At 71.1% G+C, this 56857-nt stretch carries 54 protein-coding genes (2 of these 54 running past the window's edge); 19 read left to right on the plus strand and 35 right to left on the minus strand.

Annotated elements, in window-relative coordinates; genetic code table 11:
• From AB0O53_RS16550 to AB0O53_RS16610, 13 genes are all read right to left on the minus strand, one after another.
• Positions 1-441 carry the 5' portion of an SMI1/KNR4 family protein gene (locus tag AB0O53_RS16550; protein ID WP_350992895.1) on the minus strand. Its footprint begins 84 nt before the window's first position, so the window shows 441 of its 525 coding nt (coding positions 1-441); it begins with the start codon at positions 439-441; its stop codon lies off the left edge, out of view.
• A gap of 110 nt (positions 442-551) precedes the next feature.
• Positions 552-944: a YccF domain-containing protein gene (locus AB0O53_RS16555; RefSeq protein WP_030842592.1), complete on the minus strand. Its 393-nt coding sequence runs from the start codon at positions 942-944 to the stop codon at positions 552-554.
• A complete protein-coding gene (htpX, locus tag AB0O53_RS16560) occupies positions 941-1804 on the minus strand; it encodes a zinc metalloprotease HtpX (protein ID WP_060179538.1) in 864 nt (287 codons plus the stop codon). Before htpX ends, AB0O53_RS16555 begins: the two co-directional genes overlap by 4 nt.
• Before the next feature lie 207 nt (positions 1805-2011).
• The gene (locus AB0O53_RS16565) at positions 2012-3553 is read right to left on the minus strand and encodes an NADH-quinone oxidoreductase subunit N (RefSeq protein WP_365196191.1); all 1542 of its coding nucleotides are present in this window, start codon (positions 3551-3553) and stop codon (positions 2012-2014) included.
• Positions 3550-5103 (minus strand): complex I subunit 4 family protein, encoded by a 1554-nt coding sequence (locus AB0O53_RS16570; RefSeq protein WP_350993202.1) that lies wholly within the window; start codon positions 5101-5103, stop codon positions 3550-3552. Before AB0O53_RS16570 ends, AB0O53_RS16565 begins: the two co-directional genes overlap by 4 nt.
• Positions 5104-5141: 38 nt before the next feature.
• On the minus strand, positions 5142-7190 hold the full coding sequence (locus AB0O53_RS16575) for an NADH-quinone oxidoreductase subunit 5 family protein (protein ID WP_365196194.1): 2049 nt from the start codon (positions 7188-7190) through the stop codon (positions 5142-5144).
• The gene (gene nuoK / locus AB0O53_RS16580) at positions 7187-7567 is read right to left on the minus strand and encodes an NADH-quinone oxidoreductase subunit NuoK (protein ID WP_365196197.1); all 381 of its coding nucleotides are present in this window, start codon (positions 7565-7567) and stop codon (positions 7187-7189) included. The genes AB0O53_RS16575 and nuoK (AB0O53_RS16580) overlap by 4 nt, the downstream gene beginning before the upstream one ends.
• Positions 7567-8172 (minus strand): NADH-quinone oxidoreductase subunit J family protein, encoded by a 606-nt coding sequence (locus tag AB0O53_RS16585; RefSeq protein WP_365196275.1) that lies wholly within the window; start codon positions 8170-8172, stop codon positions 7567-7569. The genes nuoK (AB0O53_RS16580) and AB0O53_RS16585 overlap by 1 nt, the downstream gene beginning before the upstream one ends.
• Before the next feature lie 14 nt (positions 8173-8186).
• Positions 8187-8795: a NuoI/complex I 23 kDa subunit family protein gene (locus AB0O53_RS16590; protein WP_365196198.1), complete on the minus strand. Its 609-nt coding sequence runs from the start codon at positions 8793-8795 to the stop codon at positions 8187-8189.
• Positions 8795-9763, minus strand: coding sequence for a complex I subunit 1/NuoH family protein (locus AB0O53_RS16595; RefSeq protein WP_350992905.1), 969 nt, complete (start codon positions 9761-9763; stop codon positions 8795-8797). The genes AB0O53_RS16590 and AB0O53_RS16595 overlap by 1 nt, the downstream gene beginning before the upstream one ends.
• Positions 9760-10899, minus strand: a complete 1140-nt coding sequence (locus AB0O53_RS16600; protein ID WP_365196201.1) for an NADH-quinone oxidoreductase subunit C — start codon at positions 10897-10899, stop codon at positions 9760-9762. Before AB0O53_RS16600 ends, AB0O53_RS16595 begins: the two co-directional genes overlap by 4 nt.
• Positions 10896-11489, minus strand: coding sequence for an NADH-quinone oxidoreductase subunit B (locus tag AB0O53_RS16605; RefSeq protein WP_350992909.1), 594 nt, complete (start codon positions 11487-11489; stop codon positions 10896-10898). The genes AB0O53_RS16600 and AB0O53_RS16605 overlap by 4 nt, the downstream gene beginning before the upstream one ends.
• A complete protein-coding gene (locus AB0O53_RS16610; protein ID WP_030012240.1) occupies positions 11480-11887 on the minus strand; it encodes an NADH-quinone oxidoreductase subunit A in 408 nt (135 codons plus the stop codon). Before AB0O53_RS16610 ends, AB0O53_RS16605 begins: the two co-directional genes overlap by 10 nt.
• A 147-nt stretch (positions 11888-12034) precedes the next feature.
• On the opposite strand from AB0O53_RS16610, the gene AB0O53_RS16615 reads away from it, so the two are divergent.
• The 8 genes from AB0O53_RS16615 (at position 12035) to AB0O53_RS16650 (ending at position 22770) form a co-directional block, all read left to right on the plus strand.
• Complete coding sequence (locus tag AB0O53_RS16615; RefSeq protein WP_365196205.1) at positions 12035-13216, plus strand: sensor histidine kinase; 1182 nt, start codon at positions 12035-12037, stop codon at positions 13214-13216.
• A gap of 503 nt (positions 13217-13719) precedes the next feature.
• Entirely contained in the window at positions 13720-15036 is a 1317-nt protein-coding gene (locus tag AB0O53_RS16620; protein WP_350992913.1) for a sensor histidine kinase, read from the plus strand.
• Between the two features lie 271 nt (positions 15037-15307).
• Positions 15308-15967, plus strand: a complete 660-nt coding sequence (locus tag AB0O53_RS16625; protein ID WP_030026962.1) for a response regulator transcription factor — start codon at positions 15308-15310, stop codon at positions 15965-15967.
• Between the two features lie 151 nt (positions 15968-16118).
• Positions 16119-18062: a 2-oxoacid:acceptor oxidoreductase subunit alpha gene (locus tag AB0O53_RS16630; RefSeq protein WP_350992915.1), complete on the plus strand. Its 1944-nt coding sequence runs from the start codon at positions 16119-16121 to the stop codon at positions 18060-18062.
• Positions 18055-19134, plus strand: coding sequence for a 2-oxoacid:ferredoxin oxidoreductase subunit beta (locus tag AB0O53_RS16635; protein ID WP_350992917.1), 1080 nt, complete (start codon positions 18055-18057; stop codon positions 19132-19134). Before AB0O53_RS16630 ends, AB0O53_RS16635 begins: the two co-directional genes overlap by 8 nt.
• Positions 19135-19295: 161 nt before the next feature.
• A complete protein-coding gene (locus AB0O53_RS16640) occupies positions 19296-20150 on the plus strand; it encodes an SDR family oxidoreductase (RefSeq protein WP_365196209.1) in 855 nt (284 codons plus the stop codon).
• Between the two features lie 133 nt (positions 20151-20283).
• Positions 20284-21228 (plus strand): EamA family transporter RarD, encoded by a 945-nt coding sequence (rarD, locus tag AB0O53_RS16645; protein ID WP_350992921.1) that lies wholly within the window; start codon positions 20284-20286, stop codon positions 21226-21228.
• 225 nt (positions 21229-21453) lie between these two features.
• Positions 21454-22770, plus strand: a complete 1317-nt coding sequence (locus tag AB0O53_RS16650) for a M28 family metallopeptidase (protein WP_365196212.1) — start codon at positions 21454-21456, stop codon at positions 22768-22770.
• Positions 22771-22878: 108 nt separating this feature from the next.
• Here AB0O53_RS16650 and AB0O53_RS16655 read toward each other — a convergent pair whose 3' ends face one another.
• From AB0O53_RS16655 to AB0O53_RS16670, 4 genes are all read right to left on the minus strand, one after another.
• Positions 22879-23298: a hypothetical protein gene (locus AB0O53_RS16655; RefSeq protein ID WP_350992925.1), complete on the minus strand. Its 420-nt coding sequence runs from the start codon at positions 23296-23298 to the stop codon at positions 22879-22881.
• Positions 23295-23498 (minus strand): ribbon-helix-helix domain-containing protein, encoded by a 204-nt coding sequence (locus AB0O53_RS16660; protein ID WP_225884906.1) that lies wholly within the window; start codon positions 23496-23498, stop codon positions 23295-23297. Before AB0O53_RS16660 ends, AB0O53_RS16655 begins: the two co-directional genes overlap by 4 nt.
• Positions 23499-23602: 104 nt before the next feature.
• Positions 23603-24817, minus strand: coding sequence for a LolA family protein (locus AB0O53_RS16665; RefSeq protein WP_365196215.1), 1215 nt, complete (start codon positions 24815-24817; stop codon positions 23603-23605).
• 241 nt (positions 24818-25058) lie between these two features.
• Positions 25059-26069 (minus strand): polyprenyl synthetase family protein, encoded by a 1011-nt coding sequence (locus AB0O53_RS16670; RefSeq protein ID WP_136229635.1) that lies wholly within the window; start codon positions 26067-26069, stop codon positions 25059-25061.
• Between the two features lie 211 nt (positions 26070-26280).
• On the opposite strand from AB0O53_RS16670, the gene AB0O53_RS16675 reads away from it, so the two are divergent.
• Together AB0O53_RS16675 and AB0O53_RS16680 are read left to right on the plus strand one after the other, a co-directional pair.
• Positions 26281-27777 (plus strand): peptide MFS transporter, encoded by a 1497-nt coding sequence (locus tag AB0O53_RS16675; protein ID WP_365196219.1) that lies wholly within the window; start codon positions 26281-26283, stop codon positions 27775-27777.
• A gap of 32 nt (positions 27778-27809) precedes the next feature.
• Entirely contained in the window at positions 27810-29816 is a 2007-nt protein-coding gene (locus tag AB0O53_RS16680) for a CocE/NonD family hydrolase (RefSeq protein WP_365196222.1), read from the plus strand.
• A 54-nt stretch (positions 29817-29870) separates the two neighbouring features.
• Here AB0O53_RS16680 and AB0O53_RS16685 read toward each other — a convergent pair whose 3' ends face one another.
• Positions 29871-30689, minus strand: a complete 819-nt coding sequence (locus tag AB0O53_RS16685; RefSeq protein WP_350992933.1) for an HAD family hydrolase — start codon at positions 30687-30689, stop codon at positions 29871-29873.
• A gap of 141 nt (positions 30690-30830) precedes the next feature.
• Here AB0O53_RS16685 and fahA point away from each other — a divergent pair, with 141 nt between their 5' ends.
• The 3 genes from fahA to AB0O53_RS16700 all read left to right on the plus strand — a co-directional run bounded on the left by fahA (position 30831) and on the right by AB0O53_RS16700 (position 33554).
• The gene (fahA, locus tag AB0O53_RS16690; RefSeq protein WP_350992935.1) at positions 30831-32057 is read left to right on the plus strand and encodes a fumarylacetoacetase; all 1227 of its coding nucleotides are present in this window, start codon (positions 30831-30833) and stop codon (positions 32055-32057) included.
• Positions 32058-32205: 148 nt separating this feature from the next.
• Positions 32206-32817 carry a hypothetical protein gene (locus AB0O53_RS16695; protein WP_350992937.1) on the plus strand — a complete coding sequence of 204 codons (612 nt, stop codon included), beginning with the start codon at positions 32206-32208 and terminating at the stop codon, positions 32815-32817.
• A gap of 122 nt (positions 32818-32939) precedes the next feature.
• Positions 32940-33554 carry a Uma2 family endonuclease gene (locus AB0O53_RS16700; protein WP_053631102.1) on the plus strand — a complete coding sequence of 205 codons (615 nt, stop codon included), beginning with the start codon at positions 32940-32942 and terminating at the stop codon, positions 33552-33554.
• A gap of 67 nt (positions 33555-33621) precedes the next feature.
• Here the strand turns inward: AB0O53_RS16700 and nuoN are convergent, their stop codons facing one another.
• Genes nuoN through AB0O53_RS16770 form a run of 14 tightly spaced genes read right to left on the minus strand, consistent with a single transcriptional unit; the run spans position 33622 to position 49448 of the window.
• The gene (nuoN, locus tag AB0O53_RS16705) at positions 33622-35268 is read right to left on the minus strand and encodes an NADH-quinone oxidoreductase subunit NuoN (protein WP_434094393.1); all 1647 of its coding nucleotides are present in this window, start codon (positions 35266-35268) and stop codon (positions 33622-33624) included.
• Between the two features lie 5 nt (positions 35269-35273).
• On the minus strand, positions 35274-36866 hold the full coding sequence (locus AB0O53_RS16710) for an NADH-quinone oxidoreductase subunit M (protein ID WP_350992941.1): 1593 nt from the start codon (positions 36864-36866) through the stop codon (positions 35274-35276).
• A gap of 1 nt (position 36867) precedes the next feature.
• Positions 36868-38763 (minus strand): NADH-quinone oxidoreductase subunit L, encoded by a 1896-nt coding sequence (nuoL, locus tag AB0O53_RS16715; RefSeq protein WP_365196228.1) that lies wholly within the window; start codon positions 38761-38763, stop codon positions 36868-36870.
• A gap of 9 nt (positions 38764-38772) precedes the next feature.
• Positions 38773-39072, minus strand: a complete 300-nt coding sequence (nuoK, locus tag AB0O53_RS16720; protein ID WP_030653455.1) for an NADH-quinone oxidoreductase subunit NuoK — start codon at positions 39070-39072, stop codon at positions 38773-38775.
• The gene (locus AB0O53_RS16725) at positions 39069-39875 is read right to left on the minus strand and encodes an NADH-quinone oxidoreductase subunit J (RefSeq protein ID WP_350992945.1); all 807 of its coding nucleotides are present in this window, start codon (positions 39873-39875) and stop codon (positions 39069-39071) included. Before AB0O53_RS16725 ends, nuoK (AB0O53_RS16720) begins: the two co-directional genes overlap by 4 nt.
• A complete protein-coding gene (nuoI, locus tag AB0O53_RS16730) occupies positions 39872-40474 on the minus strand; it encodes an NADH-quinone oxidoreductase subunit NuoI (RefSeq protein ID WP_350992947.1) in 603 nt (200 codons plus the stop codon). Before nuoI ends, AB0O53_RS16725 begins: the two co-directional genes overlap by 4 nt.
• The gene (gene nuoH / locus AB0O53_RS16735) at positions 40467-41831 is read right to left on the minus strand and encodes an NADH-quinone oxidoreductase subunit NuoH (protein ID WP_350992949.1); all 1365 of its coding nucleotides are present in this window, start codon (positions 41829-41831) and stop codon (positions 40467-40469) included. The genes nuoI and nuoH overlap by 8 nt, the downstream gene beginning before the upstream one ends.
• Positions 41828-44332 (minus strand): NADH-quinone oxidoreductase subunit G, encoded by a 2505-nt coding sequence (locus AB0O53_RS16740; protein ID WP_365196231.1) that lies wholly within the window; start codon positions 44330-44332, stop codon positions 41828-41830. The genes nuoH and AB0O53_RS16740 overlap by 4 nt, the downstream gene beginning before the upstream one ends.
• A complete protein-coding gene (gene nuoF, locus AB0O53_RS16745) occupies positions 44329-45678 on the minus strand; it encodes an NADH-quinone oxidoreductase subunit NuoF (protein ID WP_365196234.1) in 1350 nt (449 codons plus the stop codon). The genes AB0O53_RS16740 and nuoF overlap by 4 nt, the downstream gene beginning before the upstream one ends.
• Positions 45678-46433 carry an NADH-quinone oxidoreductase subunit NuoE gene (gene nuoE / locus AB0O53_RS16750; protein WP_350992955.1) on the minus strand — a complete coding sequence of 252 codons (756 nt, stop codon included), beginning with the start codon at positions 46431-46433 and terminating at the stop codon, positions 45678-45680. The genes nuoF and nuoE overlap by 1 nt, the downstream gene beginning before the upstream one ends.
• On the minus strand, positions 46430-47773 hold the full coding sequence (locus AB0O53_RS16755) for an NADH-quinone oxidoreductase subunit D (protein ID WP_350992956.1): 1344 nt from the start codon (positions 47771-47773) through the stop codon (positions 46430-46432). The genes nuoE and AB0O53_RS16755 overlap by 4 nt, the downstream gene beginning before the upstream one ends.
• A complete protein-coding gene (locus AB0O53_RS16760) occupies positions 47773-48522 on the minus strand; it encodes an NADH-quinone oxidoreductase subunit C (RefSeq protein ID WP_350992957.1) in 750 nt (249 codons plus the stop codon). Before AB0O53_RS16760 ends, AB0O53_RS16755 begins: the two co-directional genes overlap by 1 nt.
• Positions 48519-49073, minus strand: a complete 555-nt coding sequence (locus tag AB0O53_RS16765) for a NuoB/complex I 20 kDa subunit family protein (RefSeq protein WP_030028258.1) — start codon at positions 49071-49073, stop codon at positions 48519-48521. The genes AB0O53_RS16760 and AB0O53_RS16765 overlap by 4 nt, the downstream gene beginning before the upstream one ends.
• 15 nt (positions 49074-49088) lie before the next feature.
• The gene (locus AB0O53_RS16770) at positions 49089-49448 is read right to left on the minus strand and encodes an NADH-quinone oxidoreductase subunit A (protein WP_030842484.1); all 360 of its coding nucleotides are present in this window, start codon (positions 49446-49448) and stop codon (positions 49089-49091) included.
• 777 nt (positions 49449-50225) lie between these two features.
• On the opposite strand from AB0O53_RS16770, the gene AB0O53_RS16775 reads away from it, so the two are divergent.
• A complete protein-coding gene (locus tag AB0O53_RS16775) occupies positions 50226-51056 on the plus strand; it encodes a C40 family peptidase (protein WP_350992959.1) in 831 nt (276 codons plus the stop codon).
• 155 nt (positions 51057-51211) lie between these two features.
• Here the strand turns inward: AB0O53_RS16775 and AB0O53_RS16780 are convergent, their stop codons facing one another.
• Positions 51212-52171 (minus strand): hypothetical protein, encoded by a 960-nt coding sequence (locus AB0O53_RS16780; RefSeq protein WP_365196239.1) that lies wholly within the window; start codon positions 52169-52171, stop codon positions 51212-51214.
• 23 nt (positions 52172-52194) lie between these two features.
• Entirely contained in the window at positions 52195-52548 is a 354-nt protein-coding gene (locus AB0O53_RS16785; protein ID WP_350992963.1) for a hypothetical protein, read from the minus strand.
• A gap of 436 nt (positions 52549-52984) precedes the next feature.
• On the opposite strand from AB0O53_RS16785, the gene AB0O53_RS16790 reads away from it, so the two are divergent.
• Complete coding sequence (locus AB0O53_RS16790; protein ID WP_350992965.1) at positions 52985-53305, plus strand: hypothetical protein; 321 nt, start codon at positions 52985-52987, stop codon at positions 53303-53305.
• Between the two features lie 92 nt (positions 53306-53397).
• Positions 53398-53676, plus strand: coding sequence for a hypothetical protein (locus AB0O53_RS16795; protein ID WP_350992966.1), 279 nt, complete (start codon positions 53398-53400; stop codon positions 53674-53676).
• 13 nt (positions 53677-53689) lie between these two features.
• On the opposite strand, the gene AB0O53_RS16800 is transcribed toward AB0O53_RS16795, so the two are convergent.
• The gene (locus AB0O53_RS16800; protein ID WP_030653424.1) at positions 53690-54973 is read right to left on the minus strand and encodes a geranylgeranyl reductase family protein; all 1284 of its coding nucleotides are present in this window, start codon (positions 54971-54973) and stop codon (positions 53690-53692) included.
• A gap of 97 nt (positions 54974-55070) precedes the next feature.
• Between AB0O53_RS16800 and AB0O53_RS16805 the strand changes: the two genes are divergently transcribed.
• The 3 genes from AB0O53_RS16805 to AB0O53_RS16815 form a co-directional block, all read left to right on the plus strand.
• Complete coding sequence (locus tag AB0O53_RS16805) at positions 55071-55592, plus strand: GNAT family N-acetyltransferase (RefSeq protein ID WP_350992970.1); 522 nt, start codon at positions 55071-55073, stop codon at positions 55590-55592.
• A gap of 18 nt (positions 55593-55610) precedes the next feature.
• Positions 55611-55937, plus strand: coding sequence for a hypothetical protein (locus tag AB0O53_RS16810; RefSeq protein WP_350992972.1), 327 nt, complete (start codon positions 55611-55613; stop codon positions 55935-55937).
• Between the two features lie 333 nt (positions 55938-56270).
• A protein-coding gene (locus AB0O53_RS16815) for a glycoside hydrolase domain-containing protein (protein ID WP_365196244.1) crosses the window boundary here: on the plus strand, positions 56271-56857 show its beginning. 1642 nt of this gene lie beyond the right edge of the window; 587 of the gene's 2229 nt are visible here — the first part of the coding sequence; its start codon is at positions 56271-56273; its stop codon lies beyond the right edge, outside the window.

Below are 56857 nucleotides of genomic sequence, written 5' to 3' on the forward strand. Positions count from 1 at the left end.
GGTGCCGTCGAGCCAGCCGCGCAGCCAGCCCGCCAGGCCCGGCGCGTCGACGGACCAGGCGAGGTCCGGCTCGCCCGGATTCGGGTCGAACAACAGGACCTGGGCGGTGTCGGACCTGCAGTCGACGCAGGCGTACATGGCGCAGCCGAGGTCGGCGAAGGGCAGGACCCCTTCGGGCCAGCGCCATCCGGACTCACGCTGGGCCCGGTAGGCCCCGACGGCCCCGCGCAGGGGCAACAGGCCCTGCTCCGGACCGAATCCGCCGTCCCCGACGCGGGTGTAGAGCCGGGCGAGCAGGGGCGGCAGGGCGAAGCCGAGTATGCCCTCGGCGCGGGCGATCTCCCCGGTGCCCAGCGCCATGGGCAGGGGCTTTCCCTGGGCCCGTGCGGAGGTGTGCGCACGGGATGCGACTTGCTCCAGCAACTGCTCGGTCTCGTTCATGCGTTCATGGTGACGCACCCCACCGACATCGCGCCGCCCCTGTGGACAACTGCGCCGCGGACGGGGCCGGCCCGTCCGCGGCGCGGTGTCGAACGATGGGTGGTGTGCCGTCAGCGGGAGGCGAACGGGGCGTCCGTCGGGACGATTTCGCGGCCCAGCGGGAGCAGGGAGAGCGGGACCATCTTGAAGTTGGCGATGCCGAACGGGATGCCGATGATCGTGACGCAGAGGGCGATGCCGGTGACGATGTGGCCGAGGGCCAGCCACCAGCCGGCCAGCACCAGCCACAGGACGTTGCCGATGCAGGACGGGGCGCCCGCGTCGTGGCGCTCGACCGTGGTGTAGCCGAAGGGCCAGAGGGCGTAGACCGCGATGCGGAAGGCGGCGATGCCGAACGGGATGCCGATGATGGTGATGCAGAGGAGCACACCCGCGAGCAGGTATCCCAGGAACAGCCAGATGCCGCTGAGGATGAGCCAGATGACGTTCAGGATTGTCTTCATTGGCGGCGGCCTGCCATCTGTTCGAGCCGGGCGATGCGCTCGGCCATCGGAGGGTGGGTGGAGAACATCTTGGAAAGGCCCGCGCCTGGCCGGAACGGGTTGGCGATCATCATATGACTCGCCGTTTCCAGACGTGGCTCCGGCGGCAGCGGGAGCTGCTTGGTGCCCGCGTCGAGCTTGCGCAGGGCGCTGGCCAGGGCGAGCGGGTCCCCGGTGAGCTGGGCTCCGGAGGCGTCCGCCTCGTACTCGCGCGACCGGCTGATGGCGAGCTGGATCACCGAGGCGGCCAGCGGTCCCAGGATCATGATCAGCAGCATGCCGAGCAGGCCGGGGCCCTCGTCGTCGTTCGACCGGCCGATCGGGATGAGCCAGGCGAAGTTCACCAGGAACATGATCACCGAGGCGAGTGCTCCGGCCACCGACGAGATGAGGATGTCCCGGTTGTAGACGTGGCTGAGCTCGTGGCCGATGACCCCGCGCAGCTCGCGCTCGTCGAGGATGCGCAGGATGCCCTCGGTGCAGCAGACCGCGGCGTTGCGCGGGTTGCGGCCGGTGGCGAAGGCGTTCGGGGCCTCGGTGGGTGAGATGTAGAGCCGTGGCATGGGCTGGCGCGCGGACGTGGAGAGCTCGCGCACCATGCGGTAGAGCTGGGGAGCCTCGAACTCGCTCACGGGGCGGGCGCGCATCGCGCGCAGAGCCAGCTTGTCGCTGTTCCAGTACGCGTAGGCATTCGTCCCGAGGGCGACGATCACGGCCACGATCAGGCCGGTCCGTCCGAAGAAGCTGCCGATGAGGATGATGATTGCGGACAGCCCGCCGAGGAGTACGGCGGTCTTGAGCCCGTTGTGCCGGCGGTGCACGGTACGCCCTCCAAGTGGTGCGGCAGGGGAGCCCGTCATGGATTTGAGGGTCTACGGTCCAGTGGACCCTCCCTTCCTGGTCAACGCGAGGTGAGGGCGTCTGGTTCCCAGGGCGTGCCGGGGCGGCGGCCCGCCGCCGCCCCCTCGGCGGGGGTGGCGGGGCCGCCGCGGGCGTTACTCCGTACGGGGCAACGGCCCGGCTGCGGGCTACTGCGTGAAGAGGCTTCCCGACGCGACGCGCAGGACGAGCTGCGGGGCTCCCGAGAGGACGACCGCGGTGATCGCGGTCGCGACGATGGCCGCCGCGACCGGCCAGGGGGCCTTCGTGCGGGCCCCTGCGCCCTCCGGGCCCTCGGCGCCCTCGGGCGCGCGGAAGAGCAGCGCCGTCCAGCGCAGGTAGTAGTACAGGGCGATGACGACGTTGACCGCCATGAGGACGGCCAGCCAGCCCAGGCCCGCGTCGACGGCGGACTGGAAGACGGTGACCTTGGCGAAGAGCCCGATGATGCCCGGCGGCAGGCCTGCCAGGCAGAGCAGGAAGAAGGCCAGGGACAGTGCGGCGAGCGGGCGCTCGGCGTACAGGCCGCGGTAGTCGCTGATGCGGTGGAGCGGCTTGGTACGGGCGACGAGGGCGGCCACCGCGAAGGCGCCGAGGTTCACCGCGGCGTACATGAGGGCGTAGGCGAGGGTGGAGCCGATCTGGTCGCGCTCGGAGTAGGCGGCCGCGGCGATCGGGACCAGCAGGTAGCCGGCCTGGCCGACCGAGGACCAGGCGAGCAGCCGTACGGCGCTGTTCGGGCGGTCGGCGGACTGGCGCACGGCGGCGGCGTTGCCCAGGGTCATGGTGAGCGCGGCGAGGACGGCGACGGCCGGGCCCCAGACCTGCGCGTACGCCGGGAAGGCGATCACCGTGACGAGGATGAGGCCGGTGAAGCCCACGGCCTTGCCGATCACGGAGAGGTAGCCGGCGATGGGCAGGGGGGCTCCGACGTAGGTGTCGGGGACCCAGAAGTGGAAGGGGACGGCCGCGGTCTTGAACGCGAAGCCGACCAGGGTGAGCGCGACACCGGCCATGGCGAGGGTGTCGAGCTGCCCGGGTACGTCCTCCAGCCGGTCCGCGACCTGCGTGAGGTGCATCGATCCGGTGACGGCGTAGACGAAGCTGACGCCCATCAGCGACACGGCGGTGGCGGTGACGGAGGACAGGAAGAACTTCAGGGCGGCCTCGGAGGAGAGCCGGTCCCCGCGGCGCATGCCGACGAGCGCGAAGGCGGGCAGGGACGCGACCTCCAGCGCGACGATCAGGGTGGCGAGGTCGCGGGAGGCGGGCAGCAGGGCGGCGCCCGCGGCGGAGGAGAGCAGCAGGAACCAGTACTCGCCGGCGGGCATCCGCGTGTCGCGCACGGCGGTGACCGACAGCAGGGCGGTGAGCAGGGCGCCGGCCAGCACCAGGAACTGGACGACCACGGTGAAGTGGTCGGCGACGTAGCTGCAGGCCTCCGGGTCGGCGGTGAGGCAGAAGGTGGAGCGGTCGCCGGCGCGCAGCGGCAGCAGGGAGGCGGTCGCGGCGGCCAGGCCGGCCACCGCGATCCAGCCGAGGACCGGCTTGTGCCGCTCGGCGGTGAAGAGGTCGGCGACGAGGACGGCCAGGCCGACGACCGCGGTGATCACCACGGGTGCGATGGCGAGCCAGTCGACGGACTGGACCAGGCTGGGCGTCTCGGCCGCGAGGACCGTCAGGGCCGTCATGAGTTGCCTCCTGCGAGGAGCTGCTGAACGGCCGGGTCGGTCAGGCCGAGGAGGAGCGCGGGCCACAGGCCGGCGAGGACGGTGAGGGCGACGAGCGGGGTCCAGGCGGCGAACTCGTAGTGCTGGACGTCGGCGACGGTGAGCTCGGGGCCGGACTTCGGGTCGCCCATGCAGACGCGGCGTACGACGACCAGCAGGTAGGCGGCCGTGAGCAGGGTGCCGAACGCGCCGATGGCGGTGTACGTGAGGAACGCGGCGCGGGGCAGGCCCTCGGCCGGGTCGAAGGCGCCGAAGAGGGCCAGCATCTCGCCCCAGAAGCCGGCCAGGCCGGGCAGGCCCAGGGAGGCGACGGCGGCGAAGGCGAGGAGGGCGCCGAGGCGGGGGGCGCGGCCGTAGAGGGCGGCGCCGGTGGCCCCGGCGAGGGTGTCCAGGTCGGCGGTGCCGTAGCGGTCCTTCAGGGCGCCGACCAGGAAGAAGAGGAGGCCGGTGATCAGGCCGTGGGCGATGTTGGCGAAGAGGGCGCCGTTGACTCCGGTGGGGGTCATGGAGGCGATGCCGAGGAGGACGAAGCCCATGTGGCCGACGGAGGAGTAGGCGATGAGGCGCTTGAGGTCGCCCTTGTTCCCCTTGCGGGCCAGCGCGAGGCAGGCGAGCGATCCGTAGATGATGCCGACGACGGCGAAGGCGCCCAGGTAGGGGGCGAAGGCGGCCATGCCGTCGGGGGTGACGGGGAGCAGGATGCGGACGAACCCGTACGTGCCCATCTTGAGCAGGACGCCGGCCAGGAGGACGGATCCGACGGTGGGGGCGGCGGTGTGGGCGTCGGGCAGCCAGCTGTGCAGGGGCCACATCGGGGTCTTCACGGCGAGGCCGATGCCGATGGCGAGGACGGCCAGCAGCTGGGTGGTGCGGGACAGTTCGCGGCCGTTGTCAGAGGCGAGTGCCACCATGTCGAATGTGTCCGCCGTCACACCGATGAGGAGGAGGCCGAGCAGCATGACGACGGAGCCGAGGAGGGTGTAGAGGATGAACTTCCAGGCGGCGGCCTGCCGCTGGGCACCGCCCCAGCGGGCGATGAGGAAGTACATCGGGATGAGGACCATCTCGAAGGCGAGGAAGAAGAGCAGCAGGTCGAGGACGGCGAAGGTCGCGAGGGTGCCGGACTCGAGTACGAGGAGCAGCGCGACGAAGGCCTTCGGGGACGGGCCCGCGGGGAGCTTGAAGTAGCTGTAGAGCGCGCAGAGGAAGAACAGCAGCGCGGTCATCACGAGGAGGGGGAGCGAGATGCCGTCGACACCGAGGTGGATCCGGACGTCCAGCGCCGGGATCCAGCTGATGTCCGTCGTCGCCTGGAAGCGGGACGGGGCGTCGTGGTCGAAGCCGAGGGCGAGGGCGATCGCCGCGGCGAGGATGACGCCGGTGACGGTCACGCCGTGGCGGAGCACTGCCTGCTCGGGGCCGCGGCCCTTGAGGCCGGGCGGGGCCGGCAGGAGGGCCGCGACGGCGCCGAGGAGGGGCGCGGCCACGATGAACGCCAGAAGGAACTGCATCACGGACGGGCTGATATCAATCACGGCTGACTCACGGCTCACGATCCGGCGTTGACGTTGGCGAGGACGGCGGTGGCGATCGCCAGGACCACGGCGCCGGCGAGCAGGGCGCTCAGGTAGCTCTGCACGTTGCCGGTCTGGGCGCGGCGTACGAGGCCGCCGAGCAGCCGGGTGCCGGTGCCCGCGCCGCGCACGTACGTGTCCACGACCTCGCGGTCGAGGAAGGCGACGAGGCGGGCCGCCGCACGGACGGGACGGACGAACAGCCGGTCGTAGGCGGCGTCGAGGTGGAAGCCCGCGGCCGCGTGGCGGTGCAGGGGGCCCAGGAGGGCCCGGCCGGGGTCGGCGGCGGGTCCCGCCGGGACGGCGGGGTGCTCGTGGGTGACCTCGGCGACCTCCGGGGTCTCGGCCGCGGACTCGGCGGCCGCGGTGGCGGCGGACACCGCGGCGGCGACGGCGGCGGGCTGCTCGGCGGCGCCCGCGGCGCGGGCGGGTCCGGACGCGGGGGCCGTGGCGGCCTTGGCCGTGGCGCGCTGCCAGAGGGCGTAGGTGAGCATCGCGCCGATGACGGCGGCGCCCGTGCCGAGGACGGACGTGGCCAGGGTCGGGGTGAGTGCCCTGCCGTCGAACCAGTCGGCGAGCGAGTCCGCCGCGAGGCCGAAGCCGACCGACGGGATGGCCAGCAGCCACAGCACGCCGGTCATGGCGAGGGGCTCCTTGCCGTGGTCGGGGGCGGCCGCGCCCCGGCCTCGGAAGGCCATCAGCCACAGCCGGGCGGCGTAGGCGGCGGTGAGCAGGGCGGTGAGGACGCCCGCGATCAGCACCAGCCAGCCGGCGGCGGCGGGGGCGAGGTCGGAGTGGCCGGTGGCGGCCTGCTCGGCGGCGACGAGGACGGCTTCCTTGGAGAAGAAGCCGGCGAAGGGCGGGATCGCGGCGAGCGCGAGCAGCGCGATCGTCATCGTCCAGAAGGCGTCGGGAATGCGCTTGGCCAGGCCGTCCATCCGGGACATGGCGGCCAGGGAGTTCGTACCGGCGGCGTGGATGATCACGCCCGCGCCCAGGAAGAGGAGCGCCTTGAAGGCGCCGTGGGACAGGAGGTGGAAGACGGCGGCTCCGCGGTCGGCGACGGCCAGGGCGCCGGTCATGTAGGCGAGCTGGCCGATCGTGGAGTAGGCGAGCACCCGCTTGATGTCGTCCTGGGCGAGGGCGGCCAGGCCGGAGCCGACCATCGTGACGGCCGCCATGACGGCCATGACCACCAGTGCGGCGGCGGAGGCCGTGAAGACGGGCAGGAGGCGGGCGATGAAGTAGACACCGGCGGCGACCATCGTCGCGGCGTGGATCAGCGCGGAGACGGGGGTGGGGCCGGCCATCGCGTCGGGGAGCCAGGTGTGCAGCGGGAACTGCGCGGACTTGCCGGCGACGCCGGCGAGCAGGAGCAGCGCGATCAGCGTCGGGTGGTCGAGTCCGCCGGCGGCGACGGTCCCGAGGATCTCCGTGATCCGGAAGGAGCCGGCGTCGGTGGCGAGCGCGAACAGGCCGATGAGGAAGGGGACGTCGCCGAGCTTCGTGACGAGGAAGGCCTTCAGGGAGGCGGAACGGGCCGCTTCGGTCTCCCAGTAGTGGCCGACGAGGAAGTACGAGCAGATGCCCATGACTTCCCAGCCGACCAGCAGCACCATCAGGTCGCCGGAGTAGACGACGAGCAGCATGGCGGAGGTGAACAGCGAGACGAGGGCCGCGTAGGAGGGGTAGCGCGGGTCCTCGCGGAGGTACGCCGTCGAGTAGAGCTGTACGCAGGTGGCGACGACCCCGACGAGGACGGCGACCAGTGCGGCGAAGCCGTCGATGTAGAGCGAGAGGTCGATCGGCACCGAGCCGGTCGGGGTGAGCTCGGTCGCGGTGCTGATGGGCTGCCCGCCGCCCTGGCGGACGGCGACGATCACGGCCAGTGCGGCGGCGGCGAGCGTCGGCAGGATCGCGAGCGGGCGGACGAACCCGGGGGCGCGGCGGCCGAGCAGCAGGCCCGCCACCGCACCGAGGAAGGGCAGCAGCGGGACGAGGACGGCGAGGGTCGTGGTGCTCACGCGGCGACCTCCGGCCGGACGGTGCTGGTGCTGTCGTGGGTGTCGTGGGCGCCGTTCGGGCCGGGCTCGTGGCCTTCGGCGGTGTCGCGCAGGCGGTCGACGTCGGAGGTGCCGCGGTTGCGGTACACCATCAGCACGATCGCGAGGCCGATGCCGATCTCGGCGGCGGCGATGGCGATGGTGAAGAGGGTGAGGGCCTGGCCGGCGTGCAGGGTGTCGCGCAGCCAGACGTCGAAGGCGACCAGGTTGAGGTTGACGGCGTTGAGCATCAGCTCGACGGACATCAGGACGAGGATGGCGTTGCGGCGGGCGAGCACTCCGTACAGGCCCGTGCAGAAGAGGAGGGCCGCGAGCACGGCGGGGTAGGCGAGGTGCATCAGCGCTTCCCCTTGTCACGGGCGTCGTCGCGGGCGTCGTCATGGGCGCCGGCGGGTTCGTCGGCGGGGTCGTTGCGGCGGGACAGCACGATGGCGCCGATCAGGGCGGCGAGGAGGAGGACCGAGAGCGCCTCGAAGGGCAGCACCCAGTGCTGGAAGAGGATCTCGCCGGAGACCTTCGTGGAGCCCTGGACCGGCCCGTCCAGGTCGATCCAGGTGGTGCGGAAGGCGTCGACGACCACCCACACCAGGGCCACGGCCGCGACGACGGCGACGCCGAGGGCGATCCACCGGTTGCCGGAGTCGGCGTCCGGGGAGCGGCCGATGGGGGCCTTGGTGAGCATCAGCCCGAAGAGGAGGAGGACGACCACGGATCCGAGGTAGATCAGGACCTGGACCCAGGCGATGAACTCGGCGGTCAGCAGCAGGTACTCGACGGCGATGCCGCCGAGGGCGACGACCAGCCAGAGGGCGGCGTGCACCAGCTGTTTGGTGGTGACCGTGACGAGGGCCGCGCCGAAGGTGACGAGGCCCACGAGGAGGAAGGCGATCTCGACGCCCGTCGGGGACAGGAAACCGGGCCCGGTGGTGGCGGCTGCGGCCAGGGTGGCGGCGGGGGTCACGCGTCTGACTCCGGGGTCGGGGTGGTCGGCGGTTCGTTCTCGGACGCCCGGGCGGCGGCTTCGGCCGCTGCTTCGGCGGCGGCCGCAGCGGCCTCGGCCTTCTCCACGGCCTTGCGGGCGGCGGCGATCTCCTTGGGCTCCTCGGCCCGCGGGTCGAGGGCGGGCGGGGCGGGGACGGTCCACATCCACTCGCGGAGTTTGTCGCGCTCGTGGGTCAGCTCGTGGATGTCGGTCTCCGCGTACTCGAACTCCGGCGACCAGAAGAGGGCGTCGAAGGGGCACACCTCGATGCAGATGCCGCAGTACATGCAGAGGGAGAAGTCGATGGCGAAGCGGTCGAGCACGTTGCGGCTGCGCTCGCGGCCGCCGGGGGTGGAGGCGGGCACCGTCTCCTTGTGCGAGTCGATGTAGATGCACCAGTCGGGGCACTCACGGGCGCAGAGCATGCAGACCGTGCAGTTCTCCTCGAACAGGCCGATGACCCCGCGGGAGCGGGGCGGGAGCTCGGGCTGGACCTCGGGGTACTGGGCCGTGTGCGAGCGCTTCGTCATCGTGCGCAGCGTGACGGCCAGGCCCTTGGCGAGGCCGGATCCGGGGATGGGCATTACTGGATCGCCACCTTCACGATGCCGGTGAGCGCGATCTGGGCGAGCGCGAGCGGGATGAGTGCGGTCCAGGCGAGCTTCTGGAGCTGGTCCTCGCGCAGCCGCGGGTAGCTCACGCGGAGCCAGATCACGACGAAGGCCAGGACCGCGGTCTTGAGCAGGGTCCAGACCCAGCCGAGGCCCTCGGCGCCGAAGGGGCCGTGCCAGCCGCCGAGGAAGAGGACGGTGGTGAGGAAGCAGAGGACGACGATGCCGGCGTACTCGGCGAGCAGGAACAGCGCGAAGCGCAGGCCCGTGTACTCGGTGTACGCGCCGAAGATGATCTCGGAGTCGGCGACGGGCATGTCGAAGGGGGGGCGCTGCAGTTCGGCGAGGCCGGCGGTGAAGAACACGAGGGCGCCGACGATCTGCCAGGGCAGCCACCACCACTCGAAGGCCTCCACGATGCCGGGGAGGGAGACCGTCCCGGCGGCCATCGCCACGGAGGCGGCGGCGAGCAGCATGGGGAGCTCGTAGGCGAGCAGCTGTGCGGCGGTGCGCAGGCCGCCGAGCAGGGAGAACTTGTTCGCGGAGGCCCAGCCGGCCATGAGGGAGCCGAGGACTCCGACGCCCATGACGGCGAGGACGAAGAACAGGCCGGCGTCGATGACCTGGCCGACCGCGCCCTCGCCCGGGCCGATCGGGATGGCGAGGAGGACGAGGAGGTACGGCAGCAGGGCGACGGCGGGGGCCAGCTGGAAGATCCGGCGGTCGGCGTTGGCCGGGACGACGTCTTCCTTCTGCGCGAACTTCACGCCGTCGGCGACGAGCTGGGCCCAGCCGTGGAAGCCGCCGGCGTACATGGGGCCGAGGCGGCCCTGCATGTGGGCCATCACCTTGTGCTCGGTCTGCCCGACGACGAGCGGGAGCACGAGGAAGACGGCGAAGACGACGATCAGCCGCAGGGCGACGTCGAGGACGTCGTTCACGCCGTGCCTCCGGTGTCAGTGGTGGGGTCGGTCTCGGGTCCGGTCTCGGGCTTCGGAGCCTTGGGTTCCGTCTCGGGTCCGGCCTTCGGGGCCTGCTCGGGGGCCGGTTGGGCCTGCTCTTCGAAGGCGGGCTTCGGGTCGTGCCAGGGGGCGTCGGAGCTGCGGGGGGCCGGGCGGCGCGGCGCGCGCTCCGCCGCCGGGGTGGCTTCGTCCGCGGCGGCCGGCCCCGTGCCCGGGCCCTGGCTCGCGGAGCCGTCCGCTGCCGAGCGGGTACGACGGGGCGGGCGGGCAGCGGCTTCGGGAGCTTCCGGGGCCGGAGCGGCAGCGGCTTCGGTCGCCTGGCTCGCGGAGCCCTCCGTCACCGAGCGGGTGCGGCGCGGCGGGCGGGCCGGGGTCTCCGGGGTGGCGGCTCCGGCGGCGTCGGCGGCCTGGGTGGCCGAGCCCTCGGCGACCGAGCGGGTCCGGCGGACGGGGGCGCCCTCGCGCGGGGCACGGGCGGCGGCGCCGGCCGCACCGGCGGCACGCGGGGTACGGGCGGGCCGGGCCGGGGCCGGCGGGAGCTGGCCCTTCATCGGGCCCCAGTCGTTGGGGTCCGGCACGCCGGGCGGCAGCATCTGACGGCGCTTCGGGGCGTCGGGGTCGTGGGCCTCGCCCGGCTCCTTCGCACCGGGCCAGGCCTTCGCGACGCGCGCGGCCAGCACGAAGTCCTTGCGCAGCGGGTGCCCCTCGAAGTTCTCCGGGAGGAGGAGGTGCACCAGGTGCGGGTGGTCGGTGAAGGTGATCCCGAACATCTCGAACGTCTCGCGCTCGTGCCACTCCGCCCCCGCGTAGACGGCGACGGCCGACGGCAGGGAGGGGGCGGAGTGCGGGACGGTCGTGCGCAGCAGGAGCCGGCGTACGCGGTGGTTCTCCAGCGAGGCGACGTGGGCGCAGACCCGGAAGCCGGTGCCGGGCTCGTCCACGGCGCTCAGCCAGTCGAAGTACGTGCAGCCGAGCTTGTCCCGGGCGATCTCCAGGGCGGAGATCCAGCTGCCCACGGGCACGTCCACCGTGAGGACGTCGTAGGAGAGCTCGGCGACGGCCTCGGCACCGAAGACCGTCGGCGCGGCGTCGGGGAGGGAGTCGTAGAGGTTCACGCGCCGGCCCCCTGCCCGGGTGCCGGCGGGGCGGTGACCAGGCCGCTGGTGAGCTGGGAGACGGACGGCCCCGCGGCGTAGCGCTCGGCGAGCGACTCGCGGGCGATCTTCTCCTGGAGCTTGAGGATGCCCTGGAGGAGCGCCTCCGGCCGGGGCGGGCAGCCGGGCACGTAGACGTCGACGGGGATGATCTGGTCGACGCCCTTGGTCACCGAGTACGAGTCCCAGTACGGGCCGCCGCAGTTGGAGCAGGCGCCGAAGGAGATGACGTACTTCGGCTCGGGCATCTGCTCGTAGAGCCGCTTGACGGCGGGGGCCATCTTGTCCGTGACGGTGCCCGAGACGATCATCAGGTCGGCCTGGCGCGGACCCGGCGCGAAGGGGATGACGCCGAGGCGGATGAAGTCGTGCCGGGCCATGGAGGCGGCGATGAACTCGATCGCGCAGCATGCCAGGCCGAAGTTGAAGACCCACAGGCTGTACCGGCGGCCCCAGTTCAGGACTACCTTCATCGGTTCCGGGGCCAGACGGGAGAGGACTCCGAGGCGCTTGGGCTCCGGGAGCAGCTCCGGCTGAGGTGTCACGTCCATTCGAGGACGCCCTTCTTGTACGCATAGAGCAGGCCGACGGCCAGGAAGCCCAGGAAGATGAACATCTCGACCAGGGTCGTGGCGCCGTAGCCGGCGGCGGCGAACACCGTCGCCCACGGGAACAGGAAGATCGAGTCGACGGCGAAGATGACGTAGAGGAAGGCGTAGACGTAGTAGCGGACCTGGGTGTGCGCCCAGCCCTCGCCGACGGGGTCCACACCGCATTCGTACGTCAGCAGCTTCTCGGGGGTCGGGACGACGGGCCGCAGGAGCCGGCCCGCGCCGAAGGCGACGGCCACGAAGAGCACACCGAGGGCCGCGAGCAGGCCGACGACCGAATAACTCCGGAAGTAGTCCGCCGCGAGCACGGTTACGGTCGATACCGTTGGTTCGGGCACGTCCGTTCCTCGCTCCTCGGTCACTGTCGACGATCTGGTACGGACGGGAGTCTAGGGCCTGCCTCACACGGGGTGGGGTTATCCCCCGTTCACAGCACCCCGGCCACCCCATGGCATCAGCGAGCCGCGCTTGACAGGCTGTGGCGCATGACCACGAGCCTTGCCATCGCCGCCGACGACAGACCTCCCCGCGTGCGGCCCGCATTCAGCGCCGTCACGTGGAAGGAAATCGCCCATCTGGTGACCAATCTGCCTGAGGCGATCGTGGGTTTCGTTTACGCGGTCGTCATGGTTTCCACCGCGGGCGGTCTTTCGGTGACCGCGATCGGACTTCCTTTGCTTGCGGTCGGTCTCTTTTTGTCTCGGCAAATGGGACGGCTCGAACGGGCCCGTGCCCGATTGCTCTTGGGCGTACGGGTGGAGGAGCCGACCCCGATCCCCGGTCCGCGGCGGTCCGGCGGATTCTTCCCCTGGCTGTGGACGAGCATCAAGGATCCGGTCGGCTGGCGGACCGTGCTGTACCAGCTGATCCGGCTGCCCTGGGGGGTGCTCACCTTCACGGTAGTCCTGACCGGGCTGTTCGTGCTGTGGCCGGTGCTGCCGTATCTGGTGCGGCTGCTCGCGAACGCGGACCGCGCGATGGTGCGGGGCCTGCTGTCCCCCTCCGACGACCTGGAGCGGCGGATCGCGGAGCTGGAGTCGGACCGGGGCGTGGTCGTCGACACGGCGGCCGCGGACCTGCGGCGCATCGAACGCGACCTGCACGACGGGGCGCAGGCGCGCCTGGTCGCGCTGGCGATGGGGCTGGGTCTGGCGAAGGAGAAGCTGCTGGAGGACCCGGAGGGCGCGGCGGCGATGGTCGACGAGGCCCACGGGGAGGTGAAGCTGGCGCTCCAGGAACTGCGGGACCTGGCCCGCGGGATCCACCCGGCCGTGCTGACCGACCGGGGGCTGGACGCGGCGCTGTCGTCGGTGGCGGCGCGGTGCGTGGTGCCGGTGAAGGTGCTGGTGGACCTGCCGGCGGGGCAGGAGGCCAGGCCGGCGGAGGCGATCGAGGGGATCGCGTACTTCGTGGTGTCCGAGCTGCTGCAGAACGTGAGCAAGCACGCGAGGGCGCGGGGCGCGACCGTGGAGGTCTGGCGGTCGGGGGCCCGGCTGATGCTCCGGGTGTCCGACGACGGGCGGGGCGGGGCGGACACGTCCCGCGGGAGCGGGCTGGCGGGGCTGGCGGAGCGGCTGGACGCGGTGGACGGGGTGCTCGTGGTGGACTCCCCGGAGGGGGAGGGGACGGTGGTGTCGGCGGAGCTTCCGTGGCGTGACCGCCGCTGAGGCCGCGGAGGCGGGGCCGCCGGGGCGGCTGAGGCCGCGGCGACCGCCGGGGGGACCGGGGCCGTTCGATGATGCGGGACTCCCGTCCGGGGTGGGCGGGGGTCCCGCTCGCGCGTTCGGCGCGCGCCGCCGCCGCTTCCCGGCGGGGCCGTGCGGCAACCGTCCCGGCCGCACCGGCGGCGCGCCCTTGCAGGCAGAGCCGCAGGGGCCGGGCCACGGGACCCGGCCGGTCCGGACCGGCTCGGGGGCTCAGGCTGCCGGCCCCGGCGGGCCCTTGCGGCGGCCGGGCCGGTCGCAGCGGAGGCGCCCCCGGAAGAGCCGGGCCGCACGGCGGCACCCGACCGGGGCCCTGGTGGGGCTGGATCGGAGGGGCTCGGGCCCCGGAGGCGGGGCCGGGGTGGGGTTATCCCCCGGTCGCAGAGGCCGACCCGCCGCATGGTCCGGGGGTGGGGCCGGGCGGGAGGGTGGGGGCACAGCCGAGGAGCGGAAGGGCGGGTCGGGAGATGGACGACGGCAAGGGCGGGCGCGGCACGGGCGGGCGCGGCGGGGTCGGTGCGGTGCTGCTGGCCCCGGTGGCGGGGCGGACCTGGCGGGAGTTCGCGTACCTGCTGGTCGGGCTGCCGCTGAGCATCCTGTACTTCTCGCTCGCGATCACGGGGGTGAGCCTCGGGGCCGGGCTGCTCGTCACCTTCCTCGGGGTCCCGGTCCTGGCGGGCACCCTCGCCATGGGCCGCGGGATCGGGCGGCTGGAGCGGGCCCGGGTGCGCGCGCTGCTCGGGGCGGACGTCGTCGAGCCCGCGCCGATCCGGGCGAAGAAGAGCGGTCCGCTCGCCGCCATGGGCGCGGTGCTCAGGAGCGGGAGCGCCTGGCGCCACCTGCTGTACTGCCTGGTCCACTTCCCGTGGGCGGTGTTCGGTTCCTGCACGGCACTGACGTTCTGGGCGGCGGGCTGGAGCTATCTGCTGTACCCGCTGTGGTTCTGGGTCTTCCCGGCCTACACCGACCAGCCCGGACTCCAGCTCTTCCAGAACGGCGACTACTCCTTCTACGTCGACTCCCCCGCGGAGATCGCCCTCACCTGCCTGATCGGGCTGGCCCTCACCCTCGCCACCCCGTGGCTGATCCGGGCCCTGACCACGGTCGACCGGGTCATGGTCGGCGGGCTGCTGGGGGCGTCGCGACTGGACAGCCGGGTCAGCGAGCTGGAGTCGGACCGCGGGGTCGTCGTGGACACCGCCGCCGCCGACCTGCGGCGCATCGAACGGGACCTGCACGACGGCGCGCAGGCCCGGCTGGTGGCGCTGGCCATGGACCTCGGGCTGGCGAAGGAGAAGCTCGGCGAGGACCCGCGGGCCGCCGCGCGCATGGTGGACGAGGCCCACGGCGAGGTGAAGATCGCCCTCCAGGAGCTGCGGGACCTGGCCCGCGGGATCCACCCGGCGGTGCTGACCGACCGCGGTCTGGACGCGGCGCTGTCCGCGGTGGCGTCGCGGTGCACCGTGCCGGTGCGGGTGGCCGTGGACCTCCCGGCCCGGCCGGCCGCGGCCATCGAGGGGATCGCGTACTTCACGGTCTCGGAGCTGCTGCAGAACATCAGCAAGCACGCCGGGGCGCGGTCCGCCTCGGTGGACGTGTGGAAGTCCGGGGGACGGCTGCTGCTCCAGGTCGCCGACGACGGCCGGGGCGGGGCGAGCCTGCGGGACGGGACGGGGCTGGCGGGGCTCGCCGAGCGGCTGGACGCGGTGGACGGCGTGCTGGTCGTCGACTCCCCCGGGGGCGCGGGGACGACGGTCACCGCCGAGCTGCCCTGGCGTCCCTGACGCCTCCTCCCCCTGCTCCTCCTGTGCGACGCCGCGGGACCCCGGCCCGGAGGGCCGGGGTCCCGTCCGTGCGTCCGGCGCACCGAGGGCCTCCCGGCGCGCCGGACCCTCGCGAAGCGGCCACGGGTGCATCCGCATGTGAAAACTCCCCCCGTACGCCCACGTGTTGTCCCGGCTCTGCCTTCACCGGGACTTAAGGCTGGGATGCTTGGCTGAGTCGGGCAGTACGGGAACGAGTGGATGCGGGAGCTGCTGAATCGTGGACGACAGGGTGCGGGTGGTCATCGCCGAGGATTCAGTGCTGCTGCGCGAGGGGCTGACCCGGCTGCTGACCGACCGGGGGCATGACGTCGTGGCGGGCGTCGGGGACGCGGAAGCCCTGATCAAGACGGTGGCGGAGCTCGCCGCCGAGGATGCGCTGCCGGACGTGGTGGTGGCGGACGTGCGGATGCCGCCGACGCACACCGACGAGGGCGTGCGGGCCGCCGTACGGCTGCGGCGCGACCACCCCGGGATAGGCGTGCTCGTGCTGTCCCAGTACGTGGAGGAGCAGTACGCCACCGAGCTGCTGGCCGGTTCCAGTACCGGAGTGGGGTATCTGCTCAAGGACCGGGTGGCCGAGGTGCGCGAGTTCCTCGACGCGGTGGTCCGGGTCGCCCGGGGCGGTACCGCGCTGGACCCCGAGGTCGTCGCCCAGCTGCTCGGGCGCAGCCGGAAGCAGGACGTGCTGGCGGGTCTGACGCCGCGCGAGCGCGAGGTGCTCGGGCTGATGGCCGAGGGCCGCACCAATTCGGCCGTGGCCAAGCAGCTGGTCGTGAGCGACGGCGCGGTGGAGAAGCACGTCAGCAACATCTTCATGAAACTGGGCCTGTCGCCGAGTGACGGGGATCACCGGCGCGTACTGGCCGTTCTCACCTATCTGAAATCTTGATCGACTGACACTCTGTCAGATACGGCATACCGGCAGGGCCGTCTCAATGGGCGGTCCTACGGTCCAGAATGTGGTCGCTCCTGGGGACCTGATCCCTACCGTCGTAGGGTGGGTCATGGGGGTGCTCACGCCTCGAAGGAGGTCCAGTTCAGTGACCAGCCAGGTCAGCAGCCCAGCGGAGCAGGCCGACGGTTCCGGCGGAGCGGTTGTCGGTGGACAACGCACCCCCGGGAGTCCCGACGGCAAGGAAGTACGGCGTCTCGATCGGGTGATCATCCGGTTCGCGGGTGACTCCGGTGACGGTATGCAGCTCACCGGTGACAGGTTCACCTCGGAGACCGCGTCGTTCGGGAACGACCTGTCGACGCTGCCGAACTTCCCGGCCGAGATCCGCGCCCCCGCCGGCACCCTGCCGGGCGTCTCCTCCTTCCAGCTCCACTTCGCCGACCACGACATCCTCACGCCGGGCGACGCCCCGAACGTGCTGGTGGCCATGAATCCCGCGGCGCTGAAGGCGAACATCGCCGACGTGCCGCGCGGCGCGGAGATCATCGTCAACACGGACGAGTTCACCAAGCGCCCCATGGCCAAGGTCGGGTACGAGACCTCCCCGCTGGAGGACGGCTCGCTGGCCGCCTACAACCTGCACCCGGTGCCGCTGACCACGCTGACGGTGGAGGCGCTGAAGGACTTCGGGCTCTCCCGCAAGGAGGCCGAGCGCAGCAAGAACATGTTCGCGCTGGGTCTGCTGTCGTGGATGTACCACCGGCCGACGGAGGCCACGGAGAGCTTCCTGCGGCAGAAGTTCGCGAAGAAGCCCGAGATCGCCGAGGCGAACATCGTCGCCTTCCGGGCCGGTTGGAACTTCGGCGAGACGACCGAGGACTTCGCCGTCTCCTACGAGGTCGCGCCCGCGACCAAGGCCTTCCCCACCGGCACCTACCGCAACATCTCCGGGAACCTGGCCCTCTCCTACGGCCTCATCGCCGCGAGCCAGCAGGCCGACCTGCCCCTCTACCTGGGCTCCTACCCGATCACCCCGGCCTCGGACATCCTGCACGAGCTGTCGAAGCACAAGAACTTCGGCGTGCGGACCTTCCAGGCCGAGGACGAGATCGCCGGCATCGGGGCGGCGCTCGGCGCGGCCTTCGGCGGGGCGCTCGGCGTCACCACCACCTCCGGGCCCGGCGTCGCGCTCAAGTCGGAGACGATCGGCCTGGCGGTGTCGCTGGAACTGCCGCTGCTCATCGTGGACATCCAGCGCGGCGGCCCCTCCACCGGCCTGCCGACCAAGACCGAGCAGGCGGACCTCCTCCAGGCCATGTACGGCCGCAACGGCGAGGCACCGGTCCCGATCGTGGCGCCGAGGACCCCGGCGGACTGCTTCGACGCCGCCCTCGACGCGGCTCGTATCGCGCTGACCTACCGGACGCCGGTGTTCCTGCTCTCCGACGGCTACCTCGCCAACGGCTCCGAGCCGTGGCGGATCCCGGAGGTCGCGGACCTGCCGGACCTGAAGGTCAAGTTCGCCGCCGGCGCGAACCACACGCTCGCCGACGGCACCGAGGTCTTCTGGCCCTACAAGCGGGATCCGGAGACACTGGCCCGGCCCTGGGCGGTCCCCGGCACCCCCGGCCTCGAACACCGCATCGGCGGCATCGAGAAGCAGGACGGCACGGGCAACATCTCCTACGACCCGGCCAACCACGACCTCATGGTCCGCACCCGCCAGGCCAAGGTCGACGGCATCCGGGTGCCCGACCTCGACGTCGACGACCCGGACCGCGCCACCACCCTGGTGCTCGGCTGGGGTTCCACCTACGGCCCCATCACCGCCGCCGTCCGCCGGCTCCGGGTCGCCGGACACCCCGTCGCCCAGGCCCACCTGCGCCACCTCAACCCCTTCCCCAGGAATCTCGGCGAGGTCCTGGAGCGTTACGAGAAGGTAGTGGTGCCGGAGATGAACCTCGGGCAGCTCGCCACCCTGATCCGCGCGAAATACCTGGTGGACGCCCAGTCGTACAACCAGGTGAACGGAATGCCCTTCAAGGCCGAGCAGCTCGCCAAGGTTCTCAAGGAGGCCATCGATGACTGAGGTGACCGAGGCGACCGACGGGGCGCGGACCCTGCTCTCGCTGGTACCGAAGGCCGAGAGCAAGCAGTCGATGAAGGACTTCAAGTCGGACCAGGAGGTCCGCTGGTGCCCGGGTTGCGGCGACTACGCCGTGCTCGCCGCCGTCCAGGGCTTCATGCCCGAGCTGGGGCTGGCGAAGGAGAACATCGTCTTCGTCTCCGGCATCGGGTGCTCCTCCCGCTTCCCGTACTACATGAACACCTACGGGATGCACTCCATCCACGGCCGGGCCCCGGCCATCGCGACGGGCCTGGCCACCTCCCGCCGCGACCTGTCGGTGTGGGTCGTCACGGGGGACGGCGACGCGCTGTCCATCGGCGGCAACCACCTGATCCACGCCCTGCGCCGCAACGTCAACCTGAAGATCCTGCTCTTCAACAACCGGATCTACGGGCTGACCAAGGGCCAGTACTCCCCGACCTCCGAGGTCGGCAAGATCACCAAGTCGACGCCGATGGGCTCGCTCGACGCGCCCTTCAACCCGGTGTCGCTGGCGATCGGCGCCGAGGCGTCCTTCGTCGCCCGCACCGTCGACTCCGACCGCAAGCACCTCACCGAGGTGCTGCGCCAGGCGGCCGACCACCAGGGCACGGCGCTCGTCGAGATCTACCAGAACTGCAACATCTTCAACGACGGCGCCTTCGAGGTCCTCAAGGACAAGGACCAGGCGCGCGAGGCGGTGATCCGGCTGGAGCACGGCCGGCCGATCCGCTTCGGCGCGGACGACGGCAAGGGCGTGGTGCGCAACCAGGCCACCGGGGACCTGGAGGTCGTCGACGTGACCCCCGCCAACGAGGGGCAGGTCCTGGTCCACGACGCCCGGACCGCCAGCCCCACCACGGCGTTCGCGCTCTCGCGCCTCGCCGACCCGGACACCCTGCACCGCACGCCGATCGGCGTCTTCCGCAGCGTCGAACGGCCGGTCTACGACACGCTCATGGCCGACCAGCTGGACGCGGCCATCGACCGCGGCGGCAAGGGCGACCTGGGCGCCCTGCTGAACGGCAGCGACACCTGGACCGTCGTCGGCTGACCGGACGACACGCCCGCCGGGAAGCCCGGACCCCCTGGGGGTCCGGGCTTCGGTGCGTCCGGGCCCGCCCGGCCCCGACCCGACACTCTCCCCAGCGCAGCACTTTCTAAAAGTTAGCGCTTACCGTAGGCTGGCGTGGTCGCCCCACAAGGAGAGCAGTCATGAGCATCGTCGTCACCGCAGCCACCGGAGCCCTCGGCCGTCTCGTCGTCGGGGAACTGCTGGAACGGGTTCCCGCCGACCGCGTCGCCGTCGTCGTCCGCAACGAGGAGAAGGCCGCCGACCTGGCCGCACGCGGGATCGAGGTGCGCGTCGCCGACTACGACGACCCGGCCGCCCTGGCCGCCGCCTTCCGGCCCGGCGACCGCGTGCTGCTGATCTCAGGCAACGAGATCGGGCGCCGCGTCGCCCAGCACACCGCCGTGATCGACGCCGCGAAGGCCGCGGGCGTGGCGCAGCTGGCCTACACCGGCATACTCGGCGGCCCGGAGGCGGACTTCGAGCTGGCCGCCGAGCACACCGCCACCGAGCGGGCCGTCCTCGCCTCCGGGCTCCCGTACACCTTCCTGCGCAACGGCTGGTACCACGAGAACTACACCCGCGAGCTGCCGACCGCCCTCGGGCACGGGGCGGTCGTGGGCAGCGCGGGCGAGGGCCGGGTCGCCTCGGCGGCGCGCGCCGACTACGCGGCCGCCGCGGCCGTGGTGCTCACCGGCGAGGGTCACCTGAACGAGATCTACGAGCTCTCCGGCGACACCGCGTGGAGCCTCGCGGAGTACGCGGCCGAGGTGTCGGCGCAGAGCGGCAAGGAGGTCGCGTACGCCGAGGTCCCGGCCGACGAGCACCTGAGGATGCTGACGGGCGCCGGGGTCCCCGAGGGCTTCGCGGCGATCATCGTCGACGTGGACGCGGCGATCGCGCGCGGCCGGCTGGCGGGCACCGGCGGGGACCTGGCCCGGCTGATCGGGCGGCCCACGACTCCGGTCGCTGCGGCGATCGGTGCCGCGCTGGCCTGAGACGGGCGGCTCCCGGCGGGCGGGCCGCCGCGGCCCCGAGAGATGTCATGAGTATCTCCTGATTACGGGCATGACATCCGGGCCGCGCGGCGATACCGTCGTGAAGTTGGCTTGAAGTCGTACAGGAGGCCCCGTGAAGGCACAGAACGAGCAGCGCGCGGGTTTGCTCTACGGATTCGGCGCTTACGGAATGTGGGGGCTGGTCCCCCTCTTCTGGCCGCTCCTGATGCCTGCCGGGGCCGTCGAGATCCTCGCCCACCGCATGACGTGGTCCATGGCCGTGGTCGGTCTGGCCCTGCTGGCCGTGCGCCGCTGGGGCTGGATACGCGAGCTGCTGGGGCAGCCGCGCAAGCTGGGCCTGACCGCACTGGCCGCGTCGGTGATCAGCGTGAACTGGGGCCTGTACATCTGGTCGGTCAACAACGGGCACGTCGTCGAATCGAGCCTCGGCTACTTCATCAACCCGCTGGTCAGCATCGCGATGGGCGTGCTGGTCCTGGGTGAGCGGCTGCGCCGCGCGCAGTGGGTGGCCGTCGGCATCAGCTTCGTCGCCGTGCTCGTGCTCGCCGTCGGCTACGGGCGGCCGCCGTGGATCTCACTGGTCCTGGCGTGCTCCTTCGCGACGTACGGCCTGATCAAGAAGAAGCTCAACATGGGCGGGCTGGAGTCGCTGGCCGCCGAGACGGCCATGCTGTTCCTGCCGGCCCTCGGCTACCTGCTGTGGCTGGGCGCCCAGGGGCAGTCCAGCTTCACCTCGCAGGGCGTCGGCCACGCGCTGCTGCTGGCCGCGACCGGTCTGGTGACGGCGATCCCGCTGGTGTTCTTCGGGGCGGCCGCCATCCGGGTCCCGCTCTCGACCCTCGGCCTGCTCCAGTACATGGCCCCGGTGTTCCAGTTCGGGCTCGGCGTCCTGTACTTCCACGAGGCCATGCCGCCCGAGCGCTGGGCCGGATTCTCCCTGGTGTGGGCCGCGCTGGCCCTGCTGACCTGGGACGCGCTGCGCACGGCGCGACGCTCCCGCGCCCGGCTGGAGGCGGCCCCCGTGGTCGTCCCGGCGCCGGCCCGCGAACCCGCGTAGCGACCGCCCGCAGGGCCCGCAACAGCAAACGCTCCGCCCCCACGATCCCCGGTACGGACCCTCCGCACCGGGGATCGTCCGTTTTCCGAACTGCCATGACCGGATTGAGGTCTTGACGGACAGTCATACTCTCGCTGACCATCAGGCTCGCACTGACGCACTAACGCTCACATGCTCTATCTCGCTCGTTCCGTCATATCCCCAGCGGAATCCCGGAGCCCCCACATGAGCCTGTCCGTCTCCCGGCGCCTCGCTGCCGTGACCGCGTTCGCGGTCGCCGGCCTGTTCGCCTCCGCCGTCCCCGCCGCACTCGCCGCCCCCACGGCGGTCGCCGCGGCGCCGACCCCACCCGACATCCCGCTGGCCAACGTCAAGGCCCACCTGTCGCAGCTCTCGACGATCGCCGCCAACAACGGCGGCAACCGCGCGCACGGCCGGGCCGGCTACAAGGCCTCGATCGACTACGTGAAGGCCAAGCTCGACGCCGCGGGCTTCACCACGACGCTGCAGACCTTCACCTCCAGCGGCGCCACCGGCTACAACCTGATCGCCGACTGGCCGGGCGGCGACCCCAACTCGGTCCTGATGGCCGGCGCGCACCTCGACTCCGTCACCTCGGGCGCGGGCATCAACGACAACGGCTCCGGCAGCGCGGCCGTCCTGGAGACGGCCCTCGCCGTCTCGCGGGCCGGTCTGCAGCCCACCAAGCACCTGCGCTTCGGCTGGTGGGGCGCGGAGGAGCTGGGCCTGGTCGGGTCGAAGTACTACGTCAACAACCTGCCGGCGGCCGAGCGGGCCAAGTTCGCCGGGTACCTGAACTTCGACATGATCGGCTCGCCGAACCCGGGCTACTTCGTCTACGACGACGACCCGACGATCGAGCAGACCTTCAAGAACTACTACGCGGGCATCGGCGTCCCGACCGAGATCGAGACCGAGGGCGACGGCCGCTCCGACCACGCCTCCTTCAAGAACGTGGGCATACCCGTCGGCGGCCTGTTCACCGGGGCCAGCAACACCAAGTCCTCCGCGCAGGCGCAGAAGTGGGGCGGCACCGCCGGCCAGTCCTTCGACCGCTGCTACCACTCCTCCTGCGACAACACCGCGAACATCAACGACACCGCGCTGGACCGCAACGCGGACGCCATCGCCTACGCGATCTGGAACCTGGGCGCCTCCACCCCGGTCCCGCCCGGCCCGTCCTTCGAGAACACGGCGGACGTGAACATCCCGGACTCCCCCGCCGCCGCGGTCAACTCGCCGATCTCGGTCACGGGTGTCGCGGGCAACGCCCCGGCCACCACCAAGGTGGACGTGAACATCGTCCACACCTACCGCGGTGACCTGGTGGTCGACCTGGTCGCCCCGGACGGCACGGTCTACAACCTGCACAACCGCACCGGCGGCAGCGCCGACAACATCGTGGGGTCATACACCGTCAACGCCTCCAGCGAGGTCGCGAACGGGACCTGGAACCTGCGGGTCAAGGACGCGGCCGCCCAGGACGTCGGCTACATCAACAGCTGGAAGATCACCTTCTAGCCGACCGGAGACCGGCGCCCCGGCTCTCCCCGGGGCTCCCGTTCCCCCCGCCCGGCGCTCCCGTTCCTCCCAGGGCTCCGGCACGGTCCGCCCGGATCGTGCCGGAGCTCAGCCGTCCTCGGCGCCGGCGGCCCGGGAGGAGGCCTCCAGCGGCTCCCTCATCCGGGCCCGCAGCTCCTCGGCCACGGCCGCCACGTCCGCGCGGCCCAGCTTCGCCGCCTCGACCAGATCGCCCAGCTCCTCCGGCGAGGGCAGCTTCGCGGCTCCGGCCACCCGCAGGTACGAGCGGGTCGCGGCGGCCGCGTAGAACTCGTTCATCGGTGATTCCAGCGCCGGGCAGACCGCGAGGGTGTGCAGAAACGCGGCGGCCCGCCACGCGGTGTCCGGGGCGGGCTGTTCTGGCACCAGGACCAGGTCGTTCTGGTGCCGGGCGACCGCGGCGGCCACCCCGGAGGGATCCCACACCGCGGGATCTGACGGGAGATGGTGGGCCAGAGCGGTCCAGGCCCACTCCATGGTGATCTTCAATTGCCGAACCGCTCCTGGAAGTAGCCCCAGTGATCGGCGAACTCCTCTATGCCGGAGAGGAAGTTCTTCCGGTCCTCGTCGAGTTCGCGTTCGGTCACCTCGGTGATCAGCGCGGTGACCGTCGTCCCCAGGGCCGCCGCGCGCGCCTTGAGGCGCTCGTGGAACTCTTCGTCCAGGCGGATGGTGACGTGTCTCGACATGCCCAACACCGTACAGCGGCCGCGCTGTACGGGCAGCAGTAACGCGGCAAGGGTGGGCAGGGACACAGTCCCCGCCCACCCTGGGCCGTGCGTTGCCGCGGCTGCTACTTGTTGGCCTCGGCGGCCTTCACCAGCGCGTCCTTGGTGACCGCGCCGGCGTAGACCTTGCCGTCGTCGGTGACCAGGACGTTGAACAGGCGGGTCGACATGACCCGGCCCTCACCGAAGCTGCCGCCCACCTTGTCCCCCAGGGAGTCGAGGAACTGCTTGGCCTCCTTCGGGGCGTTCTTGTCGTTCTCCAGGTCCTTGAGGCTCTTGCCCGCGCCGGAGTCGATCCGCGCGATGGTCGCCCAGCCCTCGCCGAGCACCTTCACGTCGCCCTTGCCGCCCGGACCGCCGGCCAGCCCGTCCAGGCCCGGGAAGGACTCCAGCGCCTTGAACGCGCCGTCCTTGTCGCCCTTGCCGTGGCCGTCCGCGCCCTCGGTCACCTTGGCGCCCTTGGGCGGGGTGAAGGTGAAGGTGTCGGCGGACGGCTTGGCGAAGTCCACCTTGGTGAAGCCGGCGTCCACGATCGGCTTGCCGCCCTGGGCCGAGAGCAGCTGCACGCGCAGCGGCACGCCGTTCTTGGCGTCCACCGCGATCTGCACCGATCCGACCGTCGAGCCGGCCTGCTTGGGCTTGAGCACCAGCTGGTAGGCGTCGCGCCCGGCCACCTGCGCGGTCTCGCCGACGCTGACGTCCGTGGTGGGGCCGGCGGCCGCGAGGATCTCCTCGGCGAGCTTCTGGGGGGAGGCGTTCATCCGGTCGCCGGTCTTGTGCTCCTTGCCCACGCCCTTGCCGGCGGCCTTCTCCGACGGGGTCGCCTTCTCGTGGAAGACCTCGTTCGACTTGGAGTCGTAGCCCCACACGTCGTCGCCGTTGTGGATGAGGCTGTACTCGTCCTTGCCGTCCAGGAAGGTGAGCTTCTGGCGGTCCTCGCCGTCGGCCGCGACGCGCAGGGTGTGCGTGCCGTTCGCCAGCTGCGCGACCTTGTCCTCCGGGTTCGCCGAGCCGCCCGTGACACCGCCGCCGCCGAGCAGGCCGGACGCGAGCTTCGGCAGGCCCAGGTCGGTGCTGATCTTCGCCGTGCCCGACAGCTGCTCCACGTCCGAGGCGGCGATCTTCTCGATCAGCTGCTGCGCGGTCACCTTGGGCAGGTCGGGCCCCCCGGCGTTGGCGAAGGCCGGGACCATCGCCACGGTCGCCGCGGCGACACCCGCCACCGCAACCGGTACGGCGTACCGGGCGACCTTGCGAGAAGTCTTCGTGTTCGCTGCCATGTCAGTGCCCTGCCCTCTGTGTCGACGGCGGCGATCCGCATGTCGCCGCGCTCACCCGATCTGGTGGGGTTTGATGACTCCATCTGACCAAATCGGCGGCGTCGGGGCGTCAGTCCCCGGAAGCAACTGGACGTACGACCGTGGGATGACACGGAACGGGCCCTCCTCCCCCGACCCGTAGGGGTCGGCGGGCGGAGGGCCCGTCCGGGTGTCCTCGGGCGCGGGCGCCCGCCGTGAGGCGTCAGCCGGCGCGGTGCACCACCGCGTCGCACAGCTCCTCCAGGGCCGCCTTCGCGAAGCATTCGGGCAGCGGCGCGAGCGTGGCCCGCGCGTCCTCCGCGTACCGGACGGTGTCGCGGCGGGCCTGCTCCAGGGCGGGGTGCGCCCGCAGCCGGGTGAGCACCTCGGCGTGGCGGGCGTCGTCCGTCAGGTCGCCGTCCAGCAGCTCGACGAGCTCCAGGTCCTCCGGGCGGCCGTCCCGCGCGGCCATCTCGCGCAGCCGCAGCACGGGCAGCGTCGGGATGCCCTCGCGCAGGTCGGTGCCCGGGGTCTTGCCGGACTCGTGCGCGTCGGAGGCGATGTCGAGGACGTCGTCGGCGAGCTGGAAGGCGGTGCCGAGCCGCTCCCCGTACTGCGTGAGGATGTCGACGACCGACTCGTCGGCGCCGGACATCAGCGCGCCGAAGCGGCCGGAGACCGCGATCAGCGAGCCGGTCTTGCCGGCGATGACGTCGAGGTAGTGGGCGACGGGGTCGCGGCCGTCGCGCGGACCGGCCGTCTCCAGGATCTGGCCCGTCACGAGCCGCTCGAAGGCCTCCGCCTGGATGCGTACGGCCTCCGGCCCGAGGTCGGCCAGGATGTGCGAGGCGCGGGCGAAGAGGAAGTCACCCGTGAGGACGGCCACCGAGTTGCCCCAGCGGGCGTTGGCGCTCTCCACGCCGCGGCGCACGTCCGCCTCGTCCATGACGTCGTCGTGGTAGAGCGTCGCCAGGTGGGTGAGCTCGACCACCACGGCGGACGGGACGATCCCGGGCGCGTAGGGGTCGCCGAAACGGGACGCGAGCATGACGAGCAGCGGCCGGAACCGCTTGCCTCCGGCCCGGACCAGGTGCTGTGCGGCCTCGGTGATGAAGGGGACTTCGCTCTTGGTGGCTTCCAGCAGACCCGCCTCGACGGCGGCCAGTCCGGCCTGGACATCGGTCTCAAGAGCCTGGTCCCGCACGCTCAGTCCGAACGGCCCGACGACGGTCACGAGGGGTACTCCTGTCTGCTGACGATCACGCTGACGATCACATGGATTGTCGATGTGTCGCTGCCATCACTCAAGCCAGCGTATCGGGTCTGTTTTCGATCACCGAGAGGGCCTTCCCGGCCACCCTCCCCACACTGCCCGATGAGCACCGGTATGTTCGGGAGGAGTCAAAACAACCGGAGAGTACGTTTTGCCCAGAACCGCGACCGAGATGGACGAACCAGGGGACCCGGCGGCCGACCGGCCGCCACCCCAGGACGACCACGCCTTCCTCGGCCACCCGCGGGGCCTGGCGACCCTCTCCGGGCTGGAGGTCTGGGAGCGGTTCTCCTTCCTCGGCATGCAGGCCATCCTCGTCCTCTACTTCGCCGACGCCGTGGCGGACGGCGGCCTGGGCATGGCCCCCGGCACCGCCGCCTCCGTCGCCGCGGCCTACGGGACCATGGTCTACCTCGTCTCCGTCGCCGGCGGATGGCTCGCCGACCGGATCCTCGGCTCCTACCGGGCCGTCCTGTGGGGCGGCATCCTCATCGCCTGCGGCCACTACGCCATGGCCGTGCCCGCCACCGCAATGACCTGGACCGGGCTCGGCCTGATCAGCGCGGGCACCGGTCTGCTCAAGCCCAACGTGGCCACCATGGTGGGCAAGCTGTACCGCACGGACGACGACCGGCGCGACGCCGGCTTCGCGCTCTACTACATGGCCATCAACATCGGCGCCTTCGCCGGACCGCTGGTCACCGGCTGGCTCGGCGAGCACGAGGGCTGGCACTGGGGCTTCTCCGCCGCCGCGATCGGCATGACCGCGGGCCTGGTCCAGTACGTCCTGGGCCGCCGGCACCTGGCCGGGCGGGGGCACCGCGCCGAGTACGCCCTCGCACCCGACGCGATGCGCCGCGCCGTGTGGCGGATCACCGGCGGCCTCCTCGCGGCCGCCGCACTCGCCACCCTTCTGGCTGTCATCGGCTGGTTGACGATGGACCGTTTCGTCGACCTGCTCACCCTCGTCTCGGTCATCGCCCCGGCCGTCTACTTCGCGGTGATGTTCCGCAGCCCCCGGGTGACCCGCGGGGAACGCGGACGGCTGCGCCCGTACGTGGTCCTCTTCCTGGCCTCGGTCGCCTTCAACTTCATCCTCTTCCAGGCCTACTCGACGATGATGCTGCTGGCCTCCACCAACGCCGAGACCACGATCCTGGGCTTCGACTTCCCGGCGAGCTGGTACGCCTCGGCACTCGGCGCCTTCGAGGTCGCGCTGGCCCCGGTCGTCGCTGCGCTCTGGGCCAGGATGGGCCACCGCCAGCCGCACGCCTCCAACAAGATCGCCATCGGGGTGGTCCTGGGCGGCCTGTCCTTCCTGCTGATGGTGATCCCGACGTCGGGCCACGAGGGGAACGCGTACACGATCGCCGCCTGGTGGATCGTCGGCTCCTACCTGCTCCTCGGCCTCGGCGACGTCCTCCTGGAGACCTCGGGCATGTCGGCCACCTCCAAACTGGCCCCGAAGGCCTACCGCAGCCAGACCATGGCGCTCTGGTTCCTCTCCCTCGCCCTGGCCAACGGCATCCAGGCCCAGGTCGTGAAGGTCTACGGCCACGTCTCCGACCCCGTGTACTTCGGCGTCAACGGCGCCGTCGCCGTGGCGGCCGGCCTGATCGTGATCGCACTGGCGCCGTGGCTGCGGCGCACGATGCACCCCGTCCACTGAGGCTGCGGCCGAGGCGATTGGTGGCACAACCGATGATCATCCGCACCGAGTTCCCGTACGCGACCACCCACGAGGATGTCCGGATCCCGCTCCCCGACGGAGTGGAGCTGTACGCGCGGATCTGGCGCCCCGTGACCGACGAACCCGTCCCTGCCCTGCTGGAGTACCTCCCGTACCGGCTCACCGACTGGACCGCGCCGCGCGACCGGCAGCGCCATCCCTGGTACGCGGGGCACGGCTACGCCTCCGTACGCGTGGACGTGCGCGGCCACGGGTGCAGCGGCGGCCTGCCCGGCGACGAGTACGACGCCCGCGAGCTCGCCGACGGGGTCGCGGTGGTGGAGTGGCTGGCGGCGCAGGAGTGGTGCACGGGCTCGGTGGGGATGTTCGGGATCTCCTGGGGCGGCTTCAACTCCCTCCAGATCGCCGCCCTGGCCCCCGAGCCGCTGAAGGCGGTCGTCACCGTCTGCTCGACGGACGACCGCTACGACAACGACGTGCACTACATGGGCGGCTCGGTGCTCGCCGTGGACATGCACGCGTGGGCGGCGACCATGCTCGCCTTCGCCTCCCGGCCGCCGGACCCGCACTACGCCGGCGACGGCTGGCGCGCGCAGTGGCTGGACCGGCTGGAGGCGGTGGAACCGCTGGTCCACACCTGGCTCTCGCACCAGACCCGCGACGCCTACTGGCGCCACGGCAGCGTCTGCGAGGACTACGGGGCGATCGGCGCGGCCGTGCTGGCGGTCGGCGGCTGGCACGACCCCTACCGGGACACCGTCCTGCGGCTGGTCCGGCACCTGCCGTCGGCGCGCGTACGGGGCCTGATCGGCCCCTGGTCGCACCAGTACCCGGACCGCGGGCTGCCGCCCGGTCCCTCGATCGGCTTCCTCCAGGAGACCCTGCGCTGGTGGGACCACTGGCTCAAGGGCGCCGACAACGGGGTGATGGACGAGCCGCTGCTGCGGGCCTGGATCAGCGACGCGCACCCGCCGGCGACCGTGTACGAGGAGCTCCCGGGGCGCTGGGTCGGTGAGAAGGCCTGGCCCTCGGCCCGGGTGATCCCCGTCCCGTACGTGTTCCGGGGCGAGCCCGTGGCCGTCGCCTCCCCGCAGCACACCGGGCTGGACGCGGGCCGCTTCTTCCCCTTCGGCAACGACGCCGATCTGCCGCCGGACCAGCGGGAGGAGGACGCGAAGTCGGCCTGCTTCGAGTTCCCGGTGGCCGCCGGGGAGCCGGTGGAGATCCTGGGCCGGCCGTCGGTGACCCTGCGGCTGCGGCTCGACGTGCCGTACGGGCAGGTCGTGGCCCGGCTGTGCGACGTCGCCCCGGACGGCTCCTCGACGCTGGTCACGCGGGGCGCGCTGAACCTGTCCGCCCGCCAGGGGCGGGACCGGGCCGTCCCGTGGCCGGTGGGCTCCTACGAGGACGTCACCTTCGAGCTGAACGGCATCGGCCACGCCTTCCCGCCGGGGCACCGGATCCGCCTCGCGGTGTCCTCCGCGTACTGGCCGTGGATCTGGCCGCGGGCCGGGTCCGAGGCCGGCTGGACGCTGGACCCGGCGGGCAGCTCGGTGACCCTGCCGGTCCGGGCGGCCTCCCCGGACGGGGACGACGGGATCGTCTTCGAGCCCCCGGAGCAGGCGGAGCCGCTCGGCGTCTCCTTCCCGGCCACCCTGGACGAGCCGCGCCCGGAGCGGCTGGTCGTACGGGACGTCGCGCGCGGGACCTGGCGGCTGGAGGTGGACCCCCGGTACGGGGGCACCCGGATCTACCCCGACGGCCTGGAGTACGGCGAGGACGCCACCGAGGTCTACGAGATCCAGGACGGCGACCCGCTGTCGGCCCGGACCCGCTCGCAGTGGCGGATCCGGCTCCACCGGCCGGAGCTGGGCTGGGACGCGCGGGTGGAGACCAGCTCGGAGATCCGCTGCGACGAGGGCGGCTTCGTCACGTCGAACGAGGTCGTGTGCCGGGAGGGCGACGAGGTGGTCTTCCACCGCACGTGGGAACGCCGCCTCCCGCGCGCGGCGGGCTGACGGGGCCCCTCGGCGGCCGCGCCACGGGTAGGGGCCGGCGCCCGGGGGCGGCGGTCAGGCGAACAGGCGCTCCAGGACCACCGCGATGCCGTCGGCCTCGTTGGACAGCGTCAGCTCGTCGGCCACCGCGACCAGCTCGGGGTGGGAGTTGGCCATGGCCACCCCCCACGCCGCCCACGCGAACATCGGGATGTCGTTGGGCATGTCCCCGAAGGCGATCGTGCGGGTGGCGCAGACGCCGAGGACGTCGGCCGCCCGGACCAGGCCGTGGGCCTTGTCGATGCCCGGCGGCTGGAGCTCCACCGTGTGCTCGCCCGCCATCGTGACGTTCACCAGGTCCCCGACCACCGACCGGGCCACCCGGGTCAGCTCGTCGTCGTCCAGTTCCGGGTGCTGGAGCAGCACCTTGTTGATCGGGGCCGCCCACAGGTCGCAGCGCCGGGCCACCCGCACCGTCGGCAGGTGCGGGTGCCACATCCGGTAGCCCGGCCCCATCAGCATCTCCGCGTCCAGGCCCTCCTGGTTGACCGCCGCGTAGACCTCGCCGATCTCCGCCTCGATCTTGCCGAGGGCCACCTCCGCCAGCTCCCGGTCCATGGAGACGGAGTGCAGGAGCCGGCCGCGCGCCGCGTCGTACACCTGCGCGCCCTGCGCGCACACCGCGAGCCCCGTGTACCCCAGTCCGTCGAGGACGTGTCGGACCTGGGGGACGGGGCGGCCGGTGACGATGATGTGCCGGGCGCCGGCCGCGCGCGCGGCCGCGAGAGCCCCGGAAGAACGGGCTGAAACGGCGTCCCCGGCACGCAGCAGAGTCCCGTCCAGGTCAGTGGCGATCAAGGCAAAGGGGAGGGCCGGAAGTGGCGCGAAAGTCACGCCGTCAAGGATACGGACCCCTTTGGACAAGTCCTACAAATAGAGCGCGAATCCGGCCTCCCACGCGCCCCCCTGTCCACGTAACGTGTCAACCAGCCCCCGGGACACCCCCGGACCGCGTCGAAAGCGAGGCAGTACCCCATGCCCCAGCAGAGCCCCCTCGATGTCCCCGAGGGCGACCCGTTCGGGCCGCACAACCTCCCCTACGGCGTCTTCTCGACCGCCGGTGAGGAACGCCGCCGGATCGGTGTCCGCATCGGCGGGCACGTGCTGGACGCGGGGGCGGCCGCGGTCGCGCTCGGCTCCCCGTACGCCGACCTGCTCGGCCGGTCCTCCCTCAACCCGCTGCTGGCCGCCGGGCGCACCGCCTGGCGCGACGTGCGGCGCGCGCTGACCGCCTGGGTCACCGACCCCGGCCACCGCCCCACCGTCGAGCCGCACCTGCTGCCGCTGGAACAGGTCACGCTGCACCTGCCGTACGAGGTCGCCGACTACGTCGACTTCTACGCGAGCGAGCACCACGCCACCAACGTCGGCCGGATGTTCCGCCCGGACGGCGACGCGCTGACGCCCAACTGGAAGCACCTGCCGATCGGTTACCACGGCCGCTCCGGCACGATCGTGGTCTCCGGGACCGACGTCGTCCGGCCCTCCGGACAGCGCAAGGCGCCCACCGACCCGGCGCCCGTCTTCGGCCCGTCCGTCAAGCTCGACATCGAGGCCGAGGTCGGCTTCGTCGTCGGTGCCCCGTCCGAGCTGGGCCGCCCGGTGCCGCTGGGCGCGTTCGAGGACCACGTCTTCGGACTGTTCCTGCTCAACGACTGGTCGGCGCGCGACATCCAGGCCTGGGAGTACGTGCCGCTGGGCCCCTTCCTCGGCAAGTCCTTCGCCACCTCCGTCTCCGCCTGGGTCACCCCGCTGGAGGCGCTGGACGCCGCCCGCGTCACCCCGCCCGCCCGGGACTTCCCGCTGCTGCCCTACCTGGACGACGCCGCCGTCGACCGCCCCGGCGGCTTCGACCTGCACATCACCGTCTCCATCAACGGCCAGGAGGTGGCGCAGCCGCCGTTCGCGACGATGTACTGGACGGCCGCCCAGCAGCTCGCGCACATGACCGTCAACGGCGCCTCCCTGCGCACCGGCGACGTCTTCGGCTCGGGCACCGTCAGCGGCCCCGAGGTCGGCCAGCGCGGGTCGCTGCTGGAGCTCACCTGGAACGGCCGCGACGCGATCGAGCTCGCCGACGGCAAGCGCACCTTCCTGGAGGACGGGGACACCGTCACCCTCACCGCCTGGGCCCCCGGCCCGGACGGCACGCGCGTCGGCCTCGGCGAGGTCACCGGCCGCATCACGGGCGCCGCGCAGTAGTCCCTCTCGGCCCACCTCGCGCCTCCGGACGGGACGACCCCCGTTCGGAGGCGCGCCGCGTGCGGCACGCCCGGGGGGCCGGGATGGTGGACGGACGACCGGAGGCGGGAACCCGTACCCGGTACCCCCACCGCGAGGAGCCGCCGCCATGACCGTACGCAGCCTGAGGACCCTCGTCACCTGCGCGGCCGCCGTGACGCTCGGCCTGACCGCCGTGGCGCCGGCCCACGGGGTCGAGGGGCCCGCCCCCGACCCGCACAACGCGAAGGCCATGCGGGACATGGCGACGGCGATGGCGGCGACCGCCAAGTACGCGGACGAGCGGCAGGCCATCAAGGACGGGTACGTCCCCAAGGGCGAGGAGTGCATGACGAACCCGTTCGGGGTGGGCGCCATGAACTACCACTACGTCAAGCAGGCCAACTGGGGTTCGAAGGACCCCGCGAGGCCGACCGCGCTCCTCTACAGCCGGGAGAAGGACAAGAACGGCCGTCGCCGGCTGGAGACGGTGGAGTGGATGTCCACCGACCGGGACCAGGACCTCAAGACCTCCGACGACCGGCCGAGCATGTTCGGGCTGCCCTTCGACGGGCCGATGCCGGGCCACTGGGCGGGCATGCCCAAGCACTACGACCTGCACATGTGGGCGTACAAGAAGAACCCGGCCGGCCGCTTCCACAACTGGAACCCGGCACTGACCTGCCCGAAGAAGGCCCCCACCCCGGGCAAGCCGGCGGCCGCCCACGCGCACGGCCACTAGTCCGGTCCCGTCGCCGTCAAGTGCCGTAGGCATATGACTCACTCGTAAGGACGGCTTCTCCGGGAATCCCGGGCGATACGCTGATCGGACTCGCGAGACTCCGTGGCATGGGAGCACTACCGATGAGCGTCGATCCCGAGACCCCTGAGCAGGAGCCCGCCCCGCGCTGGCCCGTCCCGCCTGCGGGCGGGTGGACGGCCGACGACCTTGACCGGCTTCCCAACCTGCCTCCGCACACGGAGCTGATCGACGGGAGCCTGATCTTCGTGAGTCCGCAAACCCGTTTCCATATGCGAGCGCTGCGATTCTTCGAATGGCAACTCGAATCACTGGTTCCGGACGGACTCGAAGTGATGAGAGAGTTCACCATCGACATCGACCGACTGAACCGGCCCGAGCCGGACGTCCTCGTCGTCGACGAGGAACTGGCCCGGGGCCCCGAGCAGCAGACGCGGATTCCCGTCGCGTCCGTCCGGCTGGCCATCGAGGTCGTCTCTCCCGATTCGATCGGCCGGGACCGCGAGACCAAGCCGGTCAAATACGCGCGGGCGGGAATCCCTCACTACTGGCGGGTCGAAAACAAGAACGACCGGGCGGTCGTCTACGTGTTCGAACTTGAACCGGCTACGCGCGCCTATGTGGCCACGGGCATCTTCCACGACCGGCTGAAGGTCTCGGTCCCCTTCCCCATCGACCTGGACCTCACCACCATCAAGCCGAAGGGGCTACCGGAGTAGCCCCGCGCAAAGCCGAGGGCCCGGCTCCCCCGAGGGGGGCCGGGCCCTGTGCGGTGCGGCGGACCGGTCAGCGGACGAAGGTGCTCGCCTGGCCCGCCAGTTCCAGGAAGTACTGCGGCGCCAGGCCCAGGACCAGGGTGACCGCGACGCCCACCGCGATGGTCGTCATCGTCAGCGGCGAGGGGACGGCCACCGTCGGGCCGTCGGCCTTCGGCTCGCTGAAGAACATCAGGACGATCACCCGGATGTAGAAGAACGCGGCGATCGCGGACGACAGGACACCGATCACGACCAGCGCCCCGGCACCGCCCTCCGCCGCCGCGCTGAACACGGCGAACTTGCCGGTGAAGCCCGACGTCAGCGGGATGCCGGCGAAGGCGAGCAGGAACACCGCGAAGACGGCCGCGGTCAGTGGCGAACGCCGGCCCAGACCGGCCCACTTGGACAGGTGCGTCGCCTCGCCGCCCGCGTCGCGCACCAGCGTGACCACCGCGAAGGCGCCGATCGTCACGAAGGAGTAGGCGACCAGGTAGAAGAGGACGGACCGGATGCCCGCCTCCGACGTCGCGATCACACCGGCCAGGATGAAGCCGGCGTGCGCGACGGAGGAGTACGCCAGGAGCCGCTTGACGTCCGTCTGGGTCACGGCGATCACCGCGCCCGCCAGCATCGTGACGATGGCCACCGCCCACATCACCGGGCGCCAGTCCCAGCGCAGCCCCGGCAGGACCACGTACAGCAGCCGCAGCAGGGCGCCGAACGCGGCCACCTTCGTCGCCGCCGCCATGAAGCCGGTGACCGGGGTCGGGGCGCCCTGGTAGACGTCCGGGGTCCACATGTGGAAGGGGACGGCACCGACCTTGAAGAGCAGCCCCGTCAGGATCAGCGCACCGCCCATGAGCAGCAGTACGTCGTTGCCCATGGTGGTGGCCAGCGCCGGGTCGATCTTCGTGATGGTGCCGTCGACCACGTCGGCGATCACCGCGTACGACATGGAGCCCGCGTACCCGTAGAGCAGCGCGATGCCGAAGAGGAGGAAGGCGGAGGAGAAGGCGCCCAGCAGGAAGTACTTCACCGCGGCCTCCTGCGACATCAGCCGCTGGCGGCGGGCGACGGCGCAGAGCAGGTACAGCGGGAGGGAGAAGACCTCCAGGGCGACGAACAGCGTCAGCAGGTCGTTGGCCGCCGGGAAGATCAGCATGCCGGCGATCGCGAACAGGGCCAGCGGGAAGACCTCGGTGGTGGTGAAGCCCGCCTTGACCGCGGCCTTCTCGCTGTCGCTGCCCGGTACCGACGCCGCCTGGGCGGCGAAGGAGTCCACCCGGTTGCCGTGCGCGGCCGGGTCCAGGCGCCGCTCGGCGAAGGTGAAGACGGCGACGACCGAGGCCAGCAGGATGGTGCCCTGCAGGAAGAGCGCGGGGCCGTCCACGGCGATGGCGCCCATCGCGGCGATGTGCGCCTTCGTCGAGCCGTACCCGCCGGCCGCGAGGCCGACCACGGCGGCGAAGGCCGAGGCCAGCGCCGCGAAGGTGAGGAAGACCTGGACGTAGTAGCGGGACCTGCGGGGCACGAAGGCCTCCACGAGGATCCCGACGATGGCCGCGCCCACCACGATCAGGGTGGGAGCGAGCTGCGCGTATTCGATGACCGGCGCCGGGATCCGGTCGGCGGGCGTGTCGGCCGCCAGTGTCCACAGGCTGTGGGCGGAGTTCAGAGCGCTCACTTCGCCGCCTCTCCGTTCTTGGCGTCGACCACGACCTCGGGCTTCGGGTCGGTCTGCTTCACGTCCGACATGGTGTGCTCCACCGCCGGGTTGACGATGTCGGTGAGGACCTTCGGGTAGACGCCCAGCCCGATCAGCAGCGCGATCAGCGGGGCGACCACCAGCACCTCCCGCACGCGCAGGTCCGGCATGGTGCGGACCTCCTCCTTCACGGGGCCGGTCATCGTGCGCTGGTAGAGCACGAGTGTGTAGAGCGCGGCCAGCACGATGCCGACGGTGGCGATGATCCCGACGACCGGGTAGCGGGCGAACGTGCCGACCAGCACCAGGAACTCACTGACGAAGGGCGCGAGGCCCGGCAGCGAGAGGGTGGCGAGGCCGCCGATCAGGAAGGTCCCGGCGAGGACCGGGGCCACCTTCTGCACGCCGCCGTAGTCGGCGATGAGCCGCGAGCCGCGCCGCGAGATGAGGAAGCCGGCCACCAGCATCAGCGCCGCCGTCGACAGGCCGTGGTTGACCATGTAGAGGGTGGCGCCGGACTGGCCCTGGGAGGTCATCGCGAAGATGCCCAGGATGATGAAGCCGAAGTGCGAGATGGAGGCGTAGGCCACCAGCCGCTTGATGTCCCGCTGGCCGACGGCCACCAGCGCGCCGTAGACGATGCTGATCAGGGCCAGGACGAGGATGACCGGCGTGGCCCACTTGCTGGCGTCGGGGAAGAGCCCGAGGCAGAAGCGGAGCATCGCGAAGGTGCCGACCTTGTCGACGACCGCGGTGATCAGGACGGCGACCGGGGCGGTGGACTCGCCCATCGCGTTCGGCAGCCAGGTGTGCAGCGGCCACAGCGGGGCCTTCACCGCGAAGGCGAAGAAGAAGCCGAGGAACAGCAGCCGCTCGGTGTTGGTCGCCATGTCGAGCGTGCCCGCGGCGCGGGCGGCGGTGATCTCCTGGAGCGAGAAGTTCCCGGCGACCACGTACAGGCCGATGACGGCGGCGAGCATGATCAGGCCGCCGACCAGGTTGTAGAGGAGGAACTTGACCGCTGCGTAGCTGCGCTGCGCGGCCGCGTTCTCGTCGCTGCCCGAGTGGGCCCGGTCCCCGAAGCCGCCGATGAGGAAGTACATCGGGATGAGCATGGCTTCGAAGAAGATGTAGAAGAGGAAGACGTCGGTGGCCTCGAAGGAGATGATCACCATCGCCTCGACCATGAGGATCAGGGCGAAGAAGCCCTGGGTCGGGCGCCAGCGCTTCGAGGTGGTCTCCAGCGGGTCGGCGTCGTGCCAGCCGGCCGCGATCACGAAGGGGATCAGGAGCGCGGTGAGTCCGATGAGGACGACGCCGATCCCGTCCACGCCCAGTTCGTAGCGGACGCCGAAGTCGGCGATCCAGGCGCGGGATTCGGTGAGCTGGTAGCGGTCGCCACCGGGTTCGAAACGGACGGCGATCAGCACGGCCAGGGCCAGCGTCGCCAGGGAGAAGAACAGCGCGAGCCACTTGGCGGCGGTCCGGCGGGCGGCCGGGACGGCCGCCGTGAGGATCGCGCCGACCGCGGGCACCGCGGCCGTGACCGTCAGAAGCGGGAAGTCCATGTCACACCGCCCTCATCAGCAGGGTCGCGGCGACGAGGATCGCCGTGCCCCCGAACATCGAGACCGCGTAGCTGCGGGCGTAGCCGTTCTGCAGCTTGCGCAGGCGGCCCGACAGACCGCCGACCGAGGCGGCCGTCCCGTTGACCACCCCGTCGACCAGGCTGTGGTCGACGTACACGAGGGAGCGGGTCAGGTGCTCCCCGCCGCGCACCAGCACGACGTGGTTGAAGTCGTCCTGGTACAGGTCGCGGCGGGCGGCCCGGGTGAGGAAGGAGCCGCGCGGGGCGACGACCGGGACGGGCCGCTTGCCGTACATCGCCCAGGCGATGCCGACTCCGACGAGCAGCATCACCATGGTGGCCGCGGTGACCGTCATGGCGCTGACCGGCGGGTTGCCGTGCGAGTAGCCGGTGACGGGCTCCAGCCACTTCAGGAAGCGCTCGCCGATCTCGAAGAAGGCGCCGGCGAAGACCGAGCCGAAGGCGAGGATGACCATGGGGATGGTCATGGACTTCGGGGACTCGTGCGGGTGCGGCTCGTGGCCGTCCGCGTCCGGCTGCCAGCGCTTCTCGCCGAAGAAGGTGAGGAGCATGACGCGGGTCATGTAGAAGGCGGTGATGCCGGCGCCCAGCAGGGTGACCCCGCCGAGGATCCAGCCCTCGGTGCCGCCCTTCGCGAAGGCCGCCTCGATGATCATGTCCTTGGAGAAGAAGCCGGACAGGCCCGGGAAGCCGATGATCGCCAGGTAGCCGAGGCCGAAGGTGACGAAGGTGACCGGCATGTACTTCCGCAGGCCCCCGTACTTGCGCATGTCGACCTCGTCGTTCATCCCGTGCATCACGGAACCGGCGCCGAGGAAGAGGCCCGCCTTGAAGAAGCCGTGCGTGACCAGGTGCATGATCGCGAAGACGTAGCCGATGGGGCCGAGGCCCGCGGCGAGGATCATGTAGCCGATCTGCGACATCGTCGAACCCGCCAGGGCCTTCTTGATGTCGTCCTTCGCGCAACCGACGATCGCACCGAAGAGCAGCGTGACCGCGCCCACGACGGTGACGACCAGCTGGGCGTCCGGCGCCGCGTTGAAGATCGCGGCCGAGCGGACGATCAGGTAGACGCCGGCGGTCACCATGGTGGCCGCGTGGATCAGGGCCGAGACCGGGGTCGGGCCCTCCATCGCGTCCCCGAGCCAGGACTGCAGCGGGACCTGCGCCGACTTGCCGCAGGCGGCCAGCAGCAGCATCAGGCCGATCGCCGTCAGCGTGCCCTCGGACGTCTCGCCCACCGCGCCGAACAGGGGGGTGAAGGCGAAGGTTCCGAAGGTGGTGAACATCAGCATGATCGCGATCGACAGGCCGATGTCGCCGACGCGGTTGACCAGGAAGGCCTTCTTCGCGGCCGTGGCCGCGCTGGGCTTGTGCTGCCAGAAGCCGATCAGCAGGTACGAGGCGAGGCCCACGCCCTCCCAGCCGAAGTACAGCAGCAGGTAGTTGTCGGCGAGGACCAGCAGCAGCATGGCCGCGACGAACAGGTTGAGGTAGCCGAAGAAGCGGCGGCGGCGCTCGTCGTGCTCCATGTACCCGATCGAGTACACGTGGATGAGCGTGCCGACGCCCGAGATCAGCAGGACGAAGGTCATCGACAGCTGGTCCAGCTGGAAGGCCATGTCCGCCTGGAAGCCCTCGACGGGGATCCAGGTGTACAGGTTCTGGGTCAGCGTCCGGTCGTCGGCGCTGCGCCCCAGCATGTCGGCGAAGAGGACGACACCGATCCCGAAGGAGACGGCCGCGAGCAGGGTGCCGAGCCAGTGGCCGGTCTTGTCGAGGCGCCGGCCGCCGCAGAGCAGCACCACCGCTCCGAGCAGGGGCGCCGCGATCAGCAGCGCAATCAGGTTCTCCACAGCGACCCCTTACAGCTTCATCAGGCTGGCGTCGTCGACCGAGGCCGAGTGGCGGGTACGGAACAGCGACACGATGATCGCCAGGCCGACCACGACCTCCGCGGCGGCGACGACCATCGTGAAGAAGGCGATGATCTGGCCGTCGAGGTTGCCGTGCATCCGGGAGAACGCGACGAAGGCGAGGTTGCAGGCGTTGAGCATCAGCTCCACGCACATGAACAGCACGATCGCGTTCTTGCGGATCAGCACCCCGGTGGCGCCGATCGTGAACAGCAGGGCCGCCAGGTACAGGTAGTTGACCGGATTCACTTCGAGGCCTCCTCACGGCCGAGACGCTCCGCGGAGCTCTGCTCCAGCGCCTTGAGGTCGTCGAGCGCCTCGCCGGACACGTCGCGGATCTGGCCGCGGGCGCGCAGCGTCTGGCTGACGGTCAGCTCGGACGGGGTGCCGTCCGGCAGCAGGCCGGGGACGTCCACCGCGTTGTGCCGGGCGTAGACGCCGGGCGCTGGCAGCGGCGGGAGCTGCACGCCCTCGCGCACGCGCCGCTCGGCCAGCTCGCGCTGGGTCGCGGCCCGTTCGGTGCGCTCGCGGTGGGTGAGCACCATCGCGCCGACGGCCGCGGTGATCAGCAGCGCGCCGGTGATCTCGAAGGCGAAGACGTACTTGGTGAAGATCAGCTGGGCCAGGCTCTCGACGTGTCCGGCGGAGTTGATCCGGCCGAGCCCGTTGAACTGGCCGAGCCCCGCGTGGCCGATGCCGGCGAACAGCAGGATGCCGAAGCCGAGCCCGCACAGCAGGGCCAGCCAGCGCTGCCCCTTGATGGTCTCCTTCAGGGAGTCGGCGGCGGTGACGCCGACGAGCATGACCACGAAGAGGAAGAGCATCATGATCGCGCCGGTGTAGACGATGACCTGGACGACGCCCAGGAAGTACGCCCCGTTGGCGAGGTAGAAGACCGCCAGGATGATCATCGTCCCGGCGAGGCTGAGGGCGCTGTGCACGGCCTTCTTCATCAGGATCGTGGCCAGCGCGCCGATGACGGCGACGGTGCCGAGGACCCAGAACTGCACGGCCTCGCCGGTGGAGGTGACGGTCGCGGCGATGGCGCTCATGCCCCCACCTCCGCGGTGTTCCCGTCGGCTGCGTCGGCCGGCTCCTCCCCCTTGGAGACCGCCACCTGCCGGACGGTGCCCGGGGCGGCGCCCGTCACCAGTCCGCGGTAGTAGTCCTGCTCGTCGGTGCCGGGGAAGATCGAGTGCGGTGCCTCGACCATGCCCTCGGTCAGCCCGGCGAGCAGCTGGTCCTTGGTGTAGATGAGCGACTCGCGGCTGGCGTCGGCCAGTTCGAACTCGTTCGTCATGGTCAGAGCCCGGGTCGGGCACGCCTCGACGCACAGCCCGCACAGGATGCAGCGGGCGTAGTTGATCTGGTAGACGCGGCCGTAGCGCTCACCCGGGGAGTAGCGCTCCTCCTCGGTGTTGTCCGCGCCCTCCACGTAGATGGCGTCGGCGGGACAGGCCCAGGCGCACAGCTCGCACCCGATGCACTTCTCCAGACCGTCGGGGTGCCGGTTGAGCTGGTGCCGTCCGTGGAAGCGCGGGGCGGTCGTCTTCTGCTGCTCCGGGTACTGCTCGGTGAGGCGCTTCTTGAACATGGCCTTGAAGGTCACGCCGAAGCCGGCCACCGGGTTCTGCCACTTCTCGTCAGACATTCTCAGCACCCTCCTCTCGGTCACTGTCGGTGTTCGCGCCGCCGCTGACGATCAGCTCGCGCTCGTTGCGGGGCCGCCTGCGCGGTACGGGTGCCAGGTGCTGGCCGGGCTTGGGCGGTACGGGGAACCCGCCCGCCAGCGGATCGAAAGGCGCGGTGTCCTTGCCCGCGTCCGCGGCCGCCGCCTTCTCGCGCTTGTCGCGGAAGACGTCCGCGACGAAGGAGAGCAGCAGGATCGCCACGACGGCGCCGCCGACGTAGAGGGCGATGTCCGCGATCTCGTACGCCTCGTTGCGCAGGGCCCGGACGGTGGCGACCATCATCAGCCAGACCACGGAGACCGGGATCAGGACCTTCCAGCCGAGCTTCATCAGCTGGTCGTAGCGCACGCGCGGCAGCGTGCCGCGCAGCCAGATGAAGAAGAAGAGGAGCAGCTGCACCTTGAGGACGAACCAGAGCAGCGGCCACCAGCCGTGGTTCGCGCCCTCCCAGAAGGAGCTGATCGGGTACGGGGCCCGCCAGCCGCCGAGGAACAGCGTGACCGAGACCGCCGAGACGGTGACCATGTTGACGTACTCGGCGAGCATGAACAGCGCGAACTTGATGGACGAGTACTCGGTGTTGAAACCGCCGACCAGGTCGCCCTCGGACTCCGGCATGTCGAAGGGGGCGCGGTTCGTCTCGCCGACCATCGTGACGACGTAGATGATGAAGGACACCGGCAGCAGCACGATGAACCAGCGGTCCTGCTGGGCCTCCACGATCGCCGAGGTCGACATCGACCCGGAGTAGAGGAAGACCGAGGCGAAGGCCGCGCCCATCGCGATCTCGTAGGAGATCATCTGCGCGCAGGAGCGCAGGCCGCCGAGGAGGGGGTACGTGGAGCCGGAGGACCAGCCCGCCAGCACGATGCCGTAGATGCCGACCGAGGCCACCGCGAGGATGTAGAGCATCGCGATGGGCAGGTCGGTCAGCTGCATCGAGGTGCGCTGGCCGAAGATGGAGACCTCGTTGCCGGCCGGGCCGAAGGGGATCACCGCGATGGCCATGAACGCCGGGATCGCCGCGATGATCGGGGCCAGGACGTACACGACCTTGTCGGCCCGCTTGACGATGATGTCTTCCTTGAGCATCAGCTTCACGCCGTCGGCGAGCGACTGGAGCATGCCCCAGGGGCCGTGCCGGTTGGGGCCGATGCGCAGCTGCATCCAGGCGACGACCTTGCGCTCCCACACGATGGAGAAGAGCACCGTCACCATCAGGAAGGCGAAGCAGAACACCGCCTTGATGACGACGAGCCACCAGACGTCCCGTCCGAAGAGGGACAGGTCCTCGGCAGCGAGTTGAACGGTGTTCACGCGCCCACCTCCGCAGTGGTGTCGCCTGCGCCGGCCGGGGTCGCCGGGCCGATGCGTACGAGGGTGCCCGGGCGGGCTCCGGCGTCGGCGAGGACGCCGGAGCCGGTGGAGTTCAGCGGGAGCCAGACGACGCGGTCGGGCATCTCGGTGATCCGGAGCGGGAGTTCCACGGTGCCGGCGGGGCCGGTGACCGCGAGGACGTCGCCGTCCTTGACGCCCGTCTCGGCGGCCGTGGCGGCCGAGAGCCGGGCACTGGCCTCGTGCCGGGTGCCGGCCAGGGCCTCGTCGCCCTCCTGGAGCCGGCCCTGGTCGAGGAGGAGCCGGTGGCCCGCGAGGACCGCCTCGCCGACGCCCGGACGGGGCAGCGGCACGGGGCGGGTGGACTGCTCGGAGGCGAGTTGGCCCTCCCAGGGGCCGAGCCGCTCCAGCTCCCGGCGTACGGCGTGCACGTCGGGCAGGGCGATCGGCCGGTCGGCGGCGTCGGCCAGCATGTGCAGCACGCGAGCGTCGGCCGGGGCGAGCCGGCGGGTCATCTGGTCGGGCTTGAGCGCGGCCTCGAACGGCCGGACCCGGCCCTCCCAGTTGATGAACGCGCCCGCCTTCTCGGCGACCGCGGCGACCGGCAGGACCACGTCCGCGTGGTCGGTGACCTCGCTGGGCCGCAGCTCCAGGGAGACCACGAAGGCCTCCTGCAGGGCGGTCCGCGCGCGGGCCGGGTCCGGCAGGTCGGTGACCTCGACGCCCGCGACCAGCAGCGCGGACAGTTCCCGGGTCGCGGCCGCCTCGACGATCTGGCCGGTGTCGCGGCCGTAGCGGTGCGGGAGTTCGTCCAGGCCCCAGGCGGTGGCGACCTCGTCGCGGGCCCGCGGGTCGGTGGCCGGACGGCCGCCCGGCAGCAGCGACGGCAGCGCGCCGGCCTCGACGGCGGCGCGCTCTCCGGCGCGGCGCGGGATCCACACCAGCTTCGCCCCGGTCGCGGCGGACGTCCGTACGGCGGCGGTCAGCGCGCCGGGCACGCCGGCGAGGCGCTCCCCGACGACGATGACGGCGCCCGGTCGGCGCAGGGCCTCGGCGGCTTCGGCGCCGCCCGCCTCCAGGCCGGTCCGCGAGGACAGCGCGTCGAGCCAGTCGGGCTCGGTGCCGGGGGCGGCCGCCAGCAGGGTGCCGCCGGCCTTCTCCAGGCCGCGGGTGGCGAAGGGGGCGAGGGCGAAGGTCCGCTGCTTGAACCTGCGGTGGGCCTTGCGCAGCCTCAGGAAGACCCCGGGGGCCTCCTCCTCGGCCTCGATGCCGGCCAGAAGCACCGCGGGCGCCGCCTCCAGCGAGGCATAGGTGACGCCGTCGCCGTCGAGGTCCTTGCCGGTGCCGGCGACGGTGGCGGCCAGGAAGTCGGCCTCCTCCGCACTGTGCACGCGGGCCCGGAAGTCGATGTCGTTGGTGTCGAGCACGACGCGGGCGAACTTGGCGTACGCGTAGGCGTCCTCGACGGTGAGCCGCCCGCCGGTGAGCACCCCGGCCCGGCCGCGCGCGGCGGCGAGCCCGTTCGCCGCGGCCTCCAGGGCCTCGGGCCAGCTCGCCGGTTCCAGGACCCCGGCGGCGCTGCGCACCAGCGGGGTGGTCAGCCGGTCCGGGCGCTGGGCGTAGCGGAAGGCGAAGCGGCCCTTGTCGCAGACCCACTCCTCGTTGACCTCGGGGTCCTCCGCGGCGAGGCGCCGCAGCACCTTGCCGCGCCGGTGGTCGGTACGGGTCGCGCAGCCGCCCGCGCAGTGCTCGCACACGCTCGGGGAGGAGACGAGGTCGAAGGGGCGGGAGCGGAACCGGTACGCGGCCGAGGTGAGGGCGCCGACCGGGCAGATCTGGATGGTGTTGCCGGAGAAGTACGACTCGAAGGGATCGTCCTCGCCGGTGCCGACCTGCTGGAGCGCACCGCGTTCCAGGAGCTCGATCATCGGGTCGCCGGCGATCTCGTTGGAGAAGCGGGTGCAGCGGGCGCACAGCACGCACCGCTCCCGGTCCAGCAGGACCTGCGTGGAGATCGGGACCGGCTTCTCGTAGGTCCGCTTCTTCCCCTCGAAGCGGGACTCGGCGTTGCCGTGCGACATCGCCTGGTTCTGCAGCGGGCACTCGCCGCCCTTGTCGCAGACGGGGCAGTCCAGCGGGTGGTTGATGAGCAGCAGCTCCATCACTCCGCGCTGGGCCTTGTCGGCGACCTCGGAGGTCAGCTGGGTCTTGACGACCATGCCGTCGGTGCAGGTGATGGTGCAGGAGGCCATCGGCTTGCGCTGGCCCTCGACCTCGACGATGCACTGGCGGCAGGCGCCGGCCGGGGGCAGGAGGGGGTGGTCGCAGAACCGGGGGATCTCGATGCCGAGCTGCTCGGCGGCCCGGATGACGAGGGTGCCCTTGGGTACCGAGAGCTCGGCCCCGTCGATGGTCAGCGAGACCAGGTCCTCGGGCGGGACGGCTGCTTCTCCCCCGGAGGCGGCCGTAGTGGTGACGGTCATGCGTTCACCTCCGTGTCGGCCCAGAGGGTCGACTTCCTGGGGTCGAAGGGGCAGCCCTTGCCCGTGATGTGCTGCTCGTACTCCTCGCGGAAGTACTTCAGCGAGGAGAAGATCGGGCTGGCCGCGCCGTCGCCGAGGGCGCAGAAGGACTTGCCGTTGATGTTGTCGGCGATGTCGTTCAGCTTGTCGAGGTCGGACATGACGCCCTTGCCGGCCTCGATGTCGCGGAGCAGCTGGACCAGCCAGTAGGTGCCTTCGCGGCAGGGCGTGCACTTGCCGCAGGACTCGTGCGCGTAGAACTCGGTCCACCGGGTGACGGCCCGCACCACGCAGGTGGTCTCGTCGAAGCACTGGAGGGCCTTGGTGCCGAGCATCGAGCCGGCGGCTCCGACGCCCTCGTAGTCCAGGGGGACGTCGAGGTGCTCGTCGGTGAACATCGGGGTGGAGGAGCCGCCCGGGGTCCAGAACTTCAGCCGGTGCCCGGGCCGCATGCCGCCGCTCATGTCGAGGAGCTGGCGCAGGGTGATGCCCAGGGGGGCCTCGTACTGGCCGGGTCCGACGACGTGCCCGGAGAGGGAGTAGAGGGTGAAGCCGGGGGACTTCTCGGTCCCCATCGACTTGAACCAGTCCTTGCCCTTGTTCAGGATCGCGGGAACCGAGGCGATGGACTCCACGTTGTTCACGACAGTGGGGCAGGCGTAGAGCCCCTCGACCGCCGGGAAGGGGGGACGCAGCCGGGGCTGGCCGCGCCGTCCTTCGAGGGAGTCGAGCAGCGCCGTCTCCTCGCCGCAGATGTACGCGCCCGCGCCCGCGTGCACGGTGATGTCGAGGTTGCGCCCGGTGCCGTCGATGTCCTGGCCGAGGTAACCGGCCGCGTACGCCTCGCGCACGGCCTCGTGCAGTCGCCGCAGGACGGGGACCGTCTCGCCGCGCAGGTAGATGAAGGCGTGCTCGGAGCGGATCGCGTAGCAGGCGATGATCATTCCCTCGATGAGGGAGTGCGGGTTGGCGAAGAGGAGGGGGATGTCCTTGCAGGTTCCCGGCTCCGACTCGTCGGCGTTCACGACGAGGTAGTGCGGCTTTCCGTCGCCCTGCGGGATGAACTGCCACTTCATTCCGGTGGGGAAGCCGGCGCCGCCGCGTCCGCGCAGGCCCGAGTCCTTCACGTAGGCGATGAGGTCGTCGGGGGTCATCGCGAGCGCCTTGCGCAGGCCCTCGTAGCCCTCGTGGCGCCGGTAGGTCTCCAGCGTCCACGACTCGGGTTCGTCCCAGAAGGCGGAGAGGACGGGGGCGAGGAGCTTCTCCGGACTGGTCCCGTTCTTGCTGAGTTCCGTCGACACGGACATCACTCCCCTCCCTCGGTGGTGCTCTCGCCGCGCGGGTGGACGATCGGGGCGTGCGGGGGCTCGCCCCGGGCGATGCGCAGGCCGATCAGGGAGGCGGGACCGGCGCCGCCGGTGGCCTCCACCGCGCCCGCCCGCTCGTCCGGGAAGCCGGCGAGGATCCGGGCGGTCTCCTTGTAGGTGCACAGCGGTGCGCCGCGGGTCGGGGAGACCTCCCGGCCGGCCAGCAGGTCGTCGACCATGGCCTTGGCGGAGTCGGGGGTCTGGTTGTCGAAGAACTCCCAGTTGACCATCACCACGGGGGCGTAGTCGCAGGCCGCGTTGCACTCGATGTGTTCGAGGGTGACCTTGCCGTCGGGGGTGGTCTCGTTGTTGCCGACCCCGAGGTGCTCCTTGAGTTCCTCGAAGATGGCGTCGCCGCCCATGACCGCGCACAGGGTGTTGGTGCAGACGCCGACCTGGTAGTCGCCCGAGGGCTTGCGCCGGTACATCGTGTAGAAGGTGGCGACGGCGGTGACCTCGGCCGTGGTCAGCCCGAGCGTCTCGGCGCAGAACCGGATGCCGGTCTTGGAGACGTAGCCCTCCTGCGACTGGCACAGGTGCAGCAGCGGGAGCAGCGCCGAGCGGCTGTCGGGGTAGCGGGCGACGACTTCCTTCGCGTCCGCTTCGAGGCGCGCGCGTACCTCCGCCGGGAAGTCGGGGGCGGGCAGCTGGGGCATGCCCAGCGAGACCCCTCGGTTCTGAGGACTGGCGGTCATCGGTCGACGCCTCCCATCACGGGGTCGATGGAGGCGACGGCGACGATGACGTCGGCGACCTGGCCGCCCTCGCACATCGCGGCCATGGCCTGCAGGTTGGTGAAGGACGGGTCGCGGAAGTGGACCCGGTAGGGGCGGGTTCCGCCGTCGGAGACGACGTGGACGCCGAGCTCGCCCTTGGGGGACTCGACGGCCGCGTAGGCCTGGCCGGCCGGTACCCGGAAGCCCTCGGTCACCAGCTTGAAGTGGTGGATGAGGGCCTCCATGGAGGTGCCCATGATGTTCCTGATGTGGTCGAGCGAGTTGCCGAGGCCGTCGGGGCCCATGGCCAGCTGCGCCGGCCAGGCGATCTTCTTGTCGGCGACCATGACCGGGCCGGGCTCCAGCCGCTCCAGGCACTGCTCGACGATCCGCAGGCTCTGGCGCATCTCCTCCAGGCGGATCAGGAACCGCCCGTAGGAGTCGCAGGTCTCGGTGGTCGGCACGTCGAACTCGTAGGTCTCGTAGCCGCAGTACGGGTCCGACTTGCGCAGGTCGTGGGGCAGGCCGGCGGAGCGCAGGATCGGGCCGGTGGCGCCGAGCGCCATGCAGCCGGAGAGGTCGAGGTAGCCGACGTCCTGCATGCGGGCCTTGAAGATGGGGTTGCCGGTGGCGAGCTTGTCGTACTCCGGCAGGTTCTTCTTCATGGTCTTCACGAACTCGCGCAGCTGGTCGACCGCGCCCGGGGGCAGGTCCTGCGCGAGGCCGCCGGGGCGGACGAACGCGTGGTTCATGCGCAGGCCGGTAATCAGCTCGAAGATGTCGAGGATCAGCTCGCGGTCGCGGAAGCCGTAGATCATGATCGTGGTCGCGCCCAGCTCCATGCCGCCGGTGGCGATGCACACCAGGTGGGAGGAGAGCCGGTTGAGCTCCATCAGCAGGACGCGGATGACGGTGGCGCGGTCCGGGATCTGGTCGGTGATGCCGAGCAGCTTCTCGACGCCGAGGCAGTACGCCGTCTCGTTGAAGAACGGCGTCAGGTAGTCCATGCGCGTGACGAAGGTGGTGCCCTGCGTCCAGTTGCGGAATTCGAGGTTCTTCTCGATTCCGGTGTGGAGGTAGCCGATGCCGCAGCGGGCCTCGGTGACGGTCTCGCCGTCGATCTCCAGGATCAGCCGGAGCACACCATGGGTGGACGGGTGCTGCGGACCCATGTTGACGACGATCCGCTCGTCGTCGGCCTTGGCCGCCGACTGGACGATCTCGTCCCAGTCGCCGCCGGTGACGGTGTAGACGGTGCCCTCGGTCGTCTCGCGGGCGGAGGAGTGGTTGCCCGCTCCTTCATTCGTGATGGGGGACATCAGCTGTACGACCTCCGCTGGTCGGGAGCCGGGATCTGGGCGCCCTTGTACTCGACGGGGATGCCGCCGAGCGGGTAGTCCTTGCGCTGCGGGAAGCCCTGCCAGTCGTCCGGCATCATGATCCGGGTGAGGGCCGGGTGCCCGTCGAAGACCAGGCCGAAGAAGTCGTACGTCTCGCGCTCGTGCCAGTCGTTGGTCGGGTAGACGGCGACGAGCGAGGGGACGTGCGGGTCGCTGTCCGGGACGGACACCTCCAGCCGCAGGATCCGGCCGTGGGTGAGCGAGCGCAGGTGGTAGACGGCGTGCAGCTCGCGGCCCTTGTCCCCGGGGAAGTGGACTCCGGAGACCCCGGTGCAGAGCTCGAAGCGCAGGGCGGGGTCGTCGCGCAGGGTGCGCGCGACGCGCACGAGGTGCTCGCGGGCGATGTGGAAGGTGAGCTCGCCCCGGTCGACGACCGTCTTCTCGATGGCGTTCTCCGGGAGCAGGTCCTGCTCCTCCAGGGCGCCTTCGAGCTCGTCGGCCACCTCGTCGAAGTAGGAGCCGTAGGGGCGGGAGGTCGCGCCGGGCAGGGCCACGGTGCGCACGAGGCCGCCGTAGCCGCTGGTGTCGCCGCCGTTCGCCGCGCCGAACATGCCCTTGCGGACGCCGATGACCTCGGGGCCCTGGGCGCGCGGGGCGGGGAGGCCGCTGCCGTCCGCGCCGGTCGCGCCGGTTTCGTTGCCGTGGTCCGGCTCTTGGGTCTCGCTCACCGGAGCAGCCCCTTCATCTCAATGGTGGGGAGGGCCTTGAGGGCCGCCGCCTCCGCCTCGCGGGCCGCTTCCTCCCGGTTCACGCCGAGCTTTCCGCCCTGGATCTTCTGGTGGAGCTTGAGGATCGCGTCCATCAGCATCTCGGGGCGGGGCGGGCAGCCGGGGAGGTAGATGTCCACCGGGACGATGTGGTCGACGCCCTGGACGATCGCGTAGTTGTTGAACATTCCGCCCGAGGATGCACAAACCCCCATGGAGATGACCCATTTGGGAGCGGGCATCTGGTCGTACACCTGGCGCAGCACCGGCGCCATCTTCTGGCTGACCCGCCCGGCCACGATCATCAGATCGGCCTGGCGCGGGGAGCCGCGGAAGACCTCCATGCCGAAGCGGGCCAGGTCGTACCGGCCCGCTCCGGTCGTCATCATCTCGATGGCGCAGCAGGCGAGGCCGAAGGTCGCCGGGAAGACGGACGACTTGCGCACCCACCCCGCGGCCTGTTCGACGGTGGTCAGCAGAAAGCCGCTCGGCAGCTTCTCTTCCAGTCCCATGGGAAATTCAGCCCCTCAGTCCCATTCCAGGCCGCCGCGGCGCCACACGTAGGCGTAGGCGACGAAGACGGTGAGCACGAAGAGCAGCATCTCGACGAGCCCGAAGATCCCCAGGGCGTCGAAGGTGACGGCCCAGGGGTAGAGGAAGACAACCTCGATGTCGAAGACGATGAAGAGCATCGCCGTCAGGTAGTACTTGATGGGGAAGCGGCCGCCGCCGGCCGGCATCGGGGTCGGCTCGATGCCGCACTCGTAGGCGTCGAGCTTCGCCCGGTTGTACCTTTTTGGACCGATCAGCGTGGCCATGACCACGGAGAAGATCGCAAACCCTGCGCCGAGGGCGCCGAGCACGAGGATGGGCGCGTACGCATTCACGCTCCTCGCTCCTTCCAGTCGTCCTTGACCGTTGGACCGCCGCCGGCGCCGCGCGCCCCGCCTCGCGAAGATCGTGCACATGTGAGGCAGTTCACAAGCCGGACTGGTGCGCATCTTATGCCTGCTCGTCTGTGATCTGCGACACGGGTAACAACACCGAGTTTGTGATCTCCACCACCTGACGAACGATCATGAAGTCCGATGAGTGGTGATCTTCATACGCGAAGCATCCGCATGATCACCAAAGGTGACATTCGAGCCCGTTCTCGCAGGTGAAAGGCGCGCTGCTCTATCAAACGGTGGCGCTTGCAGGCAAATTGGCATCGCGGGGCCCGTGGTGATAAGGGGATCCGCGTCCCCCGGTCGGGGGAGGCCGTGTGTACGGAGGTGGACGCGGGGCATACGAGGGTGCGGCGGGCCGCCGAGTGCGTGCATCCGTTCACGAGCCCCTCCCCGCGACCGGACCCCTGCTTCACAGGAAGGTCACGGGCCGGCCACAGCGTCCACATGGCGTGATCCTCCTGTGACCTGCGCCACTCCGAATCAGGCGTTCCGAAAGCGGGCTTGGCCATCTGTGCGGAGGGATGGTAGTCCGTGGATCAATTCGGACTTATTACTGAAACCCCTTGATCACAGCCTTGTGAGGGTGTGTCCGTTTCGCCCGTTACGGCGTCAATAAGAGGCACGGCGCGCCCGGTTCGCGTGCCTTCGCGGGCAACTGTGGCGCACCCCACGTTTCTTGAAGGGACCCCTGGCGCCCTGATAGCGGTTGTCCTCATGTCCCACACCGCTCACATACCCAGCCACCGGAAGCCCCGCCGCAGCGCCTCGAAGCTCGCGGTCCGCGCCGGAGTTGCCGGTGGCGTCCTCAGCACCCTGGCCATGGCCGGCACCGCGAGCGCGTCCCCGTCCGAGCCCGTGGCCGAGACGACGCTCGAAATGCCGGTCCTGAACCTGGACCTGGCGGCCGATGTCGCCTCCGCGGTCACCACGGCCGCCGAGAACACCCGTCTGGCCGCCGTGGAAGGCGAACTGACCGCCCAGGAGGAGAGCGCCCGCACCGGCGCCGCCGCCGAGGCGAAGCAGGCCAAGGAAGCGGCCCAGAAGGCCGCCGAGAAGAAGGCGAAGGAGGAGGCGGACCGCAAGGCCGAGGCCGAGCGCGCCACCCGCGACTCCGACCGCACCTCTCTGAAGAGCACCTCCGGCGCCGCGAAGGCCCCGCAGGGCACCGGCACCGTGACGGCCCCGGCCACCGGATCCGCCGCGGCCATCGTCAACTTCGCCCGTGCGCAGGTCGGCAAGGCCTACGTCATGGGTGGCACCGGCCCGTCCTCCTTCGACTGCTCCGGCCTCGTCCAGGCCGCCTACCGCCAGGCCGGCATCTCCCTGCCGCGCATGTCCCAGGCGCAGTCCTCGGCCGGTACGTCCGTCTCCCTGAACGCCCTTCAGCCCGGCGACATCCTCTACTGGGGTTCCAAGGGCAGCGCGTACCACGTCGCCATCTACGTCGGCGGCGGCAAGTTCGTCGGCGCGCAGAACCCCAGCACCGGCATCGTCGAGCGCAGCCTGAGCTACGACAAGCCGACGGGCGCCGTCCGCGTCCTCTGAGCCCGCCCCTGAGCCCCGCTCAGGCCGCGGCAGCAGACACGGCCGAGGGCCGGTACTCCCCCGCTCGGGGGTGGAGTACCGGCCCTGGAGCCGTTTCCCGGACGGTCCGGGCGGGCCGGAGCCCACGGGCGTCCGGCGCCGTGCGCGCGCTCCCCTCAGCCCAGTGAGGCCGCGAGCCTGAAGCGGGCCTGCCGCTGCTTCCCGTAGAGCGCGAGCGTCTCGGCGTGTTCCTCGACGAGCCGTTCCTGGTACGCCTTCTCGACCGCGGCCCAGATCCCGACGAGGTTCACCTCGCGCTTGCAGGCGACGTCCGCCCGGGCCGCCGTGACGCCCCGGGCGCCGCCCTTCTCGTTCTCCAGGCCCAGCTTCTCGACGACCTCGTACGGGGTGGCGATCCCGCTGTATCCCGACTTGTCCATGCATGAGGACCATTTCGCCAGGACGTCGACGACCCGGGAGTCCTGCCGGGACCGTTCGTGCGCCTCCGAGGCGAGCCCGAAGGCGAAGAGCAGGTCGACGCTGTCCCTGGTCGGCGCGTACAGCTTGCGGTACCCCTCCCGCACGCACCCGCCGGCCGGCACCTTCTGCCCGGCCGCAGTCAGACCGCTGTCCAGATCCGCGGCCTCCTCCTCGGTCTTCGCGTCGGGGGCCGCACCGCCCGGGGCCCCGCGCCGCTCGCCGTACATCACGAGGTGCGCGCTGTCGCTCAGCTCCGGGGCCGCGGGCTTGGACCGGGGGCCCTCCCCCGCCGACTTGTCGTAGCCGTGGGCCGCCGCGTACGCCGGATCGGCCAGGCCGAAGAGGTACCGGTGCCGGTCCTCCCCGGTCCCCGCCACCGACGGCGGGGCCGGCTTCACCCCCTCGTATGTGAAGCCGTACCGCGCCATGCAGCGGGAGACCAGCAGCTGCTGCACCCCGCCCATGCGGCCCCGCTCGGACTCGGAGTCCGTGTACGCGTCCAGGGGGAAGCTCAGCGCGGCCGTCGCCGGGTTGGCGGCGACGGGGCCGAGTCCGGGCTCGCCGCCCTCCGCGCCCGCGGCGCCGGAGCAGCCGGCCAGCGCGGTCAGCACCACGGCCAGCAGGGCGGCCGAACGCGGGAGGGAGGCGGAGCGCATGGCGTGGGACTCCTTCGTCCGGATCAGGGGTGGAGGGTGAAGGTGGCCGAGCTGATCTTGTTCTTGAAGTTGGTCGAGGCGTTGCCGGAGTAACCCGACGGGATCTCGCCGACGTTGCCGTCGATGTTCGCGTCGGTGGCCACCTTCCACGCGTAGACGTCGCGGTTCCGGTAGGACTCGGTGTTGTCGTTCACGTTCGAGGTGCCGCCCGTGCAGCCGCTCTTGAAGTAGTCGTTGTTGAAGTTCAGGTCCTCGCCGTACAGGTCGAATACACAACCGGATTGATTCTGGTTGTAGAAAAGACCGAACTCGTGGACTTCCAGACTTCCGTTCTTGCCCAGGGCCGCGGCCGGCCCGGCCGCGCTCAGAAGAATCATTCCCGCCGATACGACAGCGGCCCCACCCGTGGCCAGAACGCGGAACGCCTTGTTCATTCCCTACCCCTCCGCCGATGAAAATGACGACGCGGGCCGAGCTGTGCTCACGACCCCGTCCGGCCGGGATTCAACAGGGCGGGAAGACCTCCGGCCAAGCCCCTTCTCACCTGATGGACAGTCATGAATGGTTACTCGTAAGGAACTTGTGCGCAGGTCCGGGGCTCCTTACGATCACCCGGCACGCCCTCACCGTCTTCACGGAACGGGCGCGCCGATTCCACTTCTACGGCCGCAAGGGAAATCCGTCGTGCGCGCACGCCATTTCGCACCACTGCTTCTCCTGTGCATTTCACTGACGGGATGCGGCGGCGAGGAGGAGCCCCGGGCGAGCGACAGTCCGCCGCCCACCGCCGCGGAAATCGCGTACCACGACTGTTTGAAGAAGCACGGCGTCGCGATCGTCCACACGGAATACGGCGCGCCCCGCGTGGACAAGTCGAAGCCGTGGAACGAGGAGGCGCACAAGGCGTGCGAGCCGATGCTGCCGCCGCGTCCGCAGCCCGCTCCCGCCACCCCCGCGCAGCTCGCCGCCGCACGGGAGGAAGCCTCGTGCCTGCGGGCCGAGGGGGTCGCCTGGTACCCGGACCCCGACCCGGTCACGGCGGAGACCGACGAGACGAAGGCCACCGCCGAGCAGTGGGCCACGCTCAAGACCCGGCATGCCGAGGCGTTGTCGAAGTGCCGGACCCGCCGGTGATCGGCCGGGCGGGCGGCCGTGTCGAACGGGGCCCCCGAGCCCTGAGAAGATGGCGGCACAGGCCCTGAGCGTCGGATGGAGGTGGTGGTCCCGTGGGCACACAGCCGTACGAGCGCTACGAGCCCCACGAGGCGGGCGACCCCACCGCGGTCCGGGCCGCCCTCGGCCTCGGGCTCCTCGCCGTCGGGGGCTGGCTGCTGAACACCACCCGCCCCTGGCAGAAGCCGGGGCACGCCCTCCTCCTCGCGACCGGCTGGACCGTCTCGGGCGCGCTGCTGGTGTGCGGGCTGGTCCTGCTGGCACGGTGCGTGCGCACGGTGCACGGCGGCCCCGACCCGGAGAACCGGGGGATCCGGGACCGCCGTCCTTGACGAGCAGGCTCCGTCAGGCCTTCGGGGCCACCTTCGAGAGGCCGTTGATGATGCGGTCCATCGCGTCGCCGCCCGCCGGGTCGGTCAGGTTGGCCAGCATCTTCAGGGTGAACTTCATCAGCAGCGGGTGGGTCAGGCCGCGCTGCGTCGCGACCTTCATGACCTTCGGGTTGCCGATCAGCTTCACGAAGGCGCGGCCCAGCGTGTAGTAGCCGCCGTAGGTCTCCTTGAGCACCTTCGGGTAGTTGTGCAGCGCCAGCTCGCGCTGCGCCGGGGTGGACCGGGCCTGCGCCTGGACGATGACGTCGGCCGCGATCTGGCCCGACTCCATCGCGTAGGCGATGCCCTCGCCGTTGAAGGGGTTGACGAGGCCGCCCGCGTCACCGACCAGCAGCAGGCCCTTGGTGTAGTGCGGCTGCCGGTTGAAGGCCATCGGCAGGGCGGCGCCGCGGATCGGCTGCGTCATGTTCTCCGGGGTGTAGCCCCAGTCCTCCGGCATCGAGGCGCACCAGGCCTTCAGGACCTCGCGCCAGTCCAGCTCCTTGAAGGCGGAGGAGGAGTTGAGGATGCCGAGGCCGACGTTGGAGGTGCCGTCGCCCATGCCGAAGATCCACCCGTAGCCGGGCAGCAGCCGGTCCTGCGGACCGCGCCGGTCCCACAGCTCCAGCCAGGACTCCAGGTAGTCGTCGTCGTGCCGCGGCGAGGTGAAGTACGTGCGCACCGCGACGCCCATCGGGCGGTCCTCGCGCCGGTGCAGGCCCATGGCCAGGGACAGCCGGGAGGAGTTGCCGTCGGCCGCGACGACCAGCGGGGCGTGGAAGGTGACCGGGGTCTTCTCCTCGCCCAGCTTCGCCTGCACGCCGGTGATGCGGCCGGTGCGGGCGTCACGGACGGGCTCGCCGACGTTGCAGCGCTCGTACAGCCGGGCGCCGGCCTTCTGGGCCTGGCGGGCCAGGATCTCGTCGAAGTCGTCACGCTTGCGGACGAGTCCGTACTCCGGGTAAGAGGCGAGTTCCGGCCAGTCCAGCTGGAGCCGCTGCCCGCCGCCGATGATCCGCAGGCCCTTGTTGCGGAGCCAGCCGGCCTCTTCGGAGATGTCGATGCCCATCGCCACCAGCTGCTTGGTGGCGCGCGGGGTCAGTCCGTCGCCGCAGACCTTCTCGCGCGGGAACGCCGTCTTCTCCAGCAGCAGGACGTCCAATCCGGCCTTGGCGAGGTAGTAGGCGGTGGTCGAGCCGGCGGGCCCGGCCCCGACGACGATCACGTCCGCGGAGTGTTCGGAGAGGAGCTCGGTCACTGCGGGGTCTCCCGAAGGCTCGATATAGGGTGCCAGGCGGCACCGGACATGTGCAGTCTATGCAGCGAGAGTGATCGCGATCCGAAGGGCTGCCCCGATGACGACTTCGCCGACCCGGCCCCCGCTCCCGGCGGTGGGCCTGCGCGTGCCCACCGACGAGGACGCCCACGCCTGGCACCGCGTCTTCAACGACACCGATGTGATGGAGTTCCTCGGCGGTCCCGCCGAGTTGTCGGAGTACGAGGAGTTCACCGCGCGCCAGCGGATGCACGACGCACAGCTCGGCCTGTGCCTGTGGACGCTGCTCGACGGCGACGGTGAGGTGATCGGCTTCACCGGGGCGCAGCCGTGGCCGGTGGACAAGGAGTGGGGGCCGGTCGGGGAGATCGAGATCGGCTGGCGGCTCGGCCGGGCGGCCTGGGGCCGCGGCTACGCCTACGCCGCGGCGCTGGCCACCCTGGAGCGGGTCCGCGGGGCCGGGATCGAGCGGGTGGTGGCGATGATCCACGCCCGCAACGCCCGCTCGGTGGCGGTGGCGGAGCGGCTCGGCATGACCCTGGCCGAGGAGTTCACCACGCCGGGCGGCAACCCGGCCCGCCGCTACGCGCTCGCCCTGTAGGACGAAAGAGAACGATCCGTGTCCCACGACGCCCCCAGTCGCCCCTCCACCACCGTCACCCGCGTCTCTTCCGTGCTGACGGTGTGGTGGGCCGCGTCTCCGCTCGCCCTGATCGCCGGCTACCGCCTCACGGCCGCCGCCCCCGTCCTGGTGTGGATGGCCCTGACGGGTGTGGTCGTCGCTCCCGTCGCCGGGCTGGTACTGGCGCATGCGGGGGGCCATCCACGTGCACGCCGGCGCTTCGCCGTCATGACCGGCGTGTCCCTCGCCGTGTGCGTCCTCGTCTACGCCTTCTGGCAGTTCGCCATGGAGTGCGCTCCGGGCGACCCTTCCTGCTCGCCGTAGCGACCGCCGTCCGGAATAGCCAATTCCGCACCTTGCCCGCCACTGAAATACACTCCCTTACCCCTATCACCCCCTGTGCACAACAGAATATTTTCGGCCGATCTTCACGGAATTGGTCTCCCCGGGCAGGACGCGAACGACCCTTCGGTTAGGTTGATCGACAAGTGCGGGCGCTTTCGGCTGTCGACCGAGATCGCCGGACCGGTGCCGGGGGGAACGAACGCATCGGTCTGCTCATGAGCGCTCCGTCGCGCACGCCCGCGCCCCTTCAGACCACACTGCTGCTCAGGCCGGCGCCCCACCTGGTTGCGGCGCACCGACAGGAGTTCGAGCATGGCCGACGAAATGGTGCTCAGGGCCCAGAGTTACCTCAACACGACCTACCGGGGAAAGCTGGGGATCGAGCCGCTCATCGAAAACGGCGTCACCAGCTGGAAGGTGATGTTCGCGCTCACCCGCGCCCTTCAGTACGAGCTCGGGATATCGTCCCTGTCCGACACTTTCGGACCCACGACGCTGAACACCCTGCAGTCGAAATTCCCGACCATCAACAGCGCGACGTCCAACAAGAACATCGTCTGGATCGTCCAGGCCGGCCTCTACTGCAAGGGCTACGACGGCGGCGCCTACGACGGTGTCTTCAGCTCCCGCGTGTCGGCGGCCGTCACCAAGCTGAAGCAGGACATGGGGGTGGCCTCCACCTACCCCGGAGACGGCCTGGTCCCCAAGGTCTTCAAGGGCCTGCTCAACATGGACGCCTACGTCACCGTCAACAGCGGCTCGGAGAACATCCGGGCCGTCCAGCGGTGGCTGAACGGCTCCTACGTCAACCGCCGGGACTTCTTCATCATCCCGGCCGACGGCCACCACTCCCGCGACGTCGCGAAGTCCATGCTGTTCGCCGTGCAGTACGAGCTGGG

This window comes from Streptomyces erythrochromogenes, assembly GCF_040684695.1.
In the GTDB taxonomy this organism is placed as follows: domain Bacteria; phylum Actinomycetota; class Actinomycetes; order Streptomycetales; family Streptomycetaceae; genus Streptomyces; species Streptomyces erythrochromogenes_C.

What these genes read in the sequence shown, in the direction of transcription:
- AB0O53_RS16570 (WP_350993202.1), bottom strand. Translation starts at nt 5,103, where the DNA reads ATGCAGTTCCTTCTGGCGTTCATCGTGGCCGCGCCCCTCCTCGGCGCC.
- AB0O53_RS16660 (WP_225884906.1), bottom strand. Translation starts at nt 23,498, where the DNA reads ATGTCGAGACACGTCACCATCCGCCTGGACGAAGAGTTCCACGAGCGC.
- nuoK (WP_365196197.1), bottom strand. Translation starts at nt 7,567, where the DNA reads ATGCACCTCGCCTACCCCGCCGTGCTCGCGGCCCTCCTCTTCTGCACG.
- AB0O53_RS16650 (WP_365196212.1), top strand. Translation starts at nt 21,454, where the DNA reads ATGAGCCTGTCCGTCTCCCGGCGCCTCGCTGCCGTGACCGCGTTCGCG.
- AB0O53_RS16635 (WP_350992917.1), top strand. Translation starts at nt 18,055, where the DNA reads ATGACTGAGGTGACCGAGGCGACCGACGGGGCGCGGACCCTGCTCTCG.
- fahA (WP_350992935.1), top strand. Translation starts at nt 30,831, where the DNA reads ATGCCCCAGCAGAGCCCCCTCGATGTCCCCGAGGGCGACCCGTTCGGG.
- AB0O53_RS16775 (WP_350992959.1), top strand. Translation starts at nt 50,226, where the DNA reads ATGTCCCACACCGCTCACATACCCAGCCACCGGAAGCCCCGCCGCAGC.
- AB0O53_RS16555 (WP_030842592.1), bottom strand. Translation starts at nt 944, where the DNA reads ATGAAGACAATCCTGAACGTCATCTGGCTCATCCTCAGCGGCATCTGG.
- AB0O53_RS16615 (WP_365196205.1), top strand. Translation starts at nt 12,035, where the DNA reads ATGACCACGAGCCTTGCCATCGCCGCCGACGACAGACCTCCCCGCGTG.
- AB0O53_RS16640 (WP_365196209.1), top strand. Translation starts at nt 19,296, where the DNA reads ATGAGCATCGTCGTCACCGCAGCCACCGGAGCCCTCGGCCGTCTCGTC.
- AB0O53_RS16710 (WP_350992941.1), bottom strand. Translation starts at nt 36,866, where the DNA reads ATGGACTTCCCGCTTCTGACGGTCACGGCCGCGGTGCCCGCGGTCGGC.
- AB0O53_RS16695 (WP_350992937.1), top strand. Translation starts at nt 32,206, where the DNA reads ATGACCGTACGCAGCCTGAGGACCCTCGTCACCTGCGCGGCCGCCGTG.
- AB0O53_RS16725 (WP_350992945.1), bottom strand. Translation starts at nt 39,875, where the DNA reads ATGAGCGCCATCGCCGCGACCGTCACCTCCACCGGCGAGGCCGTGCAG.
- AB0O53_RS16755 (WP_350992956.1), bottom strand. Translation starts at nt 47,773, where the DNA reads ATGTCCCCCATCACGAATGAAGGAGCGGGCAACCACTCCTCCGCCCGC.
- AB0O53_RS16590 (WP_365196198.1), bottom strand. Translation starts at nt 8,795, where the DNA reads ATGCCCATCCCCGGATCCGGCCTCGCCAAGGGCCTGGCCGTCACGCTG.
- AB0O53_RS16785 (WP_350992963.1), bottom strand. Translation starts at nt 52,548, where the DNA reads ATGATTCTTCTGAGCGCGGCCGGGCCGGCCGCGGCCCTGGGCAAGAAC.
- AB0O53_RS16565 (WP_365196191.1), bottom strand. Translation starts at nt 3,553, where the DNA reads ATGACGGCCCTGACGGTCCTCGCGGCCGAGACGCCCAGCCTGGTCCAG.
- AB0O53_RS16740 (WP_365196231.1), bottom strand. Translation starts at nt 44,332, where the DNA reads ATGACCGTCACCACTACGGCCGCCTCCGGGGGAGAAGCAGCCGTCCCG.
- AB0O53_RS16780 (WP_365196239.1), bottom strand. Translation starts at nt 52,171, where the DNA reads ATGCGCTCCGCCTCCCTCCCGCGTTCGGCCGCCCTGCTGGCCGTGGTG.
- nuoF (WP_365196234.1), bottom strand. Translation starts at nt 45,678, where the DNA reads ATGTCCGTGTCGACGGAACTCAGCAAGAACGGGACCAGTCCGGAGAAG.
- AB0O53_RS16700 (WP_053631102.1), top strand. Translation starts at nt 32,940, where the DNA reads ATGAGCGTCGATCCCGAGACCCCTGAGCAGGAGCCCGCCCCGCGCTGG.
- nuoE (WP_350992955.1), bottom strand. Translation starts at nt 46,433, where the DNA reads ATGACCGCCAGTCCTCAGAACCGAGGGGTCTCGCTGGGCATGCCCCAG.
- AB0O53_RS16605 (WP_350992909.1), bottom strand. Translation starts at nt 11,489, where the DNA reads ATGGACGTGACACCTCAGCCGGAGCTGCTCCCGGAGCCCAAGCGCCTC.
- AB0O53_RS16680 (WP_365196222.1), top strand. Translation starts at nt 27,810, where the DNA reads ATGATCATCCGCACCGAGTTCCCGTACGCGACCACCCACGAGGATGTC.
- AB0O53_RS16620 (WP_350992913.1), top strand. Translation starts at nt 13,720, where the DNA reads ATGGACGACGGCAAGGGCGGGCGCGGCACGGGCGGGCGCGGCGGGGTC.
- AB0O53_RS16665 (WP_365196215.1), bottom strand. Translation starts at nt 24,817, where the DNA reads ATGGCAGCGAACACGAAGACTTCTCGCAAGGTCGCCCGGTACGCCGTA.
- AB0O53_RS16675 (WP_365196219.1), top strand. Translation starts at nt 26,281, where the DNA reads ATGGACGAACCAGGGGACCCGGCGGCCGACCGGCCGCCACCCCAGGAC.
- AB0O53_RS16805 (WP_350992970.1), top strand. Translation starts at nt 55,071, where the DNA reads ATGACGACTTCGCCGACCCGGCCCCCGCTCCCGGCGGTGGGCCTGCGC.
- nuoI (WP_350992947.1), bottom strand. Translation starts at nt 40,474, where the DNA reads ATGTCTGACGAGAAGTGGCAGAACCCGGTGGCCGGCTTCGGCGTGACC.
- AB0O53_RS16765 (WP_030028258.1), bottom strand. Translation starts at nt 49,073, where the DNA reads ATGGGACTGGAAGAGAAGCTGCCGAGCGGCTTTCTGCTGACCACCGTC.